Annotated in this window: 55 protein-coding genes and 1 pseudogene (1 of these 56 only partly in view); 17 read left to right on the forward strand and 39 right to left on the reverse strand. The window is 60.2% G+C overall.

Features of this window, described 5'->3' with window-relative positions:
- Positions 1 to 825 (forward strand): MFS transporter (locus BSU04_RS24075; protein WP_144021333.1); only part of this gene is annotated, 825 nt, incomplete at its 5' end.
- A gap of 56 nt (positions 826 to 881) precedes the next feature.
- On the opposite strand, the gene fahA is transcribed toward BSU04_RS24075, so the two are convergent.
- The 5 genes from fahA to BSU04_RS24100 are packed head-to-tail and all read right to left on the reverse strand — an operon-like array spanning position 882 to position 6,456.
- Positions 882 to 2,198, reverse strand: a complete 1,317-nt coding sequence (gene fahA / locus BSU04_RS24080; protein WP_089162936.1) for a fumarylacetoacetase — start codon at positions 2,196 to 2,198, stop codon at positions 882 to 884.
- Positions 2,195 to 3,547 (reverse strand): homogentisate 1,2-dioxygenase, encoded by a 1,353-nt coding sequence (gene hmgA, locus BSU04_RS24085; protein ID WP_089162937.1) that lies wholly within the window; start codon positions 3,545 to 3,547, stop codon positions 2,195 to 2,197. The genes fahA and hmgA overlap by 4 nt, the downstream gene beginning before the upstream one ends.
- 21 nt (positions 3,548 to 3,568) lie before the next feature.
- Positions 3,569 to 3,790 (reverse strand): DUF2783 domain-containing protein, encoded by a 222-nt coding sequence (locus BSU04_RS24090; protein WP_089163072.1) that lies wholly within the window; start codon positions 3,788 to 3,790, stop codon positions 3,569 to 3,571.
- Between the two features lie 11 nt (positions 3,791 to 3,801).
- The gene (locus tag BSU04_RS24095; RefSeq protein ID WP_089163073.1) at positions 3,802 to 5,481 is read right to left on the reverse strand and encodes an FAD-dependent oxidoreductase; all 1,680 of its coding nucleotides are present in this window, start codon (positions 5,479 to 5,481) and stop codon (positions 3,802 to 3,804) included.
- 18 nt (positions 5,482 to 5,499) lie between these two features.
- A complete protein-coding gene (locus BSU04_RS24100; RefSeq protein ID WP_089162938.1) occupies positions 5,500 to 6,456 on the reverse strand; it encodes an MBL fold metallo-hydrolase in 957 nt (318 codons plus the stop codon).
- Between the two features lie 186 nt (positions 6,457 to 6,642).
- On the opposite strand from BSU04_RS24100, the gene BSU04_RS24105 reads away from it, so the two are divergent.
- Entirely contained in the window at positions 6,643 to 7,470 is an 828-nt protein-coding gene (locus tag BSU04_RS24105; RefSeq protein ID WP_089162939.1) for an EAL domain-containing protein, read from the forward strand.
- A gap of 228 nt (positions 7,471 to 7,698) precedes the next feature.
- Positions 7,699 to 8,133, forward strand: coding sequence for a hypothetical protein (locus tag BSU04_RS24110; RefSeq protein ID WP_144021334.1), 435 nt, complete (start codon positions 7,699 to 7,701; stop codon positions 8,131 to 8,133).
- Positions 8,134 to 8,157: 24 nt separating this feature from the next.
- Here BSU04_RS24110 and BSU04_RS24115 read toward each other — a convergent pair whose 3' ends face one another.
- From BSU04_RS24115 to BSU04_RS48880, 4 genes are read right to left on the reverse strand one after another with little or no spacing between them, the layout of a single operon-like run.
- Positions 8,158 to 8,643 carry a hypothetical protein gene (locus BSU04_RS24115; RefSeq protein WP_256983261.1) on the reverse strand — a complete coding sequence of 162 codons (486 nt, stop codon included), beginning with the start codon at positions 8,641 to 8,643 and terminating at the stop codon, positions 8,158 to 8,160.
- Positions 8,640 to 9,092 (reverse strand): hypothetical protein, encoded by a 453-nt coding sequence (locus tag BSU04_RS24120; protein ID WP_256983262.1) that lies wholly within the window; start codon positions 9,090 to 9,092, stop codon positions 8,640 to 8,642. The genes BSU04_RS24115 and BSU04_RS24120 overlap by 4 nt, the downstream gene beginning before the upstream one ends.
- Positions 9,082 to 9,738 carry a M35 family metallo-endopeptidase gene (locus tag BSU04_RS24125; RefSeq protein ID WP_089162941.1) on the reverse strand — a complete coding sequence of 219 codons (657 nt, stop codon included), beginning with the start codon at positions 9,736 to 9,738 and terminating at the stop codon, positions 9,082 to 9,084. The genes BSU04_RS24120 and BSU04_RS24125 overlap by 11 nt, the downstream gene beginning before the upstream one ends.
- A gap of 7 nt (positions 9,739 to 9,745) precedes the next feature.
- Positions 9,746 to 10,660 carry a PAAR domain-containing protein gene (locus BSU04_RS48880; RefSeq protein WP_089162942.1) on the reverse strand — a complete coding sequence of 305 codons (915 nt, stop codon included), beginning with the start codon at positions 10,658 to 10,660 and terminating at the stop codon, positions 9,746 to 9,748.
- A gap of 612 nt (positions 10,661 to 11,272) precedes the next feature.
- On the opposite strand from BSU04_RS48880, the gene dalD reads away from it, so the two are divergent.
- The 4 genes from dalD (at position 11,273) to BSU04_RS24150 (ending at position 16,183) form a co-directional block, all read left to right on the forward strand.
- Positions 11,273 to 12,664, forward strand: a complete 1,392-nt coding sequence (gene dalD, locus BSU04_RS24135; protein WP_089162943.1) for a D-arabinitol 4-dehydrogenase — start codon at positions 11,273 to 11,275, stop codon at positions 12,662 to 12,664.
- Between the two features lie 122 nt (positions 12,665 to 12,786).
- On the forward strand, positions 12,787 to 14,268 hold the full coding sequence (gene xylB, locus BSU04_RS24140) for a xylulokinase (RefSeq protein ID WP_089162944.1): 1,482 nt from the start codon (positions 12,787 to 12,789) through the stop codon (positions 14,266 to 14,268).
- Between the two features lie 140 nt (positions 14,269 to 14,408).
- On the forward strand, positions 14,409 to 15,356 hold the full coding sequence (locus BSU04_RS24145; protein WP_089162945.1) for a sugar-binding transcriptional regulator: 948 nt from the start codon (positions 14,409 to 14,411) through the stop codon (positions 15,354 to 15,356).
- Between the two features lie 137 nt (positions 15,357 to 15,493).
- Positions 15,494 to 16,183 (forward strand): hypothetical protein, encoded by a 690-nt coding sequence (locus BSU04_RS24150; RefSeq protein WP_089162946.1) that lies wholly within the window; start codon positions 15,494 to 15,496, stop codon positions 16,181 to 16,183.
- Between the two features lie 16 nt (positions 16,184 to 16,199).
- On the opposite strand, the gene BSU04_RS24155 is transcribed toward BSU04_RS24150, so the two are convergent.
- The 7 genes from BSU04_RS24155 to BSU04_RS24180 all read right to left on the reverse strand — a co-directional run bounded on the left by BSU04_RS24155 (position 16,200) and on the right by BSU04_RS24180 (position 19,549).
- Positions 16,200 to 16,712 (reverse strand): hypothetical protein, encoded by a 513-nt coding sequence (locus tag BSU04_RS24155; RefSeq protein ID WP_256983263.1) that lies wholly within the window; start codon positions 16,710 to 16,712, stop codon positions 16,200 to 16,202.
- Position 16,713: 1 nt separating this feature from the next.
- Entirely contained in the window at positions 16,714 to 17,031 is a 318-nt protein-coding gene (locus tag BSU04_RS24160; RefSeq protein WP_089162947.1) for a hypothetical protein, read from the reverse strand.
- Between the two features lie 175 nt (positions 17,032 to 17,206).
- A complete protein-coding gene (locus BSU04_RS47875) occupies positions 17,207 to 17,629 on the reverse strand; it encodes a M35 family metallo-endopeptidase (RefSeq protein WP_256983264.1) in 423 nt (140 codons plus the stop codon).
- Positions 17,590 to 17,862, reverse strand: coding sequence for a hypothetical protein (locus BSU04_RS47880; RefSeq protein ID WP_256983265.1), 273 nt, complete (start codon positions 17,860 to 17,862; stop codon positions 17,590 to 17,592). Before BSU04_RS47880 ends, BSU04_RS47875 begins: the two co-directional genes overlap by 40 nt.
- A gap of 7 nt (positions 17,863 to 17,869) precedes the next feature.
- A complete protein-coding gene (locus tag BSU04_RS48885) occupies positions 17,870 to 18,406 on the reverse strand; it encodes a PAAR domain-containing protein (protein WP_179258425.1) in 537 nt (178 codons plus the stop codon).
- Positions 18,403 to 18,939 carry a PAAR domain-containing protein gene (locus BSU04_RS24175; protein ID WP_179258426.1) on the reverse strand — a complete coding sequence of 179 codons (537 nt, stop codon included), beginning with the start codon at positions 18,937 to 18,939 and terminating at the stop codon, positions 18,403 to 18,405. Before BSU04_RS24175 ends, BSU04_RS48885 begins: the two co-directional genes overlap by 4 nt.
- A gap of 49 nt (positions 18,940 to 18,988) precedes the next feature.
- Entirely contained in the window at positions 18,989 to 19,549 is a 561-nt protein-coding gene (locus BSU04_RS24180) for a PAAR domain-containing protein (RefSeq protein ID WP_089162949.1), read from the reverse strand.
- Positions 19,550 to 19,878: 329 nt separating this feature from the next.
- Here BSU04_RS24180 and BSU04_RS24185 point away from each other — a divergent pair, with 329 nt between their 5' ends.
- Positions 19,879 to 20,295, forward strand: a complete 417-nt coding sequence (locus BSU04_RS24185; RefSeq protein ID WP_144021335.1) for a hypothetical protein — start codon at positions 19,879 to 19,881, stop codon at positions 20,293 to 20,295.
- Positions 20,277 to 20,417: a hypothetical protein gene (locus BSU04_RS46600; protein ID WP_179258427.1), complete on the forward strand. Its 141-nt coding sequence runs from the start codon at positions 20,277 to 20,279 to the stop codon at positions 20,415 to 20,417. The genes BSU04_RS24185 and BSU04_RS46600 overlap by 19 nt, the downstream gene beginning before the upstream one ends.
- A 134-nt stretch (positions 20,418 to 20,551) precedes the next feature.
- Here BSU04_RS46600 and BSU04_RS24190 read toward each other — a convergent pair whose 3' ends face one another.
- The 7 genes from BSU04_RS24190 to BSU04_RS24225 all read right to left on the reverse strand — a co-directional run bounded on the left by BSU04_RS24190 (position 20,552) and on the right by BSU04_RS24225 (position 27,270).
- Positions 20,552 to 20,971 carry a tyrosine-type recombinase/integrase gene (locus BSU04_RS24190; protein WP_089162951.1) on the reverse strand — a complete coding sequence of 140 codons (420 nt, stop codon included), beginning with the start codon at positions 20,969 to 20,971 and terminating at the stop codon, positions 20,552 to 20,554.
- Between the two features lie 141 nt (positions 20,972 to 21,112).
- The gene (locus BSU04_RS24195; protein ID WP_089162952.1) at positions 21,113 to 22,234 is read right to left on the reverse strand and encodes an ABC transporter ATP-binding protein; all 1,122 of its coding nucleotides are present in this window, start codon (positions 22,232 to 22,234) and stop codon (positions 21,113 to 21,115) included.
- Positions 22,235 to 22,283: 49 nt separating this feature from the next.
- Positions 22,284 to 22,988 carry an HAD family hydrolase gene (locus tag BSU04_RS24200; protein WP_089163078.1) on the reverse strand — a complete coding sequence of 235 codons (705 nt, stop codon included), beginning with the start codon at positions 22,986 to 22,988 and terminating at the stop codon, positions 22,284 to 22,286.
- A 70-nt stretch (positions 22,989 to 23,058) separates the two neighbouring features.
- Positions 23,059 to 23,907 (reverse strand): carbohydrate ABC transporter permease, encoded by an 849-nt coding sequence (locus tag BSU04_RS24205; RefSeq protein WP_089162953.1) that lies wholly within the window; start codon positions 23,905 to 23,907, stop codon positions 23,059 to 23,061.
- Positions 23,904 to 24,839, reverse strand: a complete 936-nt coding sequence (locus BSU04_RS24210; protein ID WP_089162954.1) for a carbohydrate ABC transporter permease — start codon at positions 24,837 to 24,839, stop codon at positions 23,904 to 23,906. Before BSU04_RS24210 ends, BSU04_RS24205 begins: the two co-directional genes overlap by 4 nt.
- 112 nt (positions 24,840 to 24,951) lie before the next feature.
- Complete coding sequence (locus tag BSU04_RS24215) at positions 24,952 to 26,259, reverse strand: ABC transporter substrate-binding protein (protein ID WP_089163079.1); 1,308 nt, start codon at positions 26,257 to 26,259, stop codon at positions 24,952 to 24,954.
- A gap of 237 nt (positions 26,260 to 26,496) precedes the next feature.
- Entirely contained in the window at positions 26,497 to 27,270 is a 774-nt protein-coding gene (locus BSU04_RS24225) for an L-iditol 2-dehydrogenase (RefSeq protein ID WP_089162956.1), read from the reverse strand.
- 428 nt (positions 27,271 to 27,698) lie between these two features.
- Here BSU04_RS24225 and BSU04_RS24230 point away from each other — a divergent pair, with 428 nt between their 5' ends.
- From BSU04_RS24230 to BSU04_RS24240, 3 genes are read left to right on the forward strand one after another with little or no spacing between them, the layout of a single operon-like run.
- Positions 27,699 to 28,595 carry a metal ABC transporter solute-binding protein, Zn/Mn family gene (locus tag BSU04_RS24230; RefSeq protein WP_089162957.1) on the forward strand — a complete coding sequence of 299 codons (897 nt, stop codon included), beginning with the start codon at positions 27,699 to 27,701 and terminating at the stop codon, positions 28,593 to 28,595.
- A 43-nt stretch (positions 28,596 to 28,638) separates the two neighbouring features.
- Positions 28,639 to 29,574 carry an ABC transporter ATP-binding protein gene (locus tag BSU04_RS24235; RefSeq protein ID WP_089162958.1) on the forward strand — a complete coding sequence of 312 codons (936 nt, stop codon included), beginning with the start codon at positions 28,639 to 28,641 and terminating at the stop codon, positions 29,572 to 29,574.
- Positions 29,567 to 30,349, forward strand: coding sequence for a metal ABC transporter permease (locus tag BSU04_RS24240; RefSeq protein WP_089162959.1), 783 nt, complete (start codon positions 29,567 to 29,569; stop codon positions 30,347 to 30,349). The genes BSU04_RS24235 and BSU04_RS24240 overlap by 8 nt, the downstream gene beginning before the upstream one ends.
- 47 nt (positions 30,350 to 30,396) lie before the next feature.
- On the opposite strand, the gene fghA is transcribed toward BSU04_RS24240, so the two are convergent.
- From fghA to BSU04_RS47885, 4 genes and pseudogenes are all read right to left on the reverse strand, one after another.
- Positions 30,397 to 31,242, reverse strand: coding sequence for an S-formylglutathione hydrolase (gene fghA / locus BSU04_RS24245; protein WP_089162960.1), 846 nt, complete (start codon positions 31,240 to 31,242; stop codon positions 30,397 to 30,399).
- Between the two features lie 72 nt (positions 31,243 to 31,314).
- Positions 31,315 to 32,421: an S-(hydroxymethyl)glutathione dehydrogenase/class III alcohol dehydrogenase gene (locus tag BSU04_RS24250; protein WP_089162961.1), complete on the reverse strand. Its 1,107-nt coding sequence runs from the start codon at positions 32,419 to 32,421 to the stop codon at positions 31,315 to 31,317.
- Between the two features lie 58 nt (positions 32,422 to 32,479).
- Complete coding sequence (locus BSU04_RS24255) at positions 32,480 to 33,703, reverse strand: AGE family epimerase/isomerase (protein WP_089162962.1); 1,224 nt, start codon at positions 33,701 to 33,703, stop codon at positions 32,480 to 32,482.
- A gap of 99 nt (positions 33,704 to 33,802) precedes the next feature.
- Positions 33,803 to 34,045 (reverse strand): annotated as a pseudogene (locus BSU04_RS47885) (hypothetical protein); the annotation flags it as partial.
- A gap of 501 nt (positions 34,046 to 34,546) precedes the next feature.
- Here BSU04_RS47885 and BSU04_RS24265 point away from each other — a divergent pair.
- Positions 34,547 to 35,920 (forward strand): nucleobase:cation symporter-2 family protein, encoded by a 1,374-nt coding sequence (locus tag BSU04_RS24265; RefSeq protein ID WP_089162964.1) that lies wholly within the window; start codon positions 34,547 to 34,549, stop codon positions 35,918 to 35,920.
- A gap of 97 nt (positions 35,921 to 36,017) precedes the next feature.
- Here the strand turns inward: BSU04_RS24265 and BSU04_RS24270 are convergent, their stop codons facing one another.
- From BSU04_RS24270 to BSU04_RS24280, 3 genes are read right to left on the reverse strand one after another with little or no spacing between them, the layout of a single operon-like run.
- The gene (locus BSU04_RS24270) at positions 36,018 to 37,661 is read right to left on the reverse strand and encodes an efflux transporter outer membrane subunit (protein WP_089162965.1); all 1,644 of its coding nucleotides are present in this window, start codon (positions 37,659 to 37,661) and stop codon (positions 36,018 to 36,020) included.
- A 1-nt stretch (position 37,662) separates the two neighbouring features.
- A complete protein-coding gene (locus BSU04_RS24275) occupies positions 37,663 to 40,854 on the reverse strand; it encodes an efflux RND transporter permease subunit (protein ID WP_089162966.1) in 3,192 nt (1,063 codons plus the stop codon).
- Positions 40,855 to 40,882: 28 nt separating this feature from the next.
- Complete coding sequence (locus BSU04_RS24280) at positions 40,883 to 42,157, reverse strand: efflux RND transporter periplasmic adaptor subunit (RefSeq protein WP_089162967.1); 1,275 nt, start codon at positions 42,155 to 42,157, stop codon at positions 40,883 to 40,885.
- A 452-nt stretch (positions 42,158 to 42,609) separates the two neighbouring features.
- On the opposite strand from BSU04_RS24280, the gene BSU04_RS24285 reads away from it, so the two are divergent.
- A complete protein-coding gene (locus BSU04_RS24285) occupies positions 42,610 to 43,260 on the forward strand; it encodes a TetR family transcriptional regulator (RefSeq protein ID WP_089162968.1) in 651 nt (216 codons plus the stop codon).
- Positions 43,261 to 43,294: 34 nt separating this feature from the next.
- Here the strand turns inward: BSU04_RS24285 and BSU04_RS24290 are convergent, their stop codons facing one another.
- The 9 genes from BSU04_RS24290 to BSU04_RS24330 all read right to left on the reverse strand — a co-directional run bounded on the left by BSU04_RS24290 (position 43,295) and on the right by BSU04_RS24330 (position 52,849).
- Entirely contained in the window at positions 43,295 to 44,059 is a 765-nt protein-coding gene (locus tag BSU04_RS24290) for a CoxG family protein (protein ID WP_089162969.1), read from the reverse strand.
- A 49-nt stretch (positions 44,060 to 44,108) separates the two neighbouring features.
- Positions 44,109 to 44,471: a DUF427 domain-containing protein gene (locus BSU04_RS24295; protein ID WP_089162970.1), complete on the reverse strand. Its 363-nt coding sequence runs from the start codon at positions 44,469 to 44,471 to the stop codon at positions 44,109 to 44,111.
- A 262-nt stretch (positions 44,472 to 44,733) separates the two neighbouring features.
- Positions 44,734 to 45,165, reverse strand: coding sequence for a carboxypeptidase-like regulatory domain-containing protein (locus BSU04_RS24300; protein ID WP_089163080.1), 432 nt, complete (start codon positions 45,163 to 45,165; stop codon positions 44,734 to 44,736).
- A 341-nt stretch (positions 45,166 to 45,506) separates the two neighbouring features.
- Complete coding sequence (locus BSU04_RS24305; protein WP_089162971.1) at positions 45,507 to 47,042, reverse strand: DegQ family serine endoprotease; 1,536 nt, start codon at positions 47,040 to 47,042, stop codon at positions 45,507 to 45,509.
- A gap of 65 nt (positions 47,043 to 47,107) precedes the next feature.
- Complete coding sequence (locus BSU04_RS24310) at positions 47,108 to 48,433, reverse strand: sensor histidine kinase (protein WP_089162972.1); 1,326 nt, start codon at positions 48,431 to 48,433, stop codon at positions 47,108 to 47,110.
- The gene (locus BSU04_RS24315; protein WP_089162973.1) at positions 48,433 to 49,095 is read right to left on the reverse strand and encodes a response regulator; all 663 of its coding nucleotides are present in this window, start codon (positions 49,093 to 49,095) and stop codon (positions 48,433 to 48,435) included. The genes BSU04_RS24310 and BSU04_RS24315 overlap by 1 nt, the downstream gene beginning before the upstream one ends.
- Before the next feature lie 143 nt (positions 49,096 to 49,238).
- On the reverse strand, positions 49,239 to 50,261 hold the full coding sequence (locus BSU04_RS24320; RefSeq protein WP_089162974.1) for a histone deacetylase family protein: 1,023 nt from the start codon (positions 50,259 to 50,261) through the stop codon (positions 49,239 to 49,241).
- A 13-nt stretch (positions 50,262 to 50,274) separates the two neighbouring features.
- Complete coding sequence (locus BSU04_RS24325) at positions 50,275 to 51,519, reverse strand: Zn-dependent hydrolase (protein WP_089162975.1); 1,245 nt, start codon at positions 51,517 to 51,519, stop codon at positions 50,275 to 50,277.
- 19 nt (positions 51,520 to 51,538) lie between these two features.
- Entirely contained in the window at positions 51,539 to 52,849 is a 1,311-nt protein-coding gene (locus BSU04_RS24330; RefSeq protein WP_089162976.1) for an MFS transporter, read from the reverse strand.
- Positions 52,850 to 52,976: 127 nt separating this feature from the next.
- Here BSU04_RS24330 and BSU04_RS24335 point away from each other — a divergent pair, with 127 nt between their 5' ends.
- The 3 genes from BSU04_RS24335 to BSU04_RS24345 form a co-directional block, all read left to right on the forward strand.
- Positions 52,977 to 53,945 (forward strand): LysR family transcriptional regulator, encoded by a 969-nt coding sequence (locus BSU04_RS24335; RefSeq protein ID WP_089162977.1) that lies wholly within the window; start codon positions 52,977 to 52,979, stop codon positions 53,943 to 53,945.
- Between the two features lie 274 nt (positions 53,946 to 54,219).
- A complete protein-coding gene (dacB, locus tag BSU04_RS24340; RefSeq protein ID WP_089162978.1) occupies positions 54,220 to 55,725 on the forward strand; it encodes a D-alanyl-D-alanine carboxypeptidase/D-alanyl-D-alanine endopeptidase in 1,506 nt (501 codons plus the stop codon).
- Between the two features lie 237 nt (positions 55,726 to 55,962).
- Positions 55,963 to 56,991: the 5' portion of an SGNH/GDSL hydrolase family protein gene (locus BSU04_RS24345; RefSeq protein WP_089162979.1), read on the forward strand. The gene runs 168 nt beyond the window's last position; 1,029 of the gene's 1,197 nt are visible here — the first part of the coding sequence; its start codon is at positions 55,963 to 55,965; its stop codon lies beyond the right edge, outside the window.

Consider the following 56,991-nt stretch of genomic DNA (forward strand, 5'->3'; position numbering starts at 1 on the left):
GCGGACCTGGTGGCGCCCAACCGCCGCGCGCAAGCCATCGCGCTGATGTTCACTGGCCTCACGCTCGCGAACGTGCTCGGCGTGCCGCTTGGCACCGCGCTCGGTCAGGTGGCCGGCTGGCGCGCGACGTTCTGGGTGGTAACGCTGATCGGGCTGGGCGCGGCGGGTGCGCTGGCCGTGTGCCTGCCGAAGCACATCGAGATGCGGGAATCGAGCATCCTGCGCGAATTCAACGTGCTGAAGAATCCGCAAGTGCTGATGGTGCTGGGCATCAGCGTGCTGGCATCGGCGAGTCTCTTTTCCGTGTTCACGTACATCACGCCGATCCTTGAGGACGTCACCGGTTTTTCACCGCACGCGGTCACGTTGGTGCTGCTGTTGTTCGGGCTTGGGTTGACTGTCGGAAGCACGCTCGGCGGCAAGCTCGCTGACTGGAAACTATTGCGCTCGCTGCTGACGTTTCTCGTATCCATCATTGTGGTCCAGGCTATTTTCGCCGCCACGATGCACGCCGCCATTCCCGCGATGATCACCATCTTCGTCTGGGGCGTGCTCGCTTTCGCGATCGTTCCCCCCTTGCAGATGTTGATCGTGAACCGCGCAAGCGACGCGCCGAATCTCGCATCGACATTGAATCAGGGTGCATTCAACCTCGGCAACGCGACAGGCGCGTGGCTCGGCGGCATGACGATCGGCGCGGGTGCGGCGCTCAGTGCGCTACCGTGGGTGGGCGTCGTGATGGCCTGCGGCGCGTTCGGACTGACATTGCTGTCGGCGTCGCTGGATCGACGGGCGCGGCGCGGGAGCATCGGGCAGGCGGTTTAGATTTGAAGGTTTAGTTTCATGCCTATGCGATGCCCGCGCTGCTGCGCTCTACTCCCCTACTCCGCCGCGCTGCGCGCGGGCAGAATCACGCCCTTGCATTCACCGAACCCCACGCGATACCCCTCGCCCTGACACCATCCGGTGAGTGTCAATTCGTCCCCGTCTTCAATAAACCTGCGCTCGCCGCCCTCGTCCAGCGTGATTGGGCGCTGTCCGTTCCAGGTCATCTCAAGCAAGCTTCCGCATGAATCCGGCGTCGGGCCGCTGATCGTGCCGGAACCCATCAGATCGCCCACGCGCGTGTTGCAACCCGCCACCGTGTGATGCGCGAGTTGCTGCGCCATCGACCAGTACATCAGCTTGAAATTGGTTCGCGTGAGCTTCGTCGCCAATTCAGCCAGGGCCGGCCGCAGATGTACTTCGAGTTCGATATCGAATGCATGATTGCCGGTGTGGCGCAAATACGGAAGCGGTTCAGGCTCCTGTTTCGGCGTGACCGCACGGAATGGCTCAAGTGCGTCGAGCGTGACGATCCACGGCGAGATCGTGGTCGCGAAACCCTTCGCGTTGAATGGCCCGAGCGGCACGTATTCCCATTGCTGGATATCGCGGGCGCTCCAGTCGTTAAGCAACACCATGCCGAAGATGTGCGACTCCGCATCTTCACAGTCAATAGGCTCGCCCAGCGCGTTCCCCGCGCCGACGATAAACCCCGTCTCCAGTTCAATATCCAGTTTCCGGCATGCGCTGAACACCGGCCGCTCAGCATCGGGCAGCTTGATCTGGCCGCTCGGCCGGCGCACCGGCGTACCGCTCACGATCACCGATGAAGCGCGCCCGTTGTACCCAATCGGCATCTCCGGCCAGTTCGGCAGCAGCGCATTCTTCGGATCGCGAAACATGGAACCCACATTGGTCGCGTGTTCCTTCGATGAATAAAAATCCGTGTAGCCGGGGATATCGACAGGCAGATGCAGCGTCGCACTCGCCCGGGGTATGAGCGCGCGCGCACGCAAGGCCGTGTTGTTTTTCAGCGTGTCGCTATCGGCTGCGAGCAGCGCGCTTACCTGGACACGAACGTCTCGCCACGCATCGCGCCCCAATGCGATGAACGCATTCAGAGTGGATTGCGCGAACACGGGTTCGCATTCGATCAACCCCGCGCGATGCACGACGGCGAGGTCGAGAATCCAGTCGCCGACAGCCACACCCGCGCGCGGCAGCGGATTGACTTCATCGGTGAAAATGCCGAACGGCAGGTTCTGGATCGGGAAGTCGCTTGAGCGATCATTCGCGGAATCGATCCAGCTTTTAAGCCTTGGATCGCGCGTTGCTTCAAGCGATTCATGAGTCGGACCGGCTGAAAAACTCATCGTTGCTCCGGGTTGAAATGTTTGGTCAGTCCCTGCCAGCACTCGTAGTAATGCGCCTGCAATTGCGCGGTTTCCAGAGCGAAGCGGGTTGGCTTGATCAGCGTGCGCGTTTCGAACATGAACGCCATCGTGTCGCCTACCTTCACGGGCGTCGATGTATCCGCGTTCGATGCCTTCTCGAAGGTCCCCGCGTCCGGTCCATGTCCGGACATGCAGTTATGCAGGCTTGAACCGCCGGGCATGAACCCTTCGGATTTCGCGTCGTAGACACCATGCACGAGACCCATGAATTCACTTGCGACGTTCCGATGAAACCAGGGCGGCCGGAACGTATCTTCGTTGGCGAGCCAGCGCGGCGGGAAAATCACGAAGTCTATGGCATCCACTCCCGGCGTATCCGTCTGCGATTGCAGCACGAGGAAGATCGACGGATCGGGGTGATCGAAGCTGATCGAACCAATGGTATTGAACAGGCGCAGGTCGTATTTGTACGGCGCATAGTTGCCGTGCCACGCAACCACGTCGAGCGGCGAATGGCCGATGTCCGCGCGCCACAACACGCCGTTCATCTTCGCGACAAGTTCGAACGCGCCCTCACGGTCTTCATAAGCCGCGTGCGGCGTGAGGAAGTCGCGCGGGTTCGCAAGACCGTTCGACCCGATAGGCCCAAGGTCCGGCAGCCTCAACAAGGCACCGAAGTTCTCGCAAATGTAGCCGCGCGCGGTGTTGTCCGGCAGCGTGACCGAAAAGCGCACGCCGCGCGGAATGACCGCTATTTCGAAGGGTTCAATGTCGAGCCGGCCGAGTTCAGTCGCAATCGATAGCCGTCCTTCCTGCGGCACGATCAGCAGTTCGCCATCGGCGCTGTAGAAGAAGCGGTCCTGCATCGAACGGTTCGCGGCGTAGAGATGGATCGCGCAGCCTTGCATGGATTCGGCGGCGCCGTTGCCCGCCATCGTCACCCAACTATCGATGAAATCAGTGGGTGCGTCGGGCATCGGCAACGGGTCCCAGCGTAGTTGATTCGGCGGCGTGGGCGGCACCTCAGCGAAGTTCGCGACGAGCTTTGCGCGCAGGTCAGTGCCTTCAATCTGCGTGAACGGTTGATGCACCGCGGCCGGCCGTATCCGATACAACCAAGAACGCCGGTTGTGCCCGCGCGGCGCGGTGAACGCGGAGCCCGAAAGCTGCTCGGCATACAGGCCGTAATTCACACGCTGCGGTGAATTGCGGCCGAGCGGCAGCGCACCGGGCAACGCCTCGGTGGCGAAGTCGGCGGCGAAGCCCGATTGATAGTGGCGGCTCGTCTCGGTGTGACTCGTGAATGCGCCAGGCGATTCTGATTTCATGGCTTGTCCTTTTCTACAATTTCATACGCTGGCAGTGGAGGCCGCAACGGAGGCCGCAACGCCGCTGCGCGCCATCGACATCGCTTCGCGCAGTACATCCATGTCGCCGATCTGGTTCGACAGCAGCAGGATCAATTTCGCGTTCACCAGTTGGCTCTCGGTGTTGTCAAGGTCGCGATGCATGTCGATCAGCGCTTCATAGAAGGCATCGGGATCGGCGAGGCGCAAGGTGGTATCGAGCATGGCGGATCTCATCACACGGGCTGGGTTTCGTTCAGGGCGCAAGTCGCACGGTTCAGTGCTTCGCGGACGACGTGAGGATCGAGGCGACGAGCGCGCATCGCGACGTGCTGATCCGGGCGAAGAAGGTAGAACGTGCCGGGATGTGCATCGAAACGTTGGGCCAGGAGACCTTTCACGTCTTCCAATACCTCAACGCCTTCGCGCGATTTGACATCGGAACCCGCCGGCACGATCAAAACAAGCCTCATTTGCGGGCGCAAATCTTTCAACGCGCTCAGCGCCTCGGAGGATTCGCCAAAGAGTACACCCGCAAACGACGACCCCATGCGCTGCAAGAACCATCCGTTGCGGCCAGCGAAAAACACGGGCGCGTCCGCTGCCACGGCGCCCGGCACAAGCGCGCAATGGAAGGCGTCGTGATCCGGCGTGTTCAACGGCGAATCATGCAGCACCGAAGCCGTCGATAACCGCCCGCTGTTCACTATCCGCCGCGCAAACGCGCAGTCTTTCGCGAGCCGCAAAGCGGCGTCGCGGAATACTCGCGACACCTCGCTCTTCGGTGTGATGAAATCGGTTGAGCGCGTGGAGTGGCGGATGTTTTCATCGGCAGCGGCTTCGCGCTCGCTTGCGTAGGTGTCGAGCAAAGCGTCGGGTGCATCGCCGTCAATCACCCATTTTAATTTCCAGCCAAGATTGTCCGCGTCCTGCACGCCGCTGTTCGCGCCGCGCGCGCCGAACGGCGATACGCCATGTGCCGAATCGCCCGCGAACAGCACCCGCCCGTGACGAAACTTATCCATGCGCTGGCATCGGAACGTATAGACGCTCACCCATTCCAGTTCAAATTCAACGTCCGGTCCGAGCAACGCACGCACGCGCGGAATCACACGCTCCGGCGCTTTCTCCAGGATTGGATCAGCGTCCCATCCCAACTGGAAATCGATGCGCCACACGTTGTCCGGTTGCCGATGCAGCAACACCGATTGATTCGGATGAAACGGCGGATCGAACCAGAACCAGCGCTCGGTGGGGAAGTCGGCCTTCATCCGCACATCGGCAATCAGGAAGCGATCCTTGAACGTGCGGCCGTGGGCATCGAGATGCATGAGTGCACGCACCGGGCTACGTGCACCATCGGCGGCGACTACGTAGCTGGCGCGCAGGGTGTAGGGACCGTCAGGCGTGTCGATCTGCAGCGAAACGCATTCGTTCGACTGCGTCATGCCTGTCACCTTGTTGCGCCAGCGGACATCGAGCAAGGGCAACTCGCGCGCCCGCTCAGCCAGATATCCTTCGACGTAATACTGCTGCAGATTGATAAACGCGGGCCGCGCATGATCCGCTTCGGGCAACAAATCGAACGCGTAGAGCAGTTCGTTTTGCAGGAACACCTTGCCCACGTTCCAGCTCACGCCCTTCTCGACCATCGGCTCGCCGCATCCAAGCCGATCGAAGATCTCGAGCGTCCGTTTTGCAAAGCAAATTGCGCGCGACCCCGACGACAACGTATGGTCGTCGTCGAGCAGCACGACCGGGGTGCCCTGCTGCGCGAGGTCGATCGCAGTCGCGAGACCCACCGGCCCCGCGCCGATCACCACGACCGGATGCAGCGGCGAGGGGGCGTCCTGATGGCCGTCTTGATCGGATGAGCGGCGATAGTCGAACGTGAGCGTCTGAAAGTCGATAGCCATGGTCATGGTCGTCGCCCATCAGCTTTCGAGCGTTTCCCACATTTCCTTGTCGCGCTGCGCCGTCCAGATCCGCGGATCGCGATATTGCGTGGCTTCGTCGAAGGCGCGCGTGACATCGAACGGCATGCAGTGATCGAAGATGACCCAGTCGCCGAATTTCGGCTTGAGCGCGGCATACGTGAGCTTGTAGATCTCGTTCAGATCCTTGCCCGCTGAGGCGCCCAGCTTCACCTGATTGAACAATTCGCTTACGAAAGCCCGCGTTCCGGCAATACCGTCCGCCACTTGCTGCGGCGTCTTCAGCGCAGCGCCTCGGCCTGGTACGAGCTTCTCTGGATTGAATGCCGCGAGCGCGTCGAGGGTTGCCGGCCAGTCCTGGTAATAGGCATCGCCGCAATAAGGCGTTGCGCCGTACTCAACCAGATCGCCCGACAACATCACCTTGTCCTGCGGCAGCCACAGCACCGTGTCGCCCTTGGTGTGGCCGCGGCCGAGTTGCATGATCTTCACTTCGAGCTTGCCCAGCCAGAGCGTCATCTCGCCCTTGAAGGTGAGCGTTGGCCACGTCAGCCCCGGCACCGATTCCACCGCGTTGAACAAGCGCGGAAAGCGCTCGATCTCGCTCTTCATGTCTTGCTCGCCGCGCTCGACGATCAGGTCGTATGTATCCTGGCTCGCGATGATCTGCTGCGCGCCGTACGCCGACGCGCCCAGCACACGAACCGCGTGATAGTGCGTGAGCAGGACGTATTTAATGGGTTTGTCCGTGACTTCGCGAATCCGGCGAATCACGTCCTGCGCCATCACGGGCGTGGCTTGCGTATCGGCGACGAGCACCGCGTCGTCCCCAATCACGATGCCCGTATTCGGATCGCCCTCTGCCGTGTACGCATACGCGTGTTCGGAGAGTCGCTCGAACGTCACCTTCTTTTCCGCCAAGTCAGCCTGCGACGCAAATTTCTTCTCACCAGCCATGAAAGTCTCCTGATAAATTGCCGCTCCAATTACGAATAGTAAAACGAATTACGTTAAGTGAAACTAATGTTAACCCTAAGCACAAACGAGAAGAGGGTTTCGCTTCATATCAATAGGTGGATTTTGTGCAAGGCACCACGCGCAGCGCTGCTACCATCAACGCTACACCTCTCACACGCCGCCTTCATGATTGCCCCAACCGTCCAGCAACTTGTTTCTCGCGCCGCGGACTACCCGTTTCCCGGCGCGCGCTTTGTCATGGGCGAAGGGGCGAGCGCGGGCACGGCCGTCGCGTTTTACGAAGGGTTTTGCCTGGCGAGCGCGTATGAACCTATCTTCGATGTCACCACGCGAGGGCTACCACAATCGCTGACAGCATCGGTGGAAAGTGCGGAGCGATTCGGCGACGAACTGGGTTTCCAGGCGCTGACGCTTACCGCCGATGGCGCATTGTTCGATCCGTTCGCGCAACTCGACGACGACCCGAAGCTGGTCGAGCTCGACCGGCTCTCACGCGCATTGCATGCGTTTAATTTTTTTGGCGCGCAGCGGCCGGGTTTGCTGTTCTTGCGTGTCCATGAGCGTCTGTTGAAAAGCGTGAAATACGATCATGGCAAGCACTTCTCTTCGGTATTGATCGAATTCGGGTTGAATCCGGCGCGGATCGTGATTGAGTTGCCGCCGGCGGCGGTTGCGCACCGAACTTTCCTCGGGTATCTCGTGAAGAGTTATCAGAAGTATGGGTTCAAGGTCGCGGGGAATTTGCCCAATGCCGGGCAGATCATGTCCGTGTCGGATATGGCTCGGTTGGACTTCATCAAGATGGATGCGGGTGCGGCGTTGAGGGATTCTGTGGTGAAGCCGCTGGTGGGGTATGCGCACCGGCTGAAGATTCCGCTCATATTTAGCCATGTGGGAGACGAAGCGCAGTTCGAAGCGCTCCAGCAATTCGATGTGAGTTTTGTGCAAGGGCCCGCGTTCGAGGCGCACGCAATTGGTCGGGTGGGACGGTAGGGGCGTTCGTACTTGTTTAGGGCAAGGTTGATGCCGGGTTGCTAGGTTCCAGCGTTAGCGGTCGGGGTTCAAGCCGAGTTGCTGCTTTCAAGGTTAGTGGTCGGCCTGAGTCGGATTTTCTCTTTACCACTACTGCGCTGGATGCTGAAATTTATCGGCTCCACTCGCTAACCATCGGCCAAGAATGGGTTCGTCATCCTCTTGAGGTCATTGGGTTTCGATATACCGTTGAAACGCTTAAAAAAGCGTGGACTAACCTTTGTCTTTGGATTCAACGCTAACACGCGCGGTGAACTCGCTGCCGATCCATCTGGTTGCCTTTTGCTCCCTCACTACCAAGAATGTTTTGGTCCGCTGGATCAATCATTGGGAAGGGTGGTTTTTCGATTTGCCGAGAACAGATTCGAATGGATGAAAGACCGGTGGGATTTGATGGGCAAGCCAGATCACGCGAGCACAATCGCGAAGATGAACGCGTTGGGTGCAACAGCCGCGGGCGCGGTGCAGCTCAAGGAAATCGCTGAGAAGGCGTTGTACCTGGTCAAGATTGCGCCTATCGGCGAAGCGGCCCACGAGCGAACCGACTACGCAACGTTTAACCCCCAAAAATTGCAGTGGAGTTATAGGCCAAACGATGAGCGCCAGCGCCACCTCCAGCACTAACGCGCTTCCCATGATAGCGTCACCTCACTGAATCAGTTTGCTATTGGGCGTCACGCGCGGATCGTTGCAAAGCCGCCCGCACCTGCCCTCGCACAACGGGGTCAGCTCGACTGAGACTTGCTCGACAGTAAGCGAGCCATCCGGAGCCCTCTCCGTCATGGCGTCGGTGAACGTCCTTTTGTCAGTTAATATATTCTCATTCTTGATGCCAAGCATTAGCAAGTATGCCTTGACATTTTCTCCTCGTAATTTTTTCAACCGTTCTACCCCCTGTTCGCCTTTGTATGCACCCGCGATCACTTCCGCGCGAATTTGTACGTCCGGCCACTTTTTCGCTTCAATGTACATGTTCGCGATGACAAGCCGATCCGCATTCGAAATGTCGGTTGCGCCGAATGGCACATGAGTTTCCATCCCCTCGCCGATCGTGCACGCGTACGCTGCTGTCGAAAACCAAGGCGTAACCGTTGTTGCCGTTAAGACCAGCAACGCAAGGAGTTTCGTTTTCATCGTTGTATTGATGCGTCAGCCGGACGAGTGGCGGAAGTGGCGCCATTGCAGCATTTGTTCGGGCACTGCGGCTCGAACGAAATCTCTATCCTTCGTCCGTTCTCAACGTCGGCGGTGTTGTAGACGCGCGAACTCGTTTTGATCGGCGCCTTAACAAAACCCATGTTCACCAACAACTGCTTGCCGAGCAGCATGCGCGTCCTGGCTGTCGCATCAGGATTATGTTCTGAATTATCAGCGTGTCCACTAAGTTCAGTTTCTTCGTCGGGATTGTGCTCTTGGTAGGACACTTTTTGGTCTGCCACCCAGTGGGCCAGCCGAAGGATTTCGCTATTTGGTAGCTGCGTCGAGTTTCGAGCAAAGTACAAATCAATGTTCTCGCTTGCCACGCATGCGAAGGCTTGCGATACATTCACTGAAAGCATCAGAAGAAAATATTTAAGCCTCATATATAACGTATCCGGCAATGCTGTCAGCATTATCGATGGCCCGCTCGGGGTTGGTCTTGGCCAATGGCAATGATTTAGACATGTAATAAATATGATCTTGGGTTCCGAAAGTATCTTTGAAGTGGCTTGCTTCGTGAATCAACGTCGATACCACCGAATCTTTGTCCCACGAAAATTCGCGCATGCTGCAAAAATTTACGTGAATGCAGATGGTGTGTGTTGCTGTGTCGGGACCGCAGACATCGGCGACAACACCGCTTCCGTTTTTGTTATTTGGCACGCACCCAAGGTGCTTGACCAACTCATCGGAATACCGCACGAAATTTTTCGGTTGAAGGTCGCGCAGCACGCGTGCTAATGCCGTGAGGCCAGTCATTAACCGCTGCCGCAAGTCCTCGCTGCTGGATCCAAACCACAGAGCAACTCTTGCCTGGTCTTTGGCGGTCCATCGCTTCAAATCCAAAATTCGAGTATCAACATGAGTTACCGCTCTGTCTCGATTCTTTAGAACCATCGCTCGAAACTCGGCATCCGTCATGTTTGGGCAGATCGACGGTGCATCGAGGTCCAGGAAAATATCAACGTTTGAATCAGGCGTGCGGTTCGTGGTTGCGGTTCCAACTGCTACCCAGTTTTCTTCTGACATATATCTCTCAGTGTTGAATTTCAATCGTTACGTTCTGCGCGCGTAATGTTTCGATGCGCGCGGTTCTTCCGCGGGCATCGGTGACGCCGCTACTGATTACGCCGGACGAGGACCGCACGCGATATTGGACGTGCATCAACGGTTGTTCGGTTTGTCGATCCCTCAGTACGAATCCGTGACCGAAAAGTACGAGGCCGACGCCTGGCTGCGCCGTCGCGTGGTGGTGATCGGAAACGTCTCCCAGCGACTCGACCATGTCGTCGTTGCGGGAAGTGCTCTGCATTGTCGCGATCATTATTGGAGGCTGCCCACACTTGCAAAGCACGATGTCACCCTCGTGCGCTACCTCGACACCGTGATGCCAAGGGCGCCGTGGGCCACCGGCCTTGACGATAGGTCCGCTGCTGTTGCATGCGTTGCAGTGCACTGAGGCACCTATCAACGCTATCTGATGACCCCTGATAAGGTACGACGCCCCAGAGTATGGCTCGATGGTACCCCCGGTTTCGGGTTCGTCGCCGATACACAACAACAAGCGCATCATCGGCGTGTTCCCGTTGTATGAGCGCCTCGATAGATCTCGATAAGCAGATTCGAAGCTGCATCGGTCACGACTCGCTCTGTGCGACCGTTCGCGTCGGTTACGCCCGTTGCCAGGAGCTGCGAGCCGTCTCTGAGTCGGTATTGAACATTCGGCAATGGCCGCTGCGTGCGGTGGTCGCGCAGCGTGATTGCTTCGTCGTGGTGGCGCAAAAGCGGGACGCCTGACGGTGTATAGCCTTCCTGAATCGCCTTGGCTGCCGACCCAAAACGAATCGACAGATTGGCCGGGCTTGCTCGGGCGAAGTAAGGCGGTGAGTCCAAAGGGCGCGATGTAACGGGTCATAATTTCGTTTGATGGTATTTGCGAGTCGTTGAACATTGTTGGTCCTGTTTGTTGGACCTAAAGCAGACCGCGCCAAAAACGATCGATCGATCGGACGACTCCGAATATGGTTGGGACCCTTACTCCACGGACGTTTTTTCCTACAACCTCTTGAGCTTCTTTGATGTCTCCCTCGATCATTTCACGTTCCGCACGCCGCTATCGAAGTGTCCGGCGTCGAAGTAACCCGCAATAAATCGCGCGCGACCAGCACGGGCCACTTTCCTTCCAGTCTCGATTGCTCTAGACGCAACGGCTGGGTATTCCATGGATCCACCACTGAAATTGCGACCGCACAGCCGTACGTTTTTACACTGCGCTGCGCTTCGGCTGTAGGCGCCAGGCGTGAAACTTGGTGCAGCGCAATAGCTTTCAGATTCCGCTGCACCTCCACACCGCCCCAAAAAAATTACGCGAAACCACAAAGCGGAAATGCTGCGGAGCGCCTTGACTTTCATCGAATCGAATACGATCATTCGCTCACAGAACGAGCAAATGATCGACGCAACACGGATTCGGCCTTGGCGCCCACCCCGGGTTCGGCGACATCGAGACACAGCACAGCGCCCGGCACCGCATGAGGCGTATCCAGTTCAAAGGAAGGACGACATGACTACCGAAAGCCACGCAGCCGCCGACGTGATCCTGCACATCGGCGCGGGTTCTTTTCATCGTGCGCATCAGGCGTGGTACCTGCACAAGCTGATTGAATCCGGCGATACGCGCTGGTCGCTGACGGTCGGCAATATTCGCGGCGACATGAATGCGGTACTGGAAGCGCTCGCCGCACAGAGTGGCACCTATACGTTGGAAACCGTCACGCCGCAGGGCGAGCGAGCATATGAAACCATCCGCTCGATCACGAAGGTCGTGCCGTGGGCACCGGACCTGAACGCGCTCGTGGCGGCGGGTGCTGCGCCCGAATGCAAGATCGTATCGTTCACGGTGACCGAGGGCGGTTATTACCTCGATGAACACCATAAGCTGGATACGGCGAATGCGGATCTGGCCGCCGACCTGAAAGGCGCCCGCACGACCATCTATGGCGCGCTCGCCGCTATTCTCGACGCTCGCATGAAGCAGAACTCGGGCAAGGTGACGCTGCAAAACTGCGACAACCTACGCAGCAACGGTGATCGTTTTAAAGCCGGCATGCTTGAGTTCCTGCAATTGCGTGGCGAAACTGCGCTGCGCGAATGGATGATCGCGAATACGTCATGCCCGAACGCAATGGTCGATCGCATCACACCACGCCCCACGCCCGATGTCCGCGAACGCGTGCTGGCCGCCACCGGTTTCGACGATAAAGCGCCCGTCATGGGCGAAGCGTTTATCCAGTGGGTGATCGAGGACGAATTCATTGCTGGGCGGCCGGCATGGGAAAAAGTCGGCGCGGAAATGGTCCACTCTGTGCTCCCGTACGAAGAAGCCAAGATCCGCATTCTCAACGCGACGCACAGCTGTATTGCTTGGGCAGGAACGCTCGTTGGGCACCAATACATTCACGAAGGCACGCAAGACGCCGAGATCCGCGCGCTCGCCGAAACCTACGTCACCGAAGACGTGATTCCTTGCCTGTCGCCGAGTCCTATTGACCTGGCCAAGTACCGCGATGTGGTGCTGGACCGCTTCGTCAATCCGTATATCCAGGACACGAATCAACGCGTGGCGGCCGATGGCTTCTCGAAGATCCCCGGTTTTATTGCACCGACTTTGCGTGAATGTTTTGCGCGTCACGTCGATCCGAACGCGACGGCCATGTTGCCCGCACTGTTCTTCCGCTTCCTCGAACGCTGGCACGAAGGCAAGCTGCCGTATGCGTACCAGGACGGCGTGATGGACCCCGCTACCGCGCACGCTTTCTTCGAGGCAGACGATCCCGTGAAGGCTTTCGTCGCGGACAAACTGCTCTGGGGCAGCCTCGCACAAAGCGCCGATCTGGAACGCGTGCTGCGCGCGGCGCTTGACCGTGTCGATGTTTGGCTCGCCAAGAGAGCCTGAGCTGCTCAATCACCCTTCTTCATGCCTGTCCGGTGTTATTGCCAATGGCGTAACACTGGCAGCGGCGCTACATTAGCGCCTCCGGTTTCCCGCGGCTTCAGGCCTTCATCAAGGGTTCGTCCATGTATTTAGGCATCGATCTCGGCACCTCCGAAGTAAAAGTTCTCCTGCTCGCGAGCGACGGCAGTGTCGTCGGCACGGCGGGCACGCCCTTCACCGTTTCCCGTCCAAAACCCCGCTGGTCCGAGCAAAATCCGCTCGACTGGTGGAACGGCACGCGCGCCGCGCTGTTCGCTTTACGCGATAAATTCCCGCAAGAATTCGCGCAGATTCGCGGCATCGGTTTGTCGGGACAGATGCACGGCGCGGTGCTGCTCGATTCCGAGGATCGCGTGCTGCGGCCGGCGATCCTCTGGAACGACATGCGCAGCGACAAGGAATGCGACGAGTTGACCGAGCGCGCCTCGGAGTTGCACAGAATCGCCGGCAATCTCGCAATGCCCGGTTTCACCGCACCGAAGTTGCTCTGGGTGCAGCACAATGAACCTGACATTTTTAATCGGACGGCGTGCGTGTTGCTGCCGAAGGATTATCTGCGGCTGCATCTGACGGGCACGAAGGTATCCGATCCGTCCGACGCCGCCGGCACGTTGTGGCTCGATGTCGCGCGCCGCGACTGGTCCGACGAACTGCTCGCCGCCTGCAACATGACGCGCGCCCAAATGCCGGCACTGGCCGAAGGCAGCGAGCCCTCGGGAACGCTGCTGCCCGCGCTCGCCCGTGAACTTGGATTGCCCGATGGCGTAGTCGTCGCGGCCGGTGGCGGCGACAATGCGGCAAGCGCGGTGGGTATCGGCGCGACGGAACCGGGCGATGGTTTCCTGTCGCTGGGCACGTCGGGCGTCCTGTGCGTGGTCGGCGACCGTTTCCGGCCGAATCCATCGTCGGCGGTGCATGCGTTCTGTCACGCCATTCCCGATCGCTGGCATCAGATGAGCGTGGTGTTGTCGGCCGCGAGTTGCCTGCGCTGGGTCTGCAAGCTCACCTCAACCGACGAACCTACGCTGCTCGCCGAAATCGCTGCGCTCGATCCGGCTTCGCTTGAGATCGCGCCGCTCTTCCTGCCGTATCTCAGCGGCGAACGTACGCCGCATAACGACCCGTATGCGCAAGGCGTGTTCTTCGGCATGACGCACGCAACCGACCGCGCGTTGCTCGGTTACGCGGTGCTCGAAGGCGTGACGCTCGCGCTGACCGATGGCCTCGACGCGTTGCAGGCGGCCGGCACCGAAGTGCACGCGCTGTCGCTTTTGGGTGGCGGTGCGCGCAGCAAATACTGGGGCCAGTTATTAGCGGACGCCCTTAACACCCGCACGCGCACGCACGGCGGCGGTGAGACCGGCGCGGCGCTCGGCGCGGCACGCCTCGGCTGGCTGGCGGCGGGCGGCGATCCGGCCGTGGTGCTGGCCAAACCACCTGTGAAGGACGAGTTCATCCCGAACGCGGAACGCCATGCGATTCTGCGGCAACGGCTAAAGGGATTCCGCGAGCTGTATCAGCACGTGCGCCCGTTGTTCGATCCCGCGCGTCCGCGGCTCGCGTGATGGTTTGCATGATGACTTAAGCGGCGCCCGGAGCGTTTTTGCGCTCTGGCGCCGAGCGTGCACAATGTCGATCTTTCGCGTGCCTTGATGGCGCGCGATTCTCTTTGTAGTCGACACGAACGATCAGATATCGAGCCACCGTGCCCAAGTCCAACGAAAAACTCGATCTCGCCACCCGCGCCGCGTGGCTGTATTACGTCGCGGGCAACACGCAGAATGAAATTGCGGAGAAGCTGCAGATCTCGCGGCCTGTCGCCCAGCGGCTGGTCGCGTTCGCGGTGGAAAAGAACCTGATCCGCGTGCGCGTGGACCACCGGATTGCCGATTGCCTCGCACTGGCCGCGAAGTTGTCGAAGCGATATGGTTTGTCGATGTGCGAAGTCGTGCCTATAGACGGTGATTCGCCCGAGCAAGTGGACCGCAAACTGGCGGTCGCGGGCGCGCAAGTGATGGAGCGTTATCTCACCGATGAAAAACCGCTGGTGATCTCGATCAGCACCGGCCGGACGCTCAAGGCCGTGGTCGCGCAAATCGGGCAACTGGAACGTCCGCAGCATCGCTTGGTGTCAATGGTAGGGGCGATTGCCCAGGACGGCTCCTCGAACCGCTACGACGTCGCGCAGCACCTCTCTGAAAAGACCGGCGGCAAGCATTTCATGTTGCCCGCGCCGTTGATGGCAGATAGCCGCGCCGAGCGCGAGCAATGGTGCAATCACCGGCTGTACCGCATTGTCGATGCGCTGTCCGGGAACGCCGATGTCGCGTTTATCGGGATCGGCAATATCGGGATCAATTGCCCGCTGCATGAGGACGGCTTTATCACGACCGCCGAAGTGGAAGAGATGATGCAGGCCGGCGCGGTGGCTGAACTGCTCGGATTACCGATAAACGCACAAGGCGTGCGCGTGCAATCAACGACCGGCGAGCGTGTGACCAGCTTGCGGCTGGACGCGCCGCCGAAGCGGCCGACCATTGGCTTCGCGGGTGGCTTGAGGAAACGTGAGGCGGTGATCGCAGCGTTGCAGGGGAAATGGCTTTCCGGATTGGTCACGGACGAGTTGTGCGCGCAGGCAGCGCTGGACGCTTGAGAGTGGGGGCGGGGCGGGGTTTAAAGTGGTAGGTTCTGGCTTTTAGGCGCATCATCCTGCGAATTAAGAAACGTCCGATCGACCGTGCTTTTTTGGCGTCATCTCCTGATATGACTCTAACCCTCGGAGGCATATCGATGTTCCCTGCCGCACTCATTCCCGAAGACAAGTTGCAAACGCGCTATATCGCGCCGTTCGGACTCACTGCACTGCTTCGTCCGAATAAGCCTGGTGAGTCCGTTGAGTCGTTGTGGATTGGCGGCCATCAGGGCGAACCGGGAATCGTTCTTTTCGTTTCTGCGCTTGATGCTGAAATTTATCGACTCCACTCGCTAACCATCGGTCAAGAATGGGTTAGGCATCCTCTTGAGGTTATCGGGTTCCGATATACCGTTGAAACGCTTAAAAAAGCGTGGACTAACCTCGTCTTTGGATTCAACGCTAACGTTCGTGGTGAACTCTCCGTTGGTCCTTCTGGTTGCCTTCTTGTCCCTCACTACCAAGAATGTTTCGGCCCGCTGGATCAATCTTTGGAACGAGTGGTCTTTCGATTTGCCGCGAACAGATTCGAGTGGATGAAAGAACAGCGGGATTTGATGGGCGAGCCAGATCACGCGAGCACAATCGCGGAGATGAACGCGCTAGGCGTGACAGCCAAGGGCGCGGTACAGCTCAAGGACATCGCTGAAAAAGCATTGACCCTGACCAAGATTGCGCCTATTGGCGAAGCCGCCCACGAGCGAATCGACTACTCCACGTTTAACCCGGCCACATCGCAGTGGCGTTATGGACCTAACGATGCGCGCCAGCGCGAGCATCTGCACTGACGCGCCTCCCTTTACGTCATCGATTAATCAATTTAGTATGCGGTGTTACGCGCGGATCGTCACATAGCCGCGCGCAACTGCCCTCACATAACGGAGTCAGCCCAACCACAACTTGCTCGACAGTCAGCAAGCCATCGGGCTCCCTCCCCACCATTTGATCGGTGAACGTCTTTTTGTCAATCAAGATGTTCTCGCTTTTAACGCCAAGCGCCATTAAGTATGCCTTGACATTTTCACCGCGAACTTCCTTCAATTTTTCCAGGTTCCGTTCATCTTTGTATGCACCGGCAATCACAACTGCCTGAATCTGTACATCAGGCCACTTTTTCGCCTCAATGTACATATTCGCAATGGCGAGCCGGTCTGCGTTAGAAATATCGGTAGCGCCAAATGGCAAATGAGCGCCCATTTCTTCGCCGATCGTACACGCACGTGCCACTGCTGAGAACCAAGGCGTAACCGCTATTGCCGTGATGAATAGCACGGCCGGGAGATTTCTTTTCATCTGGCGACAAACCTGTGCGGCCATGCTACTGAATCACTTTGCTGTTCGGTATCACGCGCGGATCGTTACAAAGCCGCTCGCAACCACCCAAACATATCGGAACAAGGGATACCGCCATTTGATTGAGCGTCGGATTGCCGTTGTCATCAACATCAGGTTTTTCGATGATTCTCGTGTCGACCCAAATGTTCCGTTCATCCACGCCAAGTTGAACGAGGTAGCTGCGAAGAATCGCGGCACGTTGGGCTGCTAGAGCCCTCGGATTGCGCTCCTTGACATAGCCCCCCGCGTAAACAATGCCTCTGATTTCAACATCTGGCCATTGCTTGGCGGCAAGCATCATGTTTGCAATCCTGACCCGATCTGAGTTTGAAATTTCGGTCGAGTTGACCGGAACATTACTTGTCATGTCCTCGGAAATCGTACAGGCGTTTGCAGCACCTACGCTCGCGACAAAGCAGATTGCTACCAGACAACCAAGGGGGGCAGTATTTCTTTTCCTTAACATTGCAAAATCCTTAGTCCGCGAATCCCACGTAACACGCCAAACTGTCGGCATTTCGGATCGCCTTTGTCGGGTTGTCTTGCGCCCAAAATGAAAGCCCAACGCTGACACCGTACATATCGTCGGTCGAGTCGAATACATCCGTGAAATGCGTGCATTCATGAATCAAAGTCAAGACCTGGCAACCGTGCCACAGTTGCGCGCGCGGAGACGTGCAGAAATGCGAATAGATCGCGATGATGCGCTTTTCCGAATCAGGTTTGCAAACGGCAGCGTCGGTATTTCCCGTATCTGGAAGCACGGTGCAACTGAGACTACGCCCGCTCTGCTGATCCCACCGAATTACATTTTCTGGCTTCACCTCTTGCATGGCTTTCAGCAGTCTCGGCAAACCGGCTACCAGTATGCCGCGGGTTGTATCGTCGGCGCTGCCCAACCATTTTTCGCCCGCGCTTGTTCGCTTCCGTCCCATTTCGCCAACTTCGTGATGCGCGTTTGAATCAGGCCAACGGCTTCAGCTTGCGATCTAAGAAATGAGTCACGAAACTCGCTGTTAGTCATATTCGAACAAATCGCCGGCTTATCCAGGTCCAAAAAGATATCGACGTTTGAATTCGGCGTGCGGTTCGTGGTGGCGGTCCCTACTTCGACCCAATCTTCTTGTGGCATATATCCCTCAGTGTTGAATTTCAATCGTCACGTTTTCCGCGCGTGATGTTTCGATGCGCGCGGTTCGTCCCGCCACATCGGTGATGCCGTTTCGGATTACGCCGGACGCAGATCGCACGCGATATCTGACGTGCGCTAACGGTCGGCGGGTTCGGTTATCTCGCAAGACAAACCCCTCATCGAAAAGCACGAGGCTTGTACCTGGACGTGCCGGTTTCTGGTGGCGTTGAGAGACATAGCCCGGCGACTCGGCCATATCTTCGTTGCGAACGGTGTTTTGCATTGTCGCGATCATTCGCGGAGGCGTCCCACACTTGCAAAGCACAATGTCGCCCTCGTGTGCTACTTCGACGCCGCGATGCCAAGGGCGCCGGGGGCCACCCGCTTTAGCAATAGGCCCACTGCTTTTGCATGCGTTGCAATGAACCAAGGCACCGATCAACGCGACCTTATGGCCCATGATCGAAAAGTTGGTCCCGCCGCTGGACTCAATTGCACCGCCCGTTGCCGGCTGGTCGCCGATACACAACAGCAATCGCATCATATGCGTGACCCCGCCGCGTGATGAATTTCGACAATCAAATTTGAGGCTGTGTCCGTCACGACTCGCTCTGTGCGACCGTTCGCATCGGTTACACCCGTCGCCAGGATCTGCAAACCGTCTCTGAGTCGATATTGAACATTCACTAACGGGCGCCGCGTGCGGTAGTCGCGCAGCGTGATTGCTTCGTCGTGATGGCGTAAAAGAGGGATGCCTGACGGCGTATAGCCTTCGGCAGCTAGGAAGTCGCTCGTGAACGACTGTGACATCGTTGATTGCGACGCGATCATGCGCGGCGGTGGCCTGCATTTACACATACCCAGGTCATTTTCAAGGGCCATCTCTTTACCTTTGAATGACGTGTGGTGTCGCGGACCCGTCGCCACGATGTACCCATCCGACTTGCAGGTCGGGCAATATATTGGGCCGCCGACGATAGCTACCGGTGTTCCGTGATGCTTGACTGACTCCTCTCCTTGAGTGACATATGCGCCACTCGTAGATTTGTCGTAAAGCTTAATGGCGTAGCGTTTCAAGTTCTGAATCCTTTTTTTGGGAAGGAAAGTCGAACGAAAGCCCGGCGCATCAATGCGCCCGCTGGATCTCGATAATGATGTTTTGCTTGTCGTCGGTTATCATGCGCCCGGTGCGCCCGGTGCGCCCGGTGCGCCCGGTGCGCCCGGTGCGCCCGTTGGCGTCCGTCTTGCCGCTGGCAATGACGCTAGAACCTGTCTTCATGCGATAGGGGATATTCGCTAACGCCTGATTGGTGCGCCGGTCGCGCAACGTTATTTGCTCGTCATGGCGATAGAGAAACAGTTCGCCGTTAGGTCCGCAGCCCGTTTGTGCCAGTTCATCGGCGGTGTACTCTTCATAGGTGTCGTTTTGCGATGCGATCAAATGTGGCGTGGGCTCGCATTTGCATGCGCCTAAGTCGCCCTCAAGTGCCTGTTCTTTTCCCATCCAATTGTCCGGGAAGCGCGGTCCGATTCCGAGAATTACGCCCAATGATTTACAAGTTGGGCAGAACAGTTTGGCGCCGACAAAGGTTAGCAGAACGCCGTGATGGAAGTCGTTCTCGAAACCTTCGATTACGGTCGCGCCGCTTGTTGTCTTATCTCCTTCCTTTATGAAATTACGTCGCATCGATTCGGCATCTTTTTTAAAAAATGGTCAGAATAGTTTTATCGGGCACATAGACTAAGAGTCAATAAGACGCGTCTCAGAACATCAATTAAATAACTAGGAAACAGAACGGTGGTGCGCTCGATGCACGGAAAAGAGTCCGCTTTAGTGCCACCCAATTGAGATTTGCTTGAAAAAAAGCTGCACTCAGCAACAACCGCGACTTTCTGCAGGGCTCGGCGGCCCCATTGTCAGACGGTCATAGACAAGGCACAGCCTTTAGCAACGCCGCAAAGCCCCCGGTGCTTCGGCGGCCGCTATCATGGCGCAACCAAGCGCGGACACTGCCCATGAAAAGAATGATCGAGGTAGTAGACCTTGGCTTGAAGATGTTGTCGTGCCTCGCCATCATCGGCGGCGGCATGTGGGCGTATTACCAGTTCGACATCGCCGGGTCTACCAGCTGGCAAAACAATCTCGCCCTCGAAACGCAGGTGCTTCCGTACAACGGCGATCTGCGCCTGCTCGTCGTGCATGTGAAGTCGAAGAATCCGCGCAACATCGAATTCGATCTGGTAAAGAAGGACGGCGATTCGTTCGTGCTCCGTGTGCAAAGGGTCGCGGACGATGCTAAGGTCAATGCGATCATCGACCCCGACAGGCGCAGTGTCGTTGTCCCGGATATCGATCTGCTGGCGAACACGGGCGGTGAATACGACTTTGCCCCGATTGCCGAAAAATGGACGACATGCGCACCATTGTGCTGAAGGTCGGTAGCACGGTCGCGCTGACAGCGGACATGGAGACGAACAACGGCACACTTGATGAACACGGCGAGCCGGACACGAATTTCATATCCGCTTCGACGGTGGTGCACATCAGTCCGTGACGCCTGGCAGCTGGCTAGAATTTGCGATTGTCGGCACGGCTACAATGCCGGATCGCTTCCTTGCGGATACCGTATGCAACTCCTTGTCGCAATGAATTTCGTCGACGATCTTGACGCCATGACGATTGAGCGCCTTACCCGACAATCGATTCGCGGTTGTTTTTCGCGTGTTCCTTCGGGATCGTCCATTCACCGGTTTCGAAGTTCAGGGACGCCCACTCACCCATGCACGTCTCGCGAATACGCTTGCCAGTCGACACCATGATCAGCATTAGCAGCTTCGCCTTTACCGGCAGAGTCGATCGGGCAAGCCGCCGAGCAAACTCGCGCAGCTCGGCGTCATCGAACACACGCGTGCCCTCGTGTTCCTCAGGGTCGTAGTCGCCTACGATCACGTCCTCCCTCTCCATACCGAGCAAGTCGGAATCGATCAGCATGCGGCAATATGGATGGCGCTTGTCGGCCCATCGCAACATCTGCATCAGGATCGCGAACGCGCTAAGTGCGGTAGGGGTTTGACCGGCAGCGGAGATTGCCGACAACGCGGTAAACACCCGCAAGCGCGTTAAATCGCCAAGCCTAATCTTCCCGAAATGCGGTTTTAAGTGTAGATGCCAAACGCATGCAATTTGCTTCCCGCCGTCTTTCCGCCCCTTGCGGCCGCGCTTGACAGATACCGTTGCGAACCACCCCCTTCAAGCCGCCGACAACACCTCGACAATCTTGCGCCGATACGCAATGCCTTCGGCGTTAAACAGATGGCAATGCTCAGGCAACGCGCCAAGCTTCAGCACTTCGCCACGCGAATGGCGCTCGAGCGGCGGAATCCGGGCGATGATTCCCTCCGGCGCCACCGTCGACTCCGAGTACAGATAAGCGGCATCCCCGAGCGACTCGACGGCCATCGTCTTCGCCGATACTCCGTGCTCCACCGTCGCCGCCGTCCCTGCATGCAGATGCTCCGGACGAATCCCGACCGTCACGGAATCGCCGACCTTGGCACTTCCCGGCTCCACCGCCGTCAGTTGGGTCTCGCCCGTCTCATACTTCACCAGCACGCCGTCGCTTAACACCTGCGTCACTTCGGCGTTAAAGAAATTCATCTTCGGCGAGCCGATAAAACCCGCCACGAACTTGTTCTGCGGCGCGTGATAAAGCTGGTTAGGCGAACCGACCTGCTCCACATTCCCCGCCGACAACACCACGATCTTGTCAGCCAGCGTCATGGCTTCCACCTGATCGTGCGTCACATAGATCATCGTGGTCTTGAGCTCGTCGTGCAGCCGCGCAAATTCCAGGCGCATCTTCACGCGCAACGCGGCGTCGAGGTTGGACAGCGGTTCGTCGAAGAGGAACACCTTCGGCTTGCGCGTGATCGCGCGGCCGATCGCCACCCGCTGACGCTGGCCGCCCGACAATTGCTTAGGTTTCCTATCGAGCAAATGATCGATGTGCAGGATCTTTGCGGCCTGCTGGACAGCTGCATCGATTTCCGGCTTTTTCGTGCCGGCGAGCTTCAGACCAAACGCCATGTTGTCGTACAGCGTCATGTGCGGATACAGCGCGTACGACTGGAACACCATCGCAATCCCGCGCTTGGCCGGCTGCAGGTCGTTCACGCGCACGCCGTCAATGGTCAGGTCGCCGCCGGTGATATCTTCCAGCCCGGCGATCATTCGCATCAGCGTGGATTTTCCGCAACCGCTTGGGCCCACGAACACGACGAACTCGCCGTCCGCGATATCGAGGTTCACGCTGCGAATCACTTCCGTTTCTTCGTAGCGTTTGTTGATGTTGCGCAGATTCAGGCTTGCCATGATGGAGTCTCCGTCTTTAACTTGGCTTCGTTTTCTGCGAGCAAGAGGCTCACGGCAGTTCGAAGCTTGCGTTTTGCAGCCACTGCCCGACGAGCGCGGGGAGTTGCCCCATCTCGTCGAACACGACACTTGCGCCAGCACGTTTCAGCGCATCAATCTGTCCTTCAGTTGCATGACCGCCGCCCAGGAAACCGAGCACGGTCATGCCCGCCGCCGCCGCCGCGGTGACGCCGGTCACGCTGTCTTCGACCACCACGCAGCGTTCAGGTGCGACTCGCATGGTCCGCGCCGCCGCGAGGTACACGTCGGGCGCGGGTTTCGGGTTCGGCACTTTATCGGCGCAAAACAACCGCTCGCCGAAAAACCGCACGAGGCCCGTGCGGTTCAGCACGGCTTGCACATACGACGTAAAGCTGTTGCTCGCGCAGGCCTTGCGCAAGGAGATCGCCGCCAGCGCGGCCTCGATTCCATCGACTGCCGGCCCTTCCACGGCCGCGGCTTCCACGACCACCCGGATTGCGTCGATCTGGGCTGAATCGAGGGTCCGGCCGAGCGCTTCAGCCGTTCGCAGCAGCACCGTTTCGATCCGCAGCCCGAGCAGCGGCGTGACGATCGGTTCGGCATCCACGCCGGGCCAGAGCGCCTCCATTTCCTGCACGAGCACGCGTCCCGCAATCGCTTCGCTGTCGATCAATACGCCGTCGCAGTCGCAGATCAGCAGATGTCCGTCGAGGGCATCGGCTGGAGCGAGCACGCCCGGTACGCCGGCTTGGGACAAGTTCAGGTTCACTGGATCTACCTCGCGTTCCACCTCGGGTCTAACCTCATTTCACCGCGCCGAAGGTCAGGCCGCGCACCAGTTGCTTCTGCGACAACCAGCCGACAATCAGGATCGGCGCCACGGCCAGCAGTGAAGCCGCCGAAAGCTTGGCCCAGAACAAACCTTCCGGACTCGAATACGACGCAATGAACACCGTCAGCGGCGCCGCGTTCGAACTCGACAGGTTGATGCTCCAGAACGCCTCGTTCCACGACAGGATCACGAGCAGCAACGCGGTGGATGCGAGCCCGGGCAGCGACATCGGCATCAGCAGGTAGACGATTTCCTGCCACGTCGCCGCGCCATCTATACGCCCCGCTTCCAGGATGTCGCGCGGGATTTCGTTGAAGTACGTGTAGGACATCCAGACGGCGATCGGCAAGTTGATCAGCGTGTAGACGATGATCAAACCCCACACCGTGTCGAGCATGCCGGTGTTTTTCCACAGCAGGTAGATCGGCACGAGCACGCCCACCGACGGCATCATCTTCGTCGAGAGCATCCACAGCAGCACTTTCTGCGTTTTCTTCGTCGGGAAAAACGCCATCGCATAGGCGCACGGCACGGCGAACAACAAACAGATCACCGTGACGCCGACCGAGATCAGGATCGAGTTCCAGGCAAACGCAAAGTAGTTACTGCGCGCGAACACCTCGCGGAAACTGTCCAGCGTGGGTGTGAAGATCAACGAAGACGAATACGCTTGCTGCTCGGTCTTGAACGCCGTGATGGTCATCCAGAAGATCGGGAAAAACAGCAGCAGCGCGAACAGCCACGCGATCACACCCAGCACGCCACGCTTGAGCGTGTCGAGGATCGGCACGGACGTTGTTGCGGTAACAGGATGGCTCATGATTCGTACTCCCCTTTCAGGTTCTTCGCGAGCATGCGCACCAGGAAGAACGCAACGACGTTCGCCAGCACGACCGCGAGAATGCCGCCGGCGGAAGCCAGGCCGACGTCGAATTGCTGCAGGCCGAGCGCATAGATCAAGTACGACAGGATGGTGGTCGCAGTACCTGGGCCGCCGCCGGTCGTCGTATAGATTTCAGCGAAGATGGAGAGCAGGAAAATGGTTTCCATCATCACCACCACGGCAATCGCGCGTTTCAAGTGCGGCAGCGTGATGTAGAAGAACATGGCGAACGCGCCCGCGCCGTCGATGCGTGCCGCTTCCTTCTGCTCCTGGTCCAAAGATTGAATCGCGGTGAAGAGAATCAGGAACGCGAACGGCAGCCACTGCCAAGCAACGATCACAATCACCGCAAAGAGCGGATAGTCGCCAAACCAGTCGATCGGCTGGAGCCCCAGCGATCGCATCAACTGCGCGATCAGGCCATATACCGGATGCAGGATCATGTTCTTCCAGATCAGCGCGCTGACCGTGGGCATGACGAAGAACGGCGCGATCACCAGCAGCCGCGCAATGCCCTGGCCGTAGAACTTGCGATCGAACAACACGGCAAGCAGCACGCCGCCCACTACCGTGATCAGCAACACCGATCCAATCAGCGTCAGCGTGTGAACAATCGAGGGCAGGAAGGCCGGATCAGTGGCCAGGAATTCATAGTTGTCGAGACCGGCAAACCCTTTGACGTCGGGGTTGAGCAGGTTGTATCGGGAGAACGAATACCAGATGGTCATCGCAAGCGGGATGGCCATCCACAGGAACAGTACGGCGGTCGACGGCATGATGAGCCAGCGGACCGACTTCGCGCGCTTCTTGTCGCGCGCCGCGGCGGATTCCGCGTAACCGTCTGTGAGGGGGGGATTAAGTTGACTCATGATCGTGTCACCTCTCGATGATGATGCGCAGGCCGCGCGCTTGACGCTTCTTCACAGAAGCGGCGCGGCCCGCTGTCCTACATTAGGCGCAACAAGTTGCTGCTTTGGGCCCTTACTTCTGGTACCCGGCCTGTTTCACGGCACGATTGGCTGCGGCGTTGCCGGCCGTCAGCGCGGCATCAACAGTCGTCTGTCCGGCCACCACACCGGCGATCGACTGGCCAACCACGGTACCGAACGACTGGAATTCAGGAATCCCGACGAACTGAACACCGGTGTACGGCACCTTTTGCAGCGTTGCATCGGTCGGGCTCGCCGATTCGATCGCGCTCAGCACGAAGTCGCCGAACGGTGCCGCTTTCTTGTATTCCGGATTGGCGTAGGTCGACTTGCGCGTGCCCGGGGGAACCGAGGCCCAGCCTTCGTCCTTCGCGGCCAGTTCGATGTACTCCTTCGACGTAGCCCAGGTCGCGAACTTCTTCGCGGCATCCTGCGATTTCGAGGTTTTCGGAATCGCGAGCGACCACGACCACAACCAGTGGTTGCCCTTCGGCGTGACCGCGACCGGCGCTGCCGCGAAGCCGATCTTGTCAGCCACTTGCGACTGCGCCTTGTTGTACAACATGCCCGCCGCCACCGTTGCGTCGATCCACATTGCGCACTTGCCCGAGGACATCAACGTCAGGTTCTCGTTGAAACCATTCGAGCTGGCTCCCGGAGGGCCGTCGCTCTTGAGCAGGTCCGAGTAGAAGGTGAGGGCCTTGTGCCATTCCGGGGTATTAAGTTGCGCCTGCCATTTTTCGTCGAACCAGCGGCCGCCGTACGTATTCACGACGGTGGAGAAAAACGCCATGTTCTCGCCCCAACCCGCTTTGCCGCGCAGGCAGATGCCGTACTGGCCTTTGGATTTGTCGGTGAGCTTGTCGGCGAATTGCTTGATCTGGTCGTAGGTCGGCTGGTCGGGCATCTTCAGGCCGGCGGCTTCGAACAGGTCCTTGCGGTAATACGTCATCGAACTTTCGACGTAGAACGGCAGCGCGTACAACTGGCCGTTATACGAGAGGCCGTCGCGGGCGGTCTTCACCACGTCGTCGAGATCGTAACTGGCCGGCAGGTTCGTCATGGGCGCGAGCCAGCCGCGCTTGCCCCACTGCGGCGCTTCATACGTGCCGATCGCCATCACGTCGAACTGACCGCTGTTCGTGGTGATGTCGGTGGTGGCCCGCTGGCGCAGCACGTTTTCTTCCAGGATGACCCACTTCAGTTGGATATCCGGATTTGCTTTTTCGAATGCCGGCGACAGCTTCTTCAACTCGATCATGTCCGGGTTGTTGAGCGTCGCGATCGTCACGGTCGCGGCCTTTGCGGCGATTGGCGCAATGGCTGCAACGGCGAATGCAGCGAATGCGAGCGAGCGCATCGGCAGGTTCTTGAGGGTGAAGTTGGCGCGTTTCATGTTGTTTCGTCTCCTTTATCGTTAGCACGGGCGCTGGTGCTGCGGGCTTGCCTGATGCGTCGATCGTTGAGTTGATCGTTGCGTTGCTTGAAGCAGTCGATACTCGGGTAGTACAGGTGTTGCTTTAATGATCTTCGCTGCGCCTTCTTGGCGGCAACGTTCGGATGCATGCGTGTGTTTGCACGCATGCAAGGCGAGCGTTCAACTCATCCAGTTGCCGCCGTCCACGTTCAATGTTTGTGCCGTGATGTAGTCCGCATCCGCCGATACGAGGAACAGTGCCGCGCCCGTCAGGTCGAACGGCCGGCCCATGCGACCCAGCGGCACGGCCTCTCCAACCAGCCGTTTTTTCTCGCCGAGCGGGCGGTTTTCGTACTTCGCGAAGAGCGCGTCGACCGTCTCCCACATCGGGGTATCCACAACGCCCGGTGCGATGCTGTTCACGTTGATGCCATGTTGCGCAAGACCCAGCGCGGCTGATTGCGTGTAGCTGATCACGGCGGCCTTGGTTGCGCAATAGTGGGAAACTAGCGCCTCGCCGCGGCGTCCCGCCTGCGACGACATGTTCACGATCTTGCCGCCGCGGCCCTGCTCCACCATGCGCTGCGCCACGAGTTGCATCAGGAAGAACATGCCTTTCACGTTGACCGAGAAGAGCCGGTCGAAGACGTCCCAGGCTTCGTCGAGAATCGGGCGCATGTCGAAGAGCGCCGCGTTATTGAACAGGATGTCGATACCGCCAAACTTCTCGACGGCGGACGAGACGATGCGTTCAAGGTCTTCGCGCTTCGTGACATCGGCTTTCAATGCCAGCACGCGCCCCGCGCTATCCGGGAACCGCTGCGCCAACTCTGCTTCGTCCTTCAGATCGACGACGACGACTTTTGCGCCCTCGTCCAGAAATCGTTTCGTGACTGCTTCACCAATTCCGCTTGCCGCACCCGTCACGATTGCTACCTTGTCCTGCAGTCTCACGGCTTTCTCCGGTTCGTCTCTGATTCCGCTGCTTGAAAATTCCACACTTGAAACGCGTCATGGTGAGCGAACGCTCTTTGCGCGATCAATTGCTCTCTGATTGGTCGAATGATCGGTGAGGCGCGAGGCGGTGTCAAGGCACGCCGCCATGTTTCGATGGTGCGGCGCGCAAAGCACGTCAAAACTGCGGGAAAACCCCAACCGGCGGGGGTTTGCGGGGAATTGGCCGCCCCTCGGGGATGGCCTTGGACAGGCGTTTGTAATACGTCAGTGGATGCAATCGATAGTGATACGTTATATCATCGCGGTCGACTCGAACGGCCGTAGCAGCGCGCGTCGGCGTGATCGCCATGCTTCGCGGCAAGCGCGCAGAACGCCGTCGCTACGCACACCGCAACCCTCTATCCACCCTCATTGCAGGAAACACCATGAGCAAACTTGCCACCGCCATCCTGACCTGCGCCGCCCTTTTATCTGCCAGCTTCGGCGGCACAGCCACGGCGCAAACGGCGTCTACAGGCGTGGTACCCGTGGTCGCGGCCGAGAATTTCTATGGCGACGTCGTGCGTCAGCTCGGCGGCGATCATGTCCAGGTGACGAGCATCCTGAGCAACCCCGACGAAGATCCGCATCTCTTCGAAGCGAGCCCGAAGACCGCGCGCGCGTTGCAGAATGCGGCGCTTGTCGTGTATAACGGCGCCGACTACGATCCGTGGATGGACAAGCTGCTGTCGGCGTCGAAGGGCAAGGGGCGCACGACCATCGTCGCGGCGCAACTGACGGGCAGGAAATCCGGCGATAATCCGCATCTCTGGTACGACCCGGCGACCATGCCGACGGTGGCGAAGGCGGTGAGCCAATATCTGGTCCAGGCGGACACGGCGCACAAGGCTGACTACGATGCGCGTCTGGCGACGTTCCTGGCATCGGTGAAATCCATCGACGACAAGGTCGCCGCGCTCAAGAGCCAGTTCAAGGGCGTACCCGTGACAGCAACGGAACCGGTGTTCGGTTATATGTCAGATGCGATTGGCCTCGACATGCGCAACACCCGCTTCCAGCTCGCGGCGATGAACGACACGGAACCGAGCGCGACGGATATTGCCGCGTTCGAAAAGGATCTGCGCGAGCGTCGCGTGCACGTGCTGATCTATAACAGCCAGGCTACGGAAGCACTCACGAAGCGCATGTTGAAAGTGGCCCACGATTCACACGTGCCGAGCATCAGCGTCACCGAGACGCTGCCCGCCGGCAAGACCTTCCAGACATGGATGACGTCGCAGCTCGACGCGTTGTCGGTTGCGCTGCAGGGAAAGACACAATGACAGGATGTGGCACTAGACCGATCGCGCTTTCGGGCGCGTTGCAATGACGGCTCCGGACACGCGTTCAGCGCGCGTTAAGGCGGGCGCGCTGGAAGTCGAGCACGTCGCGCTCGAGCTCGGCGGGCGGTCGATCCTGAAGGACGCCAGCTTCAGCGTCGCGGCAGGCGAGTTTATCGGCGTGCTGGGTCCGAACGGCGCCGGCAAGACCACGCTGATGCGCGCAATGCTGGGGTTGCTGCCGTTATCGAAGGGAACAATACGCGTGAACGGCGAGGCGGTCGTGCGCGGTAATCCGTCAGTTGGCTACATGCCGCAAACGCGCAGCGGTCTTGCCGGCCGACATCTACGCGGCCGCGATTTCGTCGCCATGGCCGCCGATGGTCATCGCTGGGGCCTGCCGCGCGCGAGCGCTGCTGCGCGTGCCGATGTCGATCGCGTGCTCGATCTGGTCGGCGGTCGGACGCTCGCCACGCGGCCGTTGTCCGAGTTGTCGGGCGGCGAACGGCAGCGTTTGCTGCTCGCACAATGCCTGCTCGGCGACCCGAAACTGCTGCTCCTCGATGAACCCCTGATCAGTCTCGATCCGCGTCATCAAACCGGCGTGGTCGATCTCGTGCGCAGCGTGCAGCGCGAACTCGGCATTACCGTGCTGTTCTCCGCCCACGAGCTCAATCCGCTGCTCAACTCCATCGACCGTGTGCTGTACCTCGGCAATGGACGCGCGGCGCTCGGTACGATCGATGAAGTCATCACGAAGCCCGTTTTATCGCAGCTATATGGGTCGCCCATTGACGTGATGCGCGTGAACGGACGCATCTTCGTCATGGCCGGCGACGTGGAAGTCGACAAGCTCGATCACGCGCACGAAGACGGTCCCGAAGGCCATTCTCATTCCCACGACCACGATCACGGCCACGATCACGGCCACGATCACGGCCACGCTCATCACCACACCGGAACGCATTCCCACGATGTTTGAATACGAGTTCATGCAGAACGCCTTCGCGGCGTCGGGGATTGTCGCGGTGCTCGCTGGCGTGGTCGGCTATTTCCTCGTGTTGCGCGGTCAGACCTTCGCGGGTCACGCTTTATCGCACGTGGGGTTTACCGGCGCGACCGGCGCCGTGCTGGTCGGCATGTCGCCGCTCTGGGGCATGATCGGCTTCACGCTCGTGGCGGGTATAGGCATGGGTGCGCTTGGCGAAAAGCTGACCGGACGCGATGTCGCTATCGGCGTGATCCTGACGTTATCGCTCGGGTTTGGCTTGCTGTTCCTGCACTTCTTTACCGCGTACGCCAGCCAGGCGACCGCGCTGCTGTTCGGCAATGTGCTCGGCGTGAACCATGACACGCTCGTGGTGCTGGCCGGGCTCGCAGTGGTCAGCCTCGGCGCGCTCGCGATCATCATGCGGCCGTTATTGTTCGCTTCATTGCAACCGGAACTGGCCGAAGCCAAAGGGGTTTCGCTGCGCCTCGTATCCATTCTGTTTCTTGCGATCACGGCGCTGGCGGTGGCGGCATCGACTCAGATAGTGGGCGTTTTGCTGGTCTTCGCGCTGATGGTGGGACCGGCCGCGGCGGCGCAAAACGTAGCGACGCGGCTGTCGACCGGTGTGCTGCTCGCGGCGGTTTTCGCGCTGGGGCAAGCGTGGTTGGGATTGACGCTGGCGTATTACACCGACTGGCCGACCAGCTTCTGGATCACGATCCTGGCGGCCGGGGTTTACGGGTTGAGTTTGTTGGGACGGAAATGAACTGATCTCAACCGAAAGCGCACCACGCGTTTCCGCTTGACCCATTCTCAAGCACACAGCGTGCGTGCATGAAACGCAATATGCTCGCCGATAAACGTCGAGATGAAGTAATACCCGTGGTCATACCCGTCATGCCTGCGCACGGTCACCGCCTGCCCTGCCGCCTTCGCCGCCGCTTCGAAGATCTCCGGATGCAACTGCGCAGCGAGGAAGTTATCGGCGAGACCCTGGTCAATCAAAATCCCTGCTTCAAATTTCGACGCTGTGTTCTTCACCAGTTCGCTCGCGTCATACTGCTTCCACGTTTCCCGATCCTCGCCGAGATAGCCTGAAAAAGCCTTCACGCCCCAAGGGCATTGCGAAGGCGCGGCGATTGGCGCGAATGCCGACACCGACTTATAAATGTCCGGGTTCTTCAATGCGAGAACCAGCGCGCCGTGACCGCCCATCGAGTGCCCGAAAATGCCCAGCCGATCCTCACGCACCGGCAGTTCCGCCAGCACCCCCGCACGCAGATCCTGCGTCACATACGAGTACATCCGGTAATTGCGCGCCCACGGTTCCTGGGTTGCATCGACGTAAAATCCCGCGCCCACGCCGAAGTCCCACGCAGCGCTTTCGTTCGGCACGCCCGCACCACGCGGGCTCGTATCCGGCGTGATCAGCGCGATGCCGTGCTCCGCGGCATAACGCTGCGCGCCGGCCTTGATCGGAAAGGTTTCTTCCGTGCAAGTCAGACCCGCCAGATAAAACAACGCGGGCACTTTCCCTGTCGATGCTTCGGCCGGCAAAAACACCGAGAACCGCATCGGCAAGCCGATCGATGGCGAGTCGTGTTTATAGGTTCGCTGTACGCCGCCCCAGCACCGATGTTCTTCCACAAGTTCTAGCATTGCTTCATCCCCTCGATTTTTTCGCCAAGGCAGGGCGCCGTCTTTGGCGCGCCGCCCCAGCACGCGCTTCGCTCAATACAACACTACCGAGCGGATCGATTCGCCCTTCTTCATCAGGTCGAAGCCTTCATTGATGCGTTCGAGCGGCAGCGTGTGTGTGATCAGGTCGTCGATATTGATCTTGCCTTCCATGTACCAGTCGACGATCTTCGGCACGTCGGTACGTCCGCGTGCGCCGCCGAACGCCGAGCCCTTCCATTCACGTCCCGTGACCAGTTGGAACGGCCGCGTGCTGATCTCCTCGCCCGCCGCCGCCACGCCGATGATGAACGACTGGCCCCAGCCCTTGTGCGTGCATTCCAGCGCCTGGCGCATCACCTTTGTATTGCCGATACATTCGAACGAATAGTCCGCGCCGCCATCGGTGAGCTGAACGATGTGGTCGACGACATTCGGTACTTCGTTCGGGTTGATGAAGTGCGTCATGCCGAACTTTTTCGCAAGTTCCACGCGGCGCGGGTTGATATCGACGCCAATGATCTTGTCCGCCCCGACCATCTTCGCGCCCTGGATGACGTTCAAGCCGATACCACCCAGCCCGAACACCACCACGTTCGCACCGGCCTCGACCTTCGCCGAATACACGACCGCGCCCACGCCCGTCGTTACGCCGCAACCGATGTAGCAGATCTTGTCGAAGGGCGCATCTTCACGCACCTTCGCGACCGCGATTTCAGGCACGACGATGTAGTTCGAAAACGTCGATGTACCCATGTAATGGAACAACGGCTTGCCGCCGATGGAAAAGCGCGACGTGGCGTCCGGCATCAGGCCGCGACCCTGCGTGGAACGAATGGCCTGGCACAGATTGGTCTTTCGCGACAGGCAGAACTTGCACTGGCGGCACTCGGGTGTATAAAGCGGAATGACGTGATCGCCCTTCCTCAAGGTGCCCACGCCCGGGCCGACATCGACCACGATACCCGCGCCTTCATGCCCGAGAATGGCCGGGAAGATGCCTTCCGGATCAGCGCCCGAGAGCGTGTAGTAGTCGGTATGGCAAATGCCGGTCGCCTTCACTTCGATCAGCACTTCACCCGCGCGCGGCCCTTCGAGGTCGACTTCCTCAATGGTGAGCGGCTTTCCGGCTTCCCATGCAATAGCGGCTTTGGTCTTCATGTCTGGCTCCTTTCGTTGATCGTTGATTCAGAGTGGGCAGGCGGTGCGTTGCACTAGGTCAGGACACAACGTTTAGTACTTCGTAGCATGCGCCCATGGTGTGATAGTCGACCTTGCCGGCCGGGCTTTTTTCGTTACTGTATTTCGTATTGTCGCGAGCGAGTATCCGGTACCACGCGCCCCATTTGTGATCGACGAAGTGGTCCCAGCTATACGCCCACAGACGGTCGTAGTCGTTCCAGTAACGCTCTGCCGTGGCCGTGTCACCGGCTTGCGTGGCTTGATCGGCAAGCAATGCGGCAGCGGCAAGTGACTCTGCCTGGACCCAGAAATACTTGTCCTCGTCGTAGAACTCGCCTTTGATATCGAAACCGTAAATCATCCCGCCGTGTTCGTGGTCCCACGAAAATTCCAGCGCACGATCGAACAGTTCTCGTGCGCGCGTGACGTGCCATGGGTCCGGACGATGCCGGTCGAGAATCAGCAGCAGCTTCGCCCATTCGGTCTGATGACCCGGCTGGAATCCCCACGGCCGGAAAATGTTGGTCTTGTCGCCCTTGTTGTATTCCCAGTCGACCGACCAGTCCGGCTTGTAGTGCTCCCAGACCAGGCCGCCGGCGAGCTCAGCCTGACGATTGACCATGTTGACCGCGAGCAGCCCGGCACGGTCCAGGTAACGCACATCCTGCGACGCCTCGAACGCGGCGAGCATCGCTTCGCAGGCGTGCATGTTGGCATTTTGTCCGCGATAGTCCGACACCACCCAGTCCGCACTCGCTTCGTCTTTGTACAGGCCGTGGGCCGCGTCCCAGAAGTGCGTCTCCATCAGGTCCCAGGTTTCTTCCAGGTACCCGCGCGCTTCTTCGTATCCGGCTTCCAGCGCCTTCGCATACGCCAGCACGACGAACGCAAGGCCGTAGCAATGATTGGTCGCGTCGGTGACGTCGCGGCCGCTGAGCGTCCACGCATAACCGCCGGTCTGCGGATTACGATGAAACTCACGCAGGTATTCAATGCCATGACGCACGCCGCCGCGATACTCATCGAGCCCGAAGTGCTTGTAGGCCATTGCGTAGTTGAAAACGAAACGCGTGCTCGACACCAGATGCCGCGACTTACGGTCATAAAGGGTGCCGTCATCCTTGTAGAAATGATAAAAACCGCCCGCCGGGTCCATGCAGTGCGGGTGATAAAAGGTCATGGTCCGCAGTGCGTGATCGAGCAGGAACTCACGCGAGCGAAAGTCGGGATGTGTAGCCGGGGACGTGGTTGTATCGGACATATTTCGTATGAGGCCGTTCGTGCTGTCTCGTGGATTCGCGTGGATTCGCTTGGATTCGCCTGGGCGAGCGTTAGTGTAAGCGGAGGTCGAAAAGGTGCATTAAAACCGGCTCGCGTTACGCTGGTATAAATCGATGAAACACGTATGACGATACGCCAGATCTGCATCGTTACTCGGCGATGCCATCCGTGTCCCCGACGGCGCCAATGCCGCCAGATCCACCGCGTGCCAGGACCAGGCAAACGCGACGGCTTCGAAAACCGCGCGCATCATCGTGCCGCGTGTGTCTCCTGGACCGAGTCCGAGCCAACCCGCCCTCGCCGATGGATTCATCCACGGCGAACCGTACGCGGCGCTCGCGAACGCACGTTCGTGACCGTCTTCATCGAAGATAGCGAGTTTCAGCGATGCCGTGCCCAGATCGATGCCAAGAAATCGCATGCGGATTCGTAGAAAAAGTAAGCGGTAAAAACGGGTTGCGACGGGTTTACCCGCTGCCCGCGCCGCGTCTCCGGAAAACAGACTATGCGGGGCAACAGATAACCATCATAACCATGCCGGGTATCTGGACGCCCTGCCGAGCGCGACGCAAATCGTCCTTCGCCCGCCAGCCGTGGCTTCACCGCGCCACACGCGATATTAAGGCACTCGCGGCATATCAGCGCGGCTAAGGGGGCCATACGCCAACGTCGACTTGTTCTCGCTTTTTGCGCCACGTACCTTGAATCACTAATTCGAGGGACACGCTCGGATCAACGCAAATAAATTTGCATGGGACCGGAGTAAGCGCATGGGACCAGAGTCAGCGCCAACTCCCGGTCGACATATGGAGACAGAAACGACATGGCATCAAACCAGGTTCATCCGTGCGACGAACGGTTACCCGCCGCCCAGTTGCTTACGCTCGGCATTCAGCATGTACTCGTGATGTACGCGGGCGCCGTCGCGGTCCCGCTGATTCTCGGCGCGGCACTGAAGCTGCCGAAAGACCAGATCGCGTTCCTCATCAGCGCCGATTTGTTTTCGTGCGGCGTCGCGACCCTCATCCAGACGTTAGGCCTTTGGATCTTCGGCATCCGCTTGCCGGTCATCATGGGCTGCACGTTCGCGGCCGTCGGCCCGATGGTCGCCATCGGCACGAATCCGGGGCTCGGCATTCTCGACATATTCGGCGCGACGATCGCGGCGGGTATCGTGGGGATCTTTCTCGCACCGATGATCGGAAAGTTGCTGCGATTCTTTCCTCCCGTGGTGGTCGGCACGGTGATCGCGGTGATCGGTTTGTCGCTGATGGGCGTGGGTATCAACTGGGCGGCCGGCGGTGTCGGCAATCCAGAGTATGGCAATCCGGTTTATCTGCTGCTGGCGCTTGTCGTGCTCACGCTGATCCTGATGATCAACAAGTTTGCACGCGGGTTTATCGCGAATATTTCGGTGTTGCTGGGCATCGTGGCGGGGTTCGGGATTGCCATGTCGCTTGGCCGAGTCGATCTCAACGGCGTGACGAGCGCGCCTTGGGTCGGCATCGTGCTGCCGTTTCACTTCGGCCTGCCGCACTTCGACCCGCTTTCCATTGCAACGATGATCATCGTCATGTTCGTCACGTTCATCGAATCGACGGGCATGTTCCTCGCCGTCGGCGACATGGTCGAGCGTCCCGTCGATCAGGATGCGCTGGTGCGCGGACTGAGAGTGGATGGATTGGGGACGTTGATTGGCGGGATCTTCAACTCGTTTCCACATACGTCGTTCTCGCAGAACGTTGGCTTGATCGGCGTCACGGGCGTGAAGAGCCGGTTCGTCTGCGCGACTGGCGGCGTGATCCTCGTGGCGCTCGGGTTGTTTCCGAAAATGGCGCAGGTGGTGGCGTCGGTGCCGCCGTTTGTGCTTGGCGGTGCGGGTATTGTCATGTTCGGCATGGTCGCGGCGAACGGGATCAAGGTGCTGTCGAAGGTCGACTTCGTCAAGAACCACCACAACCTGTTTATCGTCGCGGTGAGTATCGGCTTGGGGCTCGTGCCGGTCGTCGCGCCGAAGTTCTTCTCGCAGTTACCGCATGCGCTGGAACCGATCCTGCATAGCGGGATCTTGCTGGCGTCGGTGTCGGCGGTGCTGTTGAATATCGTGTTCAACGGGGTGAAGAAGGAACGCGAAGCGACGTGTGCAATCCGTCATGCCGGAAGGGATTTTGATGGGACGGCGAAGGTTGAGCACTGAAGGGGTAAGTCGAATCGCTACGAATGCAGGCCTGAGAGACAAAAAAAAACCGCAGCCCCAAAAGGTGCGGTTTTTCAACATCTGAACAACTTACAACTTAACCGGCCGATCCCACTGCTTTCCCGTTGGCATCAACCTGGGGCTTCGCCACCGGCACCAGATGCTGCACCGGCACCAGCTTCGCAGGACCCGTCGAAGCCGAGCTGACCGTCGTACCGGAAGCCGCAGGCGCGGAAGCCGCCGTCGGCGTGCCGATATCGCGGTAATTCGGCATTGCATCCGAAGGACGTGGCTGATCGCCCGCATGCTCGACCCAGCCGCCGCCCAGCTCACGATACAAATCGACGAGATTCGTCGCCCGGTTCAGCCGCGCCGTAATCAGCAACTGCTGCGCGGTGTACAGGTTTGTCTGTGCCGTCAGCACGGCGAGATAGTTGTCCACGCCGTTGCGATATCGCATATCCGACAACTCCAGCCCACGAGCCTGCGACTTCACATACGACTCGAGCGCCTTGATCTGCTCGTCGTACGTGCCGCGCGCGGCCAGCCCGTCCGCCACTTCGCGGAACGCCGTCTGAATCGCCTTTTCGTAATTCGCGATCTCGATGCGCTTCTGGATCTGAGCCAGATCCAGGTTGGCCAGGTTCGTGCCGCCCTCGAAAATCGGAATCGAGATTTGCGGTGCGAACGACCACGCCGCCGAACCCGGCTTGAACAACGTACCAAGCGAAGGCGCCAACGTCCCGAAGCTGCCGGTCAGCGAAATCTTCGGGAAAAACGCCGCGCGCGCGGCACCGATGTTCGCGTTCGCCGCGAGCAGCGAATGCTCCGCCGACACGATATCCGGACGCCGCACAAGCAGGTCCGAAGGCAGCCCGGCCGGGATATCGGCGAGCAGATTCTGACTGTCGAGCGGCAAGCCCGGCGCCAGATCTGCCGGCAACGGCTCACCGACCAACAGCACCAGCGCATTCTCGGCCTGCGCCCGCAGACGCAATTGCGACTGCAGGTTGGAGGCGGCCTGCTGCAGGATGCCCTCGGACTGGGTCACGTCGAGTTCGGTGCCCACGCCGTTATCGAATTGCAGCTTCGTGATCCGATACGACTCCTGCGCCGTCTTCAACGTGTTGCGCGTGACGGTGAGCTGGTCGTCGTCCGACAGCATGGTCAGGTACTGATCGGCGACTTGCGACACCAGCGAAATTTCCGCCGCCTTGCGTGTTTCCGCGAGTGCGAAATACTGCTCGAGCGCCTGGTCCTTCAAGCTTTGAATTCGCCCGAAGAAATCGATTTCCCAGGACGCATTCACACCGACCGAATACTGGTTTGAGATCGTCTGGTTAAACAACGACAGATCCCTCGGCGTGCGCGACTTCGTCTGCGACCCGACTGCGTCGAGCGTAGGCAGCAACTCGGCACGCGTGATCTGATACTGCGAGCGCGCCGCTGCCACGTTGAGCATGGACACGCGCAGATCGCGGTTGTTCTTCAGCGCGATTGCAACGATCTGCTGCAAGCGCGCGTCGACGAAGAAATCGCGCCAGCCGATGTCCACCGCCGGCTTTGCCTGCGCCGAGCCGCTTGGTGCCGCCGACGACGCCGCGTCCGGCTGCTTGTCATAAACCCCGCCCGTCGGGAACGTCTGGTCGACGGGGGGCGCCGGGCGCTCGTACTTCGGCGCCATCGTGCAGCCAGCCGCAAAAAGCGCGACCGCTGCCGCCATCAAGGAGTGTTTTAGCATCTCAATGTCCTTCCTTGGCCGGGGCAGCCGTGCCGCCTTGGCCACCATTGCCGCCGTTGCTGTCGCCGTCGTGTTCGTGGTGCGGCGTACCCTTGTCGTGACTGATCTTGCTGATCACCACAAAGAACATCGGGATCATGAAAATTGCCAGGAAGGTTGCCGTCAACATCCCACCGATCACGCCCGTACCAATGGCGTGCTGGCTCGATGAACCCGCGCCGTTACTCACTGCAAGCGGCAACACGCCGAGAATAAATGCCAGCGAGGTCATCAGAATCGGGCGCAACCGCAAGCGCGCCGCTTCCATTGCCGCTTCCACCGTGGTCCTGCCCTGACTGCGCAGATCGCGTGCGAATTCCACGATCAAAATTGCGTTCTTCGCCGACAACCCCACCGTGGTCAGCAAGCCAACCTGGAAGAACACGTCGTTTTCCAACCCGCGCAAAGTAGCCGCGAGCAAGGCGCCCAAGATACCGAGCGGTACGACCATGATCACCGAGAACGGAATTGACCAGCTTTCATACAACGCGGCAAGACACAAGAACACGACGAGAATCGAGATACCGTACAAGATTGGCGCCTGCGAACCCGACTGCCGTTCCTGCAGCGACAAGCCGGTCCATTCGTAGCCAATACCCGCCGGCAATTTCGCCGCAATCGCTTCAATAGCCTGCATGGCCTGACCCGTCGACTTGCCTGGAGCCGCCGCACCCTGGATTTCCACCGCGGAAATACCGTTGTAGCGTTCGAGCTTCGGCGAACCGTAGATCCATTCGCCTGTTCCGAATGCACCGAACGGAACCATTGCTCCAGCGCCATTGCGCACGTACCACTTGTTCAGGTCTTCCGGGTTCATGCGGAACTGCGCGTCGCCCTGCACGTAGACCTTCTTGATCCGGTTATCGACGTCCAGGAAGTTGTTCACGTACGACGAAGCCCATGCGATCGAGAACACCTGGTCGATGGTCGCCGGCGACAGGCCCAGCGCGTTCGCCTTCTCGCGATCCACGTTCACCTTGAACTGCGGCGTGTCGTTCAGGCCGTTAGGACGAACCTGTGCGAGCGTCGGGTCCTTTGCAGCCATGCCGAGCAGCATGTTGCGCGCTTCCATCAGCTTCGCGTGACCGAGACCCGAGCGATCTTCCAACTCGAAGTCGAAGCCCGAAGCCGTACCCAGTTCCGGAATGGACGGCGGGTTGACCGGGAAGATCATCGCGTCCTTGTAGCCTGCGAAGTGCCCGAACATGCGTCCGACGAGCGCGCCAACCTTCTGGTCCGCATGCTGGCGCAGCCCGTAATCCTTCATCCGCACGAACACGAGGCCCGAGTTCTGGCCGCGACCCGCGAAGCTGAAGCCATTCACCGTAAAGACCGCTTCGACGATGTCTTTCTGGTCCGTCAGCAGCCAGTTGGTCACGTCGGCAAGCACCTTGGCCGTGCGCTCCTGCGTCGAACCCGCCGGCGCCTGAACGAGCACGAACATCGTGCCCTGGTCTTCGTCAGGCAAGAACGACTTCGGCAGGCGCACAAACAGAAAACCGACCGCGACAATCACCACCAGATAGATGATGAGCCAACGCCCGGAGCGCTTGATCACGTGCTCCACGCCGCTGTGATACTTGTCCTGACTCTTTGCGAAAGTGCGGTTGAACCAGCCGAAGAACCCCTTCTTCTCGTCGTGATGACCCTTCTCGATTGGCTTCAGGAGGGTCGCGCACAATGCCGGCGTCAAAATCAACGCGGTCAGCACGGACAAGATCATGGCCGCGACGATGGTCAGCGAAAACTGCCGGTAGATCGCGCCCACCGAACCGCCCGAGAACGCCACCGGCACGAACACGGCCGACAGCACGAGCGCCACGCCGACCAGCGCGCCGGTAATCTGGTCCATTGCCTTGCGGGTGGCATCCCTTGGAGAGAGGCCCTCCTCGGCCATCACCCGCTCGACGTTCTCCACCACCACGATTGCATCGTCCACCAGCAAGCCGATGGCGAGCACCAGCCCGAACATGGAGAGCGTATTGATGGAGAAACCCACCAGCCCCATGACCGCGAAGGTACCCAACAACACGACCGGCACGGCGATGGTCGGAATCAACGTGGCCCGCAGGTTCTGCAGGAACAGGTACATCACCAGGAACACCAGCACGATCCCTTCGATCAGCGTCTTGACCACTTCTTCAATAGACAGCTTCACGAACGGCGTGGTGTCGTACGGATACTTCACGACCAGGCCCGGCGGGAAGTACTTCGACAGGTCGTCGATCTTCGCGCGCACGGCCTTCGCCGTGTTCAGCGCGTTGGCGCCCGTGGCGAGCTGAATACCGAAACCGGCGGTCGGCTGACCGTTGTACTTCGTGTCGAAGTTGTAGTTCTCACCGCCCAGCTCGATGCGCGACACGTCCTTCAGCCGCACTTGCGAGCCATCCTGATTCACCTTCAGCAGGATGTTGCCGAACTGCTCAGGCGTTTGCAGCAGCGTGGCTTCCGTAATGGTCGCCTGCAGCATCTGGCCCGGCACTGCTGGTGTGCCGCCCAAGCCGCCGCCTGCCACCTGCACGTTCTGTGCGGCAACCGCGTTCGTCACATCGAGCGGCGTCAATGCGAAGTTGTTCAGCTTGGTTGCATCCAGCCAGATCCGCATGGCGAATTGCGAGCCGAACAACGTCACCGTGCCCACCCCGTCGATACGGCTGATCGGATCTTCGACCTTCGACGCCACGTAGTTGGCGAGGTCGTAACGGCCCATGCTGCCGTCTGTGGAGACGAACGCCATCACCATCAAGAAGCTGCTGCTCGACTTCGTCACCTTGGAGCCAAGCTGCTGAACGGCTTGCGGCAAGAGCGGCGTCGCGAGTTGCAGCTTGTTCTGCACCTGCACCTGCGCGATGTCCGGATTCGTGCCGGCCGCGAACGTCAGCGTAATAGTGGCCGTACCGGAGTCATCACTGGTGGAAGACAGGTAGAGCAAGTGATCGAGGCCACTCATCTGCTGCTCGATCACCTGCGTTACCGTGTTTTCCACCGTGCTGGCGGACGCACCCGGGTACGTAGCACTGATCTGAATGGCTGGCGGCGCGATCGTCGGATACTGCGCGACCGGCAAAGTGAAGATCGAAGCGATCCCCGACAGCATCAGAATAATGGCGATCACCCACGCAAAAATCGGGCGATCGATAAAGAACTTTGCCATGAAACAGGCTCCCTTTTATTGCGCCTGACTACGCGCCTGATGCCGCGGATGCGGGTGCCGGATTGCTCGAAGCCGCCGCGCCGCTTGCGCCAGCGTCCGCTGCCGCCGGAGCCGCGCCTGACGCCGCGCCCGGAGCAGCACCGGAAGCCGGTTGAGCCGCCTCGGCCGGAAGCTGTGCATCGACAGGCTTGACCGTTGCACCTGGCCGCGCTTTTTCCGTCCCCTGCACGATCACGCGATCGCCCGGGTTCAGGCCGCTATCCACAACCCACTTGTCGCCGTAGGTACCCGACGTCACCAGCTGGCGCAACGCCACCTTGTTGTCCGGACCGACCACGAGTGCCGTCGGCTGGCCCTTCTGGTCATGCGTCACGCCGACTTGCGGGACCACCAGCGCCTTGTCGTTCACACCTTCGTCGATACGCGCTCGCACGAACATGCCCGGCAGCAGCACGCGGTCCTTGTTCGGGAAAATCGCGCGCACCGTGACCGAACCGGTGCCCTGGTCCACGCTCACGTCGGAGAACTGCAGCTTGCCCGGTTCCGAAAACGTACGGCCGTCCTCCAGGATCAGCGTGACCTTGGCGGCATTGACGCCACCGGTCTGCAAGCGCCCTTCCTGAATGTCGCGGCGCAGCTTCAGGCCGTCCACGCTCGATTGCGTCAGGTCGACATAAACCGGATCGAGTTGCTGAACCGTGGTCAGCAGCGTAGCGGCGCTAGCCTGCACGTAAGCGCCAGGCGTGACCTGCGACAAACCTGTGCGACCCGTGATCGGCGACACTACGTCCGTATAACCGAGGTTGATCTGCGCGGTGTCGACAGCGGCCTTGCCCGACGCAACGTCGGCCGCGGCTTGACCTTGAGTTGCCACGGCGTTGTCGTAGTCCTGCTTGCTGACCGCGTTTGCCGCGACGAGGATCTTGTAGCGCGCCGCCAGGGCGTTCTGGGTCACCAGATTGGCCTGCGCCTTGGCGAGCGTTGCCTTGGCGGTATTCAGGGCCGCGATGTACGGCGCCGGATCAATCTTGTAGAGCCGCTGGCCCGCCTTCACTTCCGCGCCTTCCGTGAATTCACGGCGCAGCACAATGCCGTCGACCCGTGCACGAACCTGGGCGACGAGGAATGCGCTCGTGCGGCCAGGCAGTTCGCTCACGACAGGAACAGTGGTGGGTTGGACAGTGACGACCCCGACTTCGGGTGTCTGGGGCGGCGGTGCTGATGGTTTTTGTCCGCAGGCTGCAAGAATCACGGCAGCCGTCGCGGCACTGATTAAGCGGAATGGAACCCGTTCGACGCGCATGGAGCGACCTCTGTCAAAGACTGAGATTGAAATAAGTGCGCGGCCGCCTTCTACGGGCGGGCCGCTACGAGCGTCTGGAGACGCTTTACCAGTAACCAGTGGGCGCAAAAACCGGTGGCCCGACCATCATTCGTCCGCAGCGCCTGGAGCCGTCTCTGTGTACGGCTGCCGCTGACAACGGCCAAGGGACGGGCCACGCGGACGGACGGCGGAATGAAAGCTGTGTCGGATATTAACCGGTCAGTGCTACTTGGGCTATCGTTGGACGGATGGTATTGTATATACATTCACGGACGAACGTAAAAGAGACGATCGTACGTGAACAAGAGCAGTGCGAGGGGAATCGTCTCGAAGGACTGGCGAACGATGAACAAAAGCATGACGTCGCTGCAGTGCAGTATAAGACGGCGGTAACTCTACCGCTTGGCAGGCAAGCTGGAACCCACGAAATAATGGTCAGACGAACCAAGGAAGAAGCGGCAGAGACGCGCAATAGTATTCTCGATGCAGCAGAACGGGTTTTTTTCGAGAAAGGCGTTTCGCGCACCACACTGGCCGACATCGCGCTGGAGGCCGGCGTTACGCGCGGCGCAATCTATTGGCACTTTGCGAACAAAGGCGACCTGTTCACCGCCATGTTCGACCGCAGCCTGTTACCGCTTGATGAACTGATCCAGGCAACGCTCGACACCAAGGAGGCCGATCCGCTTGGCCGGATCCGCGACATCTTCATCTGGTGCATGCGCAATATCGCGCTCGACGAGCAGCGCCGGCGCGTATTCGACATCCTGTTTTTAAAGTGTGAGTTCGTGGAAGACATGGGGCCGGTGCGCGAACGGCATCAGACGAACATGCGCGAGGGGAAAGAGAACATCGAGCGCGGACTGCGCAATGCGGTTGATAAAGGCCAGTTGCCGGCCATGCTCGATACGCACCACGCCACCACCATCCTGCACGCGCTCTTCACCGGCATTCTTTACGATTCGCTGATGTGGCCCGAGAGCATCGATCTCAAGAATGACGCCGAACGCCTGATCGATTCCTGTTTCGACGTCATGCGCTACAGCCCCCACATGCTGCTGCATCCAGACAAATCCATTTAGTCGGGCCTCGGGTCAGCCGGGTGCACGCACAGTGCTACCGCAGACCGTAGCGCTGCGCGAGAAACAGGAACACGGCGACACAGCAGATCATCGCGGCCCACGCCCATGCGGGCAGGCTGTGCGGATGCGGATGGCGAGGCGCGTGACCCGGTAGCCGGTGGCGCAATACGCCGCCAATCGCGTCGGCCGTCGCCGCCGCGCGGGACTTTTCCGTTGCCGGGGTGGCGTGCCGGGAAAACGCCGCCGACATGGAGATCGGCCGCAAGAACACATGGCGGCGCGAAACCGCCGGTTCGGGCACAACCGCGGACGGCTGGCCATGCTTTGCGCGCACGACTTCGCAGAATTCGATAAAAAAATCGTCGGCGACTTCCCGCAGCGAGTTCTCGATCTGGCGTGCCGGCAAACCTGCCAGCGGGCCGGTAAGCGTCGCCCAGACGGTGTATTCGATCCACGTCGATGCGCCGTTCGCGTCCGGGATCAGCGCCACGGCGATTTGTCCGCGCAACGATCCCACGCCTTCGCCGCGGGCCTTGAAACTGAGGGTTTGCGCGTCGACATCGCCGGATTGGCCATCATGGCGCGGCAAACGGGTAGCGTCGGCAACGTGTGCCCGGATCGTGTAGTGCGCCCGCAACGCGCCAAGCGGGACCGTCAAGCGCAACGTGTATTCGCCGCCGGCCAGACGCACCAGGGATTCGCAGTTATCGATACTCGCGCGCACGAGCGCAAGATCTCCCAATGCCTCGCGCACCTGAGCGGGTTCGAGCGGAATGCGTAAGGCATCGGCTACTTCCATCGGGCCCTCCCCAGCATGGCGCCCACTGTTTTCATTTCGACCTGGCGTGTCAGGTACCCGCCGTCTCGTCGATACGATCGATTCGCGACGGATAAAACGCCAGATAATTTTTGATTTGCGCGACGCCTTCGTTCGGCTGCTCGTAACTCCACACGGCGTTTTCGATGGGACCATCCTCGGTCAGCAGATGGTAGTACGTAGCGTCGCCCTTGTAAGGGCAATGTGAGGTATGCGTGGATTTCGAGAGGCGCGCCGTGTTGACATCGGCTCGCGGGAAATAATGCACCGGATCGAGGCCCGTTTCGATCAGCGTCAAGGCCGCATGGGTGTCGGCGAACGTCACGCCCTGATGAATCACGCGATGGCGCCGCGTATTCAGCGAGATTTCAATGTGATGGGTGTCGGTGCTCATCGCGCGCTCCCGGTACCAAAAAAACGAAACGGCCGCCGCCGTGTTTGCAGCAACGACATAAAAAAGCCACGGGTTTTCCGGGACCCGTGGCTTTCATTATGAGACAACTTCGCGGTGCTTGTGCAAGCACCGCTAACGTCTTAGGCACCGGCACCACACCCTGGAGCACATTTAAAGGATTGCCGCAGTCCTTTGTTTCATATGCGGTTTTGCGTACGGTGGCTCACCGCGGCGCATGGTGCGTCTGATAGTGTTTGAACGTTTACTGCATGGACCAGTGGAAATCAGCCTTCGCTCGACCGTTGCCGGCCACCGTCACCCCTTGCTTCTTTTCCGAATCCTTGTAGCGGGCATAGACCGTGTAATGGCCTGGCGGCAGCTTCACCAGCATGTAGGGGCCCATTGCGTCGGTCTTGAGTACTTCACCGTTCTTTGCATCGGCAATCCGCACATGGACGTCAGAGAGATAGTCTGACGTCGGCCCCGTGAATCGCAACGAAAGCGGCCAATGCGCCTGCTCGCGAATGAGCGCGTGCGATTCGTCCAGCCCCACGCCACCGGACGTGAACGACACGTCGCCTTGCGTCTGGATCTGCGGAAGCCCACCGCCGTTCGTATTGCCGGCGCTGCTCATGTCGCTCGTTCCGCCGCCCGCAGTCTGGGCGAACGCGCCGCCGGCCATCCCGAACGTCATCACGGCTGCCAGTACGGCAATGGACGCGTTCCTCACGGCAGGCCGGCTGTGTTTAGTCAACGCGCCCGTGTTTCTCTCGGTAGTTGCTTCAATCGCTGCGTTAGTCGTCTTGGTCATCGTGATCAGCTCCTTATGGACTTCAGACGCCTTGATCGGCGTTCCGCTTGTCTCCCGCCGTCCAGCGCGCGATGTTTTGGACAGTCGGGCCAAAGCGGTTCGGGAGAGAAACTATGAGCACGGTTCATGCCTGCATCCCACCCTATTTTTCCAGGGCGGCGCGCTGCGTGCCGCCCTGCTCCTGCATCGCCTGAAGTTCAGGCGATATTCACATCACCCGGCAATCAGCCCAGATCCACCGGCACGAAGATCTGCGCATCGTCGCGCTGGATCAGCAACGCGATGCTGTCGCCAGCGTGAGCCACCATCGTCTTCAATTGCTCCACGCTCGTGACAGGCTGGCCGTTGACCGCCAGGATCACATCGCCGGCCTGGATGCCCGCGCTTTCCGCCGCGCCGCCCGACTGTTGCACGAGCAGACCGCGAGACAGCGACGCGCTTTGCTTCTCTTCAGGCGTCAGCGGCCGGACAGCGACTCCCAGCCGCGCATCCTGCGATGCCGAATCGGCCTTATCCCCACCCTGGCCCGCGCTCGCGGTCTTGGCATCGGATAACGTGCCCACGGTCACGCTCAGGTCCTTCGTAGCCTTGTCACGCCAGACCTGCACCTTCGTCGTGGTTCCCGGCGCGAGCGCCGCCACCTGCGACGGCAACGCGTTCGAATCCGCAACCGGCTGGCCGTTGACAGAAAGGATCACGTCGCCGGGCTGCAGGCCGGCCTTGGCCGCCGGACCGCCCGCTTCGACCGAACTCACGAGCGCGCCATTCGGGCTTTGCAGGCCGAACGACTTCGCGAGCGTCTGGTCCATGCCCTGGACGGTCACGCCAAGACGGCCGCGATCCACATGGCCGGTCTTCACCAGCGCGTCTTTCACCTTCATGGCTTCATTGATCGGGATTGCGAACGAAAGTCCCTGGAAGCCACCGGTCTGCGAATAGATCATCGAATTGATGCCGATCACTTCGCCTTGCAGATTGAAGAGCGGCCCACCCGAGTTACCTGGATTCACCGGCACGTCGGTCTGGATGAACGGCGTGTAGTTCTCGTTAGGCAACGAGCGCGATTTCGCGCTGATGATGCCGGACGTCACGGTGTTGTCGAAACCGTAAGGCGAGCCGATTGCGACCACCCACTGGCCGACCTTGCTGCCGTTCGGGTCGCCAATCTTGACGACCGGCAGGTTCTTCGCATCGATCTTCAACACGGCGACGTCCGACTGCTTGTCCGAGCCGATTACTTTCGCGCGGTATTCGCGCTTGTCGGTGGTCTTGACCGTGACGACGTTCGCGCCGTCGACCACGTGTGCGTTGGTCAGGATGTAGCCGTCACTGCTCACGATAAAGCCTGAACCCAGGCTTTCGCTGGGGGTATCGGACGCGTTCTGGCCGTCGTTGCCGCCCATGCCCGGCACGCCATTACCGTAGAAATGCTTGAAGAACTGGTAGAACGGGTCGCTCGGATCGATCGGCAATTGCGGATTGCCACCGCTTGCGCCACCGTTCATGCCATTGCGGCGCGACGCGGTCTTGACCACGTGTTTAGCGCTGATGTTGACGACCGCCGGGCCGTAGGTTTCAACCAGCCCGGAGAAATCCGGAATACCGGTCTTCGCAGCGGCTTCGGCCGGCATCATCGCGGCTTGTGCCGGCGTGATGACCTGCGGTGCCGGGACATTCCGGTTTCCGGCCACGTAACCCGCCGACAAGGCGACGGCAACGGCTACCGCAATGGCGCTGCGGGAAATGATCTTCGCTTTCATCGTGTGCTCCTCGGGGATGCGCTTCAGAATGAAACGAAGAGTACGGGGCGCCGCTTAAAGGGCACTTAAACCGGGGTAGTTAAAGCAGATCTGAATTGAATGGAGACGAGCAAACCCCCGCTTTTCGATTCGGCAAGCGAAACTTTCGCGTCATGCTGCACCGCGATCCGGCGCACGATCGCAAGGCCCAGGCCGCTGCCCGCCACGTCCGTGCGTGCCCGGCTCGCGCCCGTTCCCGCGCGATAAAACCGGTCAAACACACGCTCGCGTTCGTCGGCCGGGATACCCGGGCCGCTGTCGGCTATTTCCAGTGTGGGATTGCCGTCTTTCACCTGCAAGCAGACGTCCACCCGCCCGCCATCAGGCGTGTATTTCGTGGCGTTATCGATGAGATTGTTGAACATCACGCGCAACGCATTGGCGTCGCCGGAGATAGTTGCCGGTTCGCTCGCCTCAATGCCCAGGTCGACACCGCGCTGTTGCGCGACCAGCACGGACGCGCCCACGCATTCGTCCAGCAGCGCGTGCAGGTCCACCGGCTTGGTCTCGCTCTTGCCGTCAGGTTCCGAGCGCGCGAGCGCAAGCAGTTGCTCGGCCAGGCGCGTGGCGCGCGTGATGCCCGCTTGCAGGTCGTCGAGCGCTTCCTTGCGCGACGCGTCGTCCTTTGCGCGCGCCACCAGCTGCGACTGGATCTGCACGGCGGCGAGCGGCGTGCGAAGCTCGTGCGCGGCGTCGGCGACGAAAGCCTTTTGCGTATCCAGCGCGGTTGCAAGACGAGCGAGCAACGCGTTCAAAGCGCGCACAACGGGTACGACTTCTTCCGGCAAACGGTTGTCGGGTAACGGCTCCAGCGCTTCGGGATGACGCGTGTCGAGCGCGCGCGTCACACGTTGCAGCGGCTTCAAACCCCGTCCGACGATAATCCATATCGCCATGCCGAGCAGCGGCAACAGCACCACGAGCGGCCACAAGGTTCGCCACGCGACACCTGCTGCCAGCCGGTTGCGGATGGACAGCGGCTGCGCGAGCTGGACGACGTTGTCGCCGACAATCGCGCTATAGACACGCCATACGCCTCGCGGCGTGGCTTCGGTGGAAAAGCCGAGTTCGGCGTGAGGAGCCAGCGGCACGCGCGGGTGCGAGTAATACATGAGCACGCCGTTGCGGTTCCAGATCTGGATCACGACGCCTTCGTCGCTGTCGCTGCGCGATTGCAGCACCGACGAAAACGGCTCCGACGGCAGCGCGGCCGCAATCTGCTCCAGTTGGTAATCGAAGAGTTCGTTCGCTTCAGCCAGCGCCTGACGGTAGATCAGCCAGCCCGCAAACCCCACGCCGACGATCACCAGTGCCAGCAGCCAGACCAGCAATTGGCGGCGAATGGAATGCATCAGGCTTCCTTCGACACCATATAACCCAGTCCACGAACGTTGCGGATAAGGTCGGGCCCAAGCTTTTTGCGCAACGAATGGATGTAGACCTCGACCGTGTTGCTGCCGATTTCCTCACCCCAGCCGTAGATTTTCTCTTCGAGCTGGCTCTTCGATAAAACCGCGCCCGGGCGCGCCATCAAGGCTTCGAGCAGCGCGAACTCGCGGGCGGACAACGCTACGGCGTTGCCCTCCAGCGTGACCTGGTGGCCTACGGGGTCGAGCGTCAATGCGCCGTGGCGGATCAGGGAGTCGCCGCGACCAGCGTGCCGCCGGATCAGGGCACGCATGCGAGCGCCCAGTTCGTCCAGGTCGAAAGGCTTGACGAGATAGTCGTCGGCGCCGGCGTCCAGGCCTTTTACGCGGTCGGCAATGGCGTCCCGGGCGGTGACTATCAGCACGGGCAGTGCGTTGCCTTTTGCTCTCAGGCTCTTGAGGACATCGAGGCCGTCGCGTTTCGGCAAGCCCAGGTCCAGCAGCATGAGATCGTAAGGTTCGCCGCCTACCGCCGTCAGGGCGGCTTCACCGTCCTGCACCCAGTCCACCGCGAATCCGTCGCTGCGCAGCGCCTTGCGGACGCCCTCCGCAATCATTCTGTCGTCTTCTACCAGTAGGATTCGCATCGGTTTGGGTCACGGCTTGTCTTGGCTTTGCAGCCCGGACGTTCATTCTAGCCGGGACGGGTCAAGGCGGGCTTAAAGGGGCCTTAAGACAACAGGAGCCCATTTTCCCTCGCCCTTTCAACGCGCCCTTTCAACGCACCCTTTCAACGTGCCGCGCTGAACCCGCCGAAGAACGCCCGCGCATTCGCCTCAAGCGTATCGATGTGATACCCACCCTCCTGCACGATCAACGTCGGCAACGTCAGCGCGCCAATCGCGCCGCCCAGCCTGCCGAATCCCTCGGTCGTCACCGCGACCGTCGACTGAGGATCGTCCTTGTAGATATCAAAGCCCAGCGCCAGCACCAGAACATCCGGCTGGAAGCGCTCAAGCACACGCGTGGCGGTATCGAGGGCATCGAAAAACACCTCCTCCGATGAACCATGCGGCATCGGCAAATTCACGTTGTAACCCTCGCCGGCCGCCTCGCCGCGCTCGTCGTCAAAACCGGCCACGACCGGGTAGAAATTCGTCGGGTCACCGTGAATGGAGACATACAGCACGTCGCTGCGGTCGTAGAAGATTTCCTGCACGCCTTGACCGTGGTGCATGTCGGTATCGAGGATGGCTACGCGGCCATACTTCGCACGCAGCGCCTGCGCCGCGATTGCCGCATTGTTGAGGTAGCAGAAACCGCCCGCTGCTTCAGCACGCGCATGATGCCCCGGCGGCCGGCACAACGCATACGCCTCGCGCGCGCCGTCCAGGATCGCGTTCGCTGCGCCAAGCGCGCTTTGCGCCGACCAGTAGGCAGATTCGTATGTGTCGGGGCCGACCGGGCAACTGCCGTCGGCGAGATAGCGCGCTGCTTGTCCAAGCACGCCGCGCAACGGATTGTTCTCGCGGATATACACATTCGACATTACTTCGTCGCCCCATTCGGCCGGCACCTTCTTCCACTCACGATGCGCTTCCTCAAGAAATCGCAAGTAGTTCATGCCGTGCACGGCGGCGAGCGGTGCAGCGCCAAGGTCGGCGGGTTCGCGGACGTCGAATCCGAGTGCCTTCGACGCCTCGACCAGCCGCAACGCGCGCTCCGGAATTTCCTGCGGCGTGCGCATCTGACCACGCGAAAGGTATGTCCGCGGATGATGTTTGAGTTGCGAAGGATGGAAGTAAGTCAGCATTGCCGGGTCCTAGTTACGCGTGCACCGTCGCACTGATTACTGCGCGCGCCAGTACTGCATTGATCAAAACATTCGCACCGCACGTGACGTCTTCGGGGAGCGCATCCTCGGCTTCGTTGTGCGAAAGGCCATCTACGCACGGGATGAAAACCATGGCCGTAGGCACGTGCCGCGCTAGGTGGATAGCGTCGTGACCCGCGCCGCTGACAATACGCTCGTACGCGTAGCCGAAGCCTTTCGTGGCTTCTTCCACAAGATCTACGCATGCGGAATCAAACGGCGTGGCAGGGCTTTTCCAGTACGTTGCAATCTCGGTTTCAAGACCTCTTTGCGCGGCGATCCTGCCGAAGGCCGTGCGCACTTCGTGTTCCATCGCGTCAATTTGCGTATCGTCGGGATGACGCAGGTCGACGGTGAACGCAACGCGCCCCGCAATGGTGTTACGCGATGAATTCGGCACGTCCACCTGGCCGATCGTGACCAGGCCGAGCGGCGCAAACCGTTGCGCGATGGCTTCGAGTTCAAGCGCCATCGCCGCGCTCGCGAACATCGCGTCCTTCCGATACAGCATGGGCGTCGTGCCGGCGTGGGCGGCCACGCCCGTCACGTCGACATCAAGCCAGCGGATCGCCTGACCACCCGTGACAACGCCGATAGGATGGCCGTGACTCTCCAGAATCGGCCCTTGTTCGATATGCGCTTCGAAATACGAATCGACGTCTTGAACGCCGAGTCCGCGTGTTCCCGCGCAACCGCTCTCGTTCAAAGCTTCCCGCAACGTTACGCCGTCTGCGTCCTTCGTCTGCAATGCAGCCTCCAACGGCGTCGCGCCGACAAACACCGCCGAGCCGAGCATGGCCGGCGTGAAGCGCGCGCCCTCTTCGTTCGTCCACGAGACAAGCTCAATGGGCTTTTCCGTCAACACGCCGTGATCGTTCAACGTGCGCACCACTTCGAGCGCGGCCAGAACGCCATAGACGCCATCGAAGCGGCCGCCTTCCGGCTGCGTATCCAGATGACTGCCGATCAGCACGGGTTTCGCGTTCGCATCCGAGCCGTCACGACGCGCGAACAGGTTGCCCACTTCATCGGTACGCACCGTCATTCCCGCTTCGCCGCACCACGTGGCGAACAACTCGCGGCCGCGCCGGTCTTCTTCCGTCAACGCAAGGCGCCGTACGCCGCCTTTCGGTGTCGCGCCGATTTTTGCCATCTCCATCAAGCTCGCCCACAGGCGCGGGCCGTCGATCTTCAACATGATTCGTTATCCTCTTGACTCAACGAGTAGCCAGTGCTTCCGGAGCATCGGCGCGGCGATGTTTCAGCGCATCGAGCACGACAATCGACAGGAGCGAAATCCCGGCAAGACACGTGTAAAACACTGCCAGCGGCCACCATTGCCCCGTGAATTTGTGCGCAAGCCAAGTTCCGACGAGCGGCGTCAAACCGCCCGCGATCGCGCCGCAAACCTGATACGAAATCGAGATCGCCGAGTACCGCACACGCACCGGAAACACGCCGCTGACAAAACCTGCGATGACCGAATAGAAGCTCGCCATACAGACCACGGCGATCGCGATGCCGATAATCATCGACACCATGTTGCCGCTCTGCACGAGGATGAACATGGGATAGGGCGAGATCATCGCGCACAGGGCCGTGAGCTTCAGGAAGCGCGCACCGCCTATCTTTTCGGCGAGCAACGCGGCGAGCGGCTGGGTAAGAAACTGGATGATCGCGACGGCAAACAGGCAATCGAGGATCAGCGATTTCGTCACGCCCACATACTGCGTGGTGTACGAAATCATGAAGGTGTTGGTGAAATACACGCCGGCAATGCCAATCGTATTTGCGCCAATGCAAAACGCAACCAGCGCGCCCGACGAACGGAACACCTCGGCAATCGGCAGGTCCACCGTGCGCTTGGACAACTTCTCGCGCTCGAATTCCGGCGACTCGTTCACGCCCATCCGAATCAGGATGCCGACCACCAGCAACACCGCGCTCACCAGAAACGGCAAGCGCCAGCCCCACGCGATGAACTCGTCATGCGGCATCGACGTCACCGCGCGAAACGCGATCAGCGACAGAATCAGGCCGGCCGGGCTGCCGAGTTGCGCGAACGACGCGAAAAACGTCCGCCGCCCCTTGGGTGCATGCTCGGCCGCCATCAGCACGGCTCCGCCCCATTCGCCGCCAACCGCAATGCCCTGCACCACGCGCAGCAACACGAGCAGCACCGGCGCGAGCAGGCCGACTTTCGAATAAGCGGGCAGCAAACCGACGCACACGGTCGCCACGCCCATCATCATCAGCGTGGTCATCAGCGCTTTCTTGCGGCCGATCTTGTCGCCGAGATGACCGAAGATCACGCCGCCCAAGGGCCGCGCGAAGAACCCGACGGCGAACGTGGCGAATGACGCCATCGTGCTGATGAACGGATCGTGCGACGGGAAATACAGCTCGCCGAAGACAAGCGCGGCGGCGGTGGCGTAGATATAGAAGTCGTACCACTCGATCATCGTGCCGATGAAAGCGGCGGCCGCCGCGCGCACGGGCTGCCGAGTCGCATCAAGTGCTGGGGTCAAGGTGTCTCCTGATTCGCTCGTATTGATGCGGATGGTCAGAGCGTTTTATCGCCAGCCATAAAACATTAGTCCAATTTCGATTTATTATTCGCCGTATAAGTTTGGCTAATACCTTGGACATTTCCCCATGACTCAACGGCGTGTAGATATAGCCCGGTTCCTGAACGACCGGCTCGACTGGAACCTGCTGCGCACTTTCCTGGTCATCATGCAAGAGCGCAGCGTGAGCCGCGCCGCCGCGCGCCTGCATCTCACACAACCAGCGGTGAGCCAGGCGCTCAAGCGCCTGGAAGACACGCTCGGGCGCAACCTGATCCAGCGCCGTGGCCCGCACTTCGAGCCAACACACGCGGGAGAAGAGGTGTACCTGATCGCAAGCGATATCTACGGCCAGATGTCGCGGCTCGAAACCGAGCTCGATGACCGCAGCGAAGACATCACCGGTTCGATCCGGCTGCTGACGGTGAGCCGCATCGATTCAGGCGTGTATGACGAGTTTCTCGGCGAATTTCACCGGACTTATCCGCGCATCGACTTGCATATCGAGGTAATGCGTTCCTCGGACATCATTTCGTCGCTGCTGCAAAAGACCGCGACGGCGGGGCTCAGCTTGTGCCGCACGCCCATCGATAAACTCGAGCAGCGTTGTTTTCTGCGCCAGCGATATGCCATTTTTTGTGGCCGGTACCATCGCCTGTTCGGACGGCATGGGTTGTCGATGGAAGATTTGCTCGCGGAAAACTTCGTGTCATTCACGAGCGATCAAATTGGCGACAGCTTGTCGCCGCTGACCGTCTTTCGCGACCAGCGCGGATTCACGGGACGGATCGTGGCGGCGTCGCCCAGTCTGGACGAAGTGCGGCGGCTGATCTTCGCGGGGTATGGCATCGGCTGCCTGCCCGAGCACATTGTCCGCGACGACCTTACGCAGCAGCGCCTGTGGCGTTTGCCGCCGGAAGAGGGTCTGGTCGATGTCGACGTCGATCTGCTGTGGCATCGCGGACGCAAGATGAACGCCGCGGAGCAGGCGTTCCTCGATGGCATGGAGCGCACGATGCAGCGTTATTCACTGCCCGAACGGCTCGCGCCGCGCTAGCCGCGCTGAGCCGCAAGCGCGATGCGAGCGCCAAGGCTTCGCATCCGCTGCCGGCTGAAAGCCCGCAAACCTCAAACCGTAAGCAGAACCCCCATACAATAGCCGCACCGCTTGGGACACCCTCGCCCTGGAATCCGCAAAACCGCCCCACATCACCCCATCACGACCCGACCACATGTATAGAGCACCTTTTCTAAACAGGAAAAATCCACTTGGCAAACGTTGGCGCACAGCCGCGACCCTGGTTATAGCCGCCGCCACTTTCACCTTCGCGATGAACTCGCCTGTCGAGGCCCGCGGCGGCGGTGGCGGCGGTTCCAGGGCGGAAGCACAGAAACCAACGCCGAATCGCGCAGCGACGAAGAAGTCGAAGGTCCAGCGGGTCGCTGTCCCGGCCGGTCCGCTTCCGGCCACTGTCATGGCGGCGCTTGCACGCGCCCACGTGCCGCTTTCGTCGATGAGCGTCGTGGTCGAGCGGATTGGCGGAGGCGGCGTGCCCCTCGTCGCGATCAACGCCAACGAGCCGATGATGCCCGCCTCCACCATGAAGCTGGTCACCACGTACTCGGGCTTGTCGTTATTGGGTCCGGATTACCGCTGGAAAACCACGGCCTACGCCGATGGTGAAGTCGATGCAAGCGGCGTCCTTCACGGCAACCTGTATATCCAGGGCACGGGCGATCCGAAACTCGTGCCGGAAGAACTCATCGACCTGGTGGACCAGATCCGCCACAACGGGATCACAGGCATTGACGGCGCGCTGGTCCTGGACAAACGTTACTTCGATACATCCACGCGCGATCTCCCCGCCTTCGACGCCGACGAAAACGCGCCCTACAACGTCGGCCCGGACCCGCTGCTGTATGCGTTCAAGTCGCTGTCGTTCACGTTGACGCCGAGCCCGGACGGCCAGGTTGCAATCGATGTGCTGCCGCAACTCGCGCAGTTGCAGATCGACAACGAACTCAAGGTCACGCGCGGCGCTTGCGCGGGCTCGCTGCCGGCGGCGTCGCCGAGCGTGGCGCAAACCACGGGCGGCTTCGTGCAGGCGTCGTTTATCGGCGACTATCCGCTGCGATGCGGCCCGCGCACCATCAACGTCGCCGCGCTCGATCACTCCACATTCTTTGCCGGCGGCTTCCTCGCGCTGTGGAAACAGGCGGGCGGCACGTTCAACGGCACCACCCGCGAAGGCCCGACGCCAGTCAGCGCGCGGCTGGTCGGCACGCACCGCAGCCCGGTGCTGTCGGACATCGTTCGCGACATCAACAAGTTCAGCAACAACGTAATGGCGCGCAACCTGTTCCTGACCATCGGCGCCGCAATGGGCAAACCGCCGGCGACGACCCAGAAATCATCGGCGGCGATCGAGGCGTTCCTGCATCGCAGCGCGCTACCCATGACCGGTCTCTATCTCGATAACGGCTCGGGCCTGTCGCGCGAAGAACACATCACGGCGCAATCGCTCGCCGACCTGCTCACGGCCGCGAATTCGAGCCCGGTGGCGCAGGTCTTCGTGGAGTCGTTGCCCATCGCGGGCGTGGACGGCACCATGCGCAACCGGCTCACCAACGCAGGCGCGGTCGGCAACGCCCACATCAAGACGGGCACGCTGCGCGACGTGCGGGCCATCGCCGGCTACGTGGGTGCGGAGAACGGCGAGAGCTACGTGGTGGTGAGTTTTATCAACGACCCGCGTGCCGAAGCGGCCCGGGCGGCGCACGACGCGCTGCTCGAGTGGGTGTATGAAGGCGCTCGCCGCACGGGATCGGCTGAATGAGACGCTTGCTGACTGACTTGGAACCCGAGGACGCGCGCTCTGCAAGCACAGGCAAACCCTCGTAGGAAACATCTCAAATCTTCTTAAAGATTCGGTAAGCTATCGCCACGCCAGGCCGACGACACGCAGTGTCCGCAGTGCGTGTCGTTTGAAGCCAACGCCCAAGCGGAAAGCCAGCCGACAGCAACCTCGAAGCGGCGTGCAGACCACATGACCAGATAAACGAGGAACGAGGAGATGAAGTCGATGAAACCCGCCCTGACGAAACCTGCCGCGCGTCAAACGCGCTGGCTGCTCGCTGCCCAGACGGCCACTGCGTGCGCCGCGTTCGCCTTGCTGGCCGCGTGCGGCGGCGGCAGCGATAACAACAACAACACGCCTGCGGGCGGTGTGAAACTGCAAGTGGTGTCGTTTGGCGACAGTCTCTCGGACGTCGGCACGTATGCGCCGGTCGCAGCGGCGAACTTCGGCGGCGGCCGCTTCACGACAAATCCGGGCCAGATCTGGACCCAGAACGTGGCGCAATATTACGGCGACACGCTGACGGCAGCGAACACGGGCGGCTTCGGCATTCCGCTTTCGCCGGCCAGCGGTTTGGGTTATGCGCAAGGCGGCTCACGCGTGACGCTGCAGCCGGGGGTGGGCCACGCCACGCCGGGCACGGCGAACGCGGACTTCTCGGAGGCCACGACCATCCCGATTAACGACCAGGTCACCCAGTACATCGGCTCGCATGGTTCGTTCAACGCCAACCAGCTCGTGCTGGTGAACGGCGGCGCCAACGACATCTTCTACAACCTGGCCGTGGCGCAAGCGACAGCCGCCGGCATCCAGGCGCAGCTCGCCGCTGGCGCTATCACGCCGGCGCAGGCGCAGGCAGCCGGCACCGCCGCAACGACCGCCGCGACGACCGCTATCAGCCAGGCGGCCATCGACCTGGCGACGTTAGTTGGCAGGGTGCTGCAATCCGGTGCGACGCACGTGGTGGTATCGGCGGTTCCTGACATCGGCGGAGCGCCTGAGGGATTGGCCAGCGCCGATAAAGGCGTGACCTTCTCGCAAGTGACGCAGCTGTTCAACGGCACCCTGAAGGGCGCGCTGCAGCAGTCGGGGTTGTTGTCGAAGGTGATCTATGTCGATGCCTACACGTGGGTCGACGGCATCCAGGCGAACTTCCAGGCGAACGGCTTCACGGTATCGAATACGGGCACGGCCTGTAATCTCGCCGCAATGACCGCCGCCGCGACCAAGCTGGGCGAGCCAGAC

It is taken from the genome of Caballeronia sordidicola (genome assembly GCF_002220365.1).
Lineage (GTDB): Bacteria > Pseudomonadota > Gammaproteobacteria > Burkholderiales > Burkholderiaceae > Caballeronia > Caballeronia sordidicola_C.

Coding starts and splice junctions, on each gene's coding strand:
- BSU04_RS24320 (WP_089162974.1), bottom strand. CDS start 50,261: ATGCTGACTTACTTCCATCCTTCGCAACTCAAACATCATCCGCGGACA.
- BSU04_RS24095 (WP_089163073.1), bottom strand. CDS start 5,481: ATGGCTATCGACTTTCAGACGCTCACGTTCGACTATCGCCGCTCATCC.
- BSU04_RS24160 (WP_089162947.1), bottom strand. CDS start 17,031: ATGATGCTTGCCGCCAAGCAATGGCCAGATGTTGAAATCAGAGGCATT.
- dacB (WP_089162978.1), top strand. CDS start 54,220: ATGAACTCGCCTGTCGAGGCCCGCGGCGGCGGTGGCGGCGGTTCCAGG.
- BSU04_RS24230 (WP_089162957.1), top strand. CDS start 27,699: ATGAGCAAACTTGCCACCGCCATCCTGACCTGCGCCGCCCTTTTATCT.
- BSU04_RS24270 (WP_089162965.1), bottom strand. CDS start 37,661: ATGCTAAAACACTCCTTGATGGCGGCAGCGGTCGCGCTTTTTGCGGCT.
- BSU04_RS46600 (WP_179258427.1), top strand. CDS start 20,277: ATGCGCACCATTGTGCTGAAGGTCGGTAGCACGGTCGCGCTGACAGCG.
- BSU04_RS24185 (WP_144021335.1), top strand. CDS start 19,879: ATGAAAAGAATGATCGAGGTAGTAGACCTTGGCTTGAAGATGTTGTCG.
- BSU04_RS24125 (WP_089162941.1), bottom strand. CDS start 9,738: ATGTCAGAAGAAAACTGGGTAGCAGTTGGAACCGCAACCACGAACCGC.
- BSU04_RS24180 (WP_089162949.1), bottom strand. CDS start 19,549: ATGCGACGTAATTTCATAAAGGAAGGAGATAAGACAACAAGCGGCGCG.
- BSU04_RS24335 (WP_089162977.1), top strand. CDS start 52,977: ATGACTCAACGGCGTGTAGATATAGCCCGGTTCCTGAACGACCGGCTC.
- BSU04_RS24235 (WP_089162958.1), top strand. CDS start 28,639: ATGACGGCTCCGGACACGCGTTCAGCGCGCGTTAAGGCGGGCGCGCTG.
- BSU04_RS24115 (WP_256983261.1), bottom strand. CDS start 8,643: ATGAAAACGAAACTCCTTGCGTTGCTGGTCTTAACGGCAACAACGGTT.
- BSU04_RS24285 (WP_089162968.1), top strand. CDS start 42,610: ATGGTCAGACGAACCAAGGAAGAAGCGGCAGAGACGCGCAATAGTATT.
- xylB (WP_089162944.1), top strand. CDS start 12,787: ATGTATTTAGGCATCGATCTCGGCACCTCCGAAGTAAAAGTTCTCCTG.
- hmgA (WP_089162937.1), bottom strand. CDS start 3,547: ATGAAATCAGAATCGCCTGGCGCATTCACGAGTCACACCGAGACGAGC.
- BSU04_RS24300 (WP_089163080.1), bottom strand. CDS start 45,165: ATGACGTTCGGGATGGCCGGCGGCGCGTTCGCCCAGACTGCGGGCGGC.
- BSU04_RS48885 (WP_179258425.1), bottom strand. CDS start 18,406: ATGATGCGATTGCTGTTGTGTATCGGCGACCAGCCGGCAACGGGCGGT.
- BSU04_RS24215 (WP_089163079.1), bottom strand. CDS start 26,259: ATGCGCTCGCTCGCATTCGCTGCATTCGCCGTTGCAGCCATTGCGCCA.
- BSU04_RS24295 (WP_089162970.1), bottom strand. CDS start 44,471: ATGAGCACCGACACCCATCACATTGAAATCTCGCTGAATACGCGGCGC.
- BSU04_RS24150 (WP_089162946.1), top strand. CDS start 15,494: ATGTTCCCTGCCGCACTCATTCCCGAAGACAAGTTGCAAACGCGCTAT.
- BSU04_RS24265 (WP_089162964.1), top strand. CDS start 34,547: ATGGCATCAAACCAGGTTCATCCGTGCGACGAACGGTTACCCGCCGCC.
- BSU04_RS24100 (WP_089162938.1), bottom strand. CDS start 6,456: ATGGCTGGTGAGAAGAAATTTGCGTCGCAGGCTGACTTGGCGGAAAAG.
- BSU04_RS24155 (WP_256983263.1), bottom strand. CDS start 16,712: ATGGCCGCACAGGTTTGTCGCCAGATGAAAAGAAATCTCCCGGCCGTG.
- BSU04_RS24240 (WP_089162959.1), top strand. CDS start 29,567: ATGTTTGAATACGAGTTCATGCAGAACGCCTTCGCGGCGTCGGGGATT.
- BSU04_RS24290 (WP_089162969.1), bottom strand. CDS start 44,059: ATGGAAGTAGCCGATGCCTTACGCATTCCGCTCGAACCCGCTCAGGTG.
- BSU04_RS24315 (WP_089162973.1), bottom strand. CDS start 49,095: ATGCGAATCCTACTGGTAGAAGACGACAGAATGATTGCGGAGGGCGTC.
- BSU04_RS24120 (WP_256983262.1), bottom strand. CDS start 9,092: ATGAGGCTTAAATATTTTCTTCTGATGCTTTCAGTGAATGTATCGCAA.
- BSU04_RS24195 (WP_089162952.1), bottom strand. CDS start 22,234: ATGGCAAGCCTGAATCTGCGCAACATCAACAAACGCTACGAAGAAACG.
- BSU04_RS24305 (WP_089162971.1), bottom strand. CDS start 47,042: ATGAAAGCGAAGATCATTTCCCGCAGCGCCATTGCGGTAGCCGTTGCC.
- BSU04_RS24310 (WP_089162972.1), bottom strand. CDS start 48,433: ATGCATTCCATTCGCCGCCAATTGCTGGTCTGGCTGCTGGCACTGGTG.
- BSU04_RS48880 (WP_089162942.1), bottom strand. CDS start 10,660: ATGTTCAACGACTCGCAAATACCATCAAACGAAATTATGACCCGTTAC.
- BSU04_RS24255 (WP_089162962.1), bottom strand. CDS start 33,703: ATGTCCGATACAACCACGTCCCCGGCTACACATCCCGACTTTCGCTCG.
- BSU04_RS24205 (WP_089162953.1), bottom strand. CDS start 23,907: ATGAGCCATCCTGTTACCGCAACAACGTCCGTGCCGATCCTCGACACG.
- BSU04_RS24280 (WP_089162967.1), bottom strand. CDS start 42,157: ATGCGCGTCGAACGGGTTCCATTCCGCTTAATCAGTGCCGCGACGGCT.
- BSU04_RS24250 (WP_089162961.1), bottom strand. CDS start 32,421: ATGAAGACCAAAGCCGCTATTGCATGGGAAGCCGGAAAGCCGCTCACC.
- BSU04_RS24105 (WP_089162939.1), top strand. CDS start 6,643: ATGATTGCCCCAACCGTCCAGCAACTTGTTTCTCGCGCCGCGGACTAC.
- fghA (WP_089162960.1), bottom strand. CDS start 31,242: ATGCTAGAACTTGTGGAAGAACATCGGTGCTGGGGCGGCGTACAGCGA.
- BSU04_RS24210 (WP_089162954.1), bottom strand. CDS start 24,839: ATGAGTCAACTTAATCCCCCCCTCACAGACGGTTACGCGGAATCCGCC.
- BSU04_RS24275 (WP_089162966.1), bottom strand. CDS start 40,854: ATGGCAAAGTTCTTTATCGATCGCCCGATTTTTGCGTGGGTGATCGCC.
- BSU04_RS24325 (WP_089162975.1), bottom strand. CDS start 51,519: ATGTTGAAGATCGACGGCCCGCGCCTGTGGGCGAGCTTGATGGAGATG.
- dalD (WP_089162943.1), top strand. CDS start 11,273: ATGACTACCGAAAGCCACGCAGCCGCCGACGTGATCCTGCACATCGGC.
- BSU04_RS24090 (WP_089163072.1), bottom strand. CDS start 3,790: ATGCTCGATACCACCTTGCGCCTCGCCGATCCCGATGCCTTCTATGAA.
- BSU04_RS47880 (WP_256983265.1), bottom strand. CDS start 17,862: ATGCCACAAGAAGATTGGGTCGAAGTAGGGACCGCCACCACGAACCGC.
- fahA (WP_089162936.1), bottom strand. CDS start 2,198: ATGAGTTTTTCAGCCGGTCCGACTCATGAATCGCTTGAAGCAACGCGC.